This window comes from Kitasatospora sp. NPDC058492, from assembly GCF_042720685.1.
GTDB lineage: Bacteria > Actinomycetota > Actinomycetes > Streptomycetales > Streptomycetaceae > Kitasatospora.
In genome coordinates this window covers 1-57671 of sequence record NZ_JBHXMU010000005.1, presented here as the reverse complement: position 1 = coordinate 57671, position 57671 = coordinate 1, and the positions used below count along the sequence as shown (strand labels likewise).

Below are 57671 nucleotides of genomic sequence, written 5' to 3'. Positions count from 1 at the left end.
CCGCCGGCCCGGCCAGGAGGTCGAGGTCGATTCCTATCGCCCCGAACCGCGACAGGTACAGCTCGAACTCACCGCTCTCGCGGACAACGACAAAATTCGCACGATCACCCATCCACCCAGAATGACCACCCCCGGCACCGGGCCGCCACCACATTTGACGCACCCACACGGGCACGACCCCAGGACCGCCACTCGATCCACCGGCATCACCTGACAACCGATCAAAATCAGTTGCCGAGGATGCTCGGGCGGCTCACCCCACCCCGACGCATTTCTCAGTCGACTGACCACCACCGACACCCTCTGAGCCAGTCGGGCACAACTGCCAGGACAGGGCCTGACGTCGGTGTCTCTGAGCCGGGACACGGTAGGTGAAACTGACACGGTGTGGTGACCTGGCCGTTTCGACCCGGTGGGACAGGTTTGTTGGAACCAGTTCCGAACTACCCGGGCTCGCGGCGTCCGTGGCCGCTCCGCTGAGGGGCTTGGAACCGAGCGAGCGCGTACGCAGGACAACTGGAGCGGCGGGGACGACAGCGGTTCAGCCGTTGTAGTCACACCGCGCCGCTTGGGACCTATCCTGAGCCAATGCTTCACGAGCTGTGGGACGAAGGCGAGGAGGGAAAGATGTTCTGCCTGGCCGGACCGCGCGGAGACGGGGCTCGTGCGCTCTTGTCCGAAGGTGCCCGGCTCGTGTGGACCGTTGAGGCCGCGAGCTACTTCGACGCGATGACGTTGTACTACCAGCGCATGGGCTGGGGCACCTACACCACAGAGCACCCGGAGTGGGACAACCGGACCTACGCCGAGCACGGCTGGGAATGATCAACCCATTTCACGCCTTCAGTCACACACGCCTCACGAACTACAGCTGGAGTAGTAGCCCCAAGAGCGATTCCAGCGCTGGGGCACTCCGGTTCCAACAACCGTGACCAAGTCCCAGCCAACGTGTCCTGGCTCAGTCTCGGCAGCAGCCGAGACACCGACGCACAAGCCAATTCCTTACTGTCAGTCAACAATCCGTCACAGTCGCGAGGCGCCCGACGGTCGCCACTACGCCACCTCTCGCAGAGCGTGAAGGTCCAGCGCCGTGCCCCATCCATGCGTGGGGCACGGCACTTCGGCGACTTCCAGGTACTCGAACCAGACCACCTTGCCCACCCCCGCCGGGCGCCAGCCCCATGCGTGCGCCAGCGCTTCGACGAGCAGGAGGCCACGCCCGCTGGTCGATCCGGCGTCACGCTCGCGCTTCGGGAGCTCCGGGCACCGATCGGCGACCTCCACCCGCACCCGCCCGGCACCCACCGGACGGTCACGGCGCAGCGCTCCCTGGTGTGCACGAGCGCATTGGCGATCACCTCGCTGGCGCACAGCTCCACCTCCTGAAGCCCGTCCGCCGACAGCGGCACACCCCACTCCCGCACGATCGCCCCCACCAACCGCCGGGCCGCCGGCACGGCGTCGGCCCCCGGCGGCACGCCCCACTCCAGCGGAACCGGGAATCGAGCGGTGTTGAGCGGACTGACGATCACTGGGAATCCATTCGGTCACATAGCGACAATTCTGCAGCCATGCCGGATCGTTCGGGTCCACACCCACCGTCCAAATGGCTGACGCCAAGTCAACGCGGGTACACAAGAAGGGAGAACAGGCGAAGCTGGTCCAGGCGTTGAACCGGTTGAACAGAGGACGGGATCGCGATGACCCACCGACCGCGCACACCCAACACCGCGCTCGCGACACTCATGCAGCAGGCGGGGTGGGGCAACGGCCAGCTCGCCCGAGCCGTGAATCGCGTCGGAGCCGAGGCGGGGCACCAGCTGACCTATGACAAGTCGGCGATCTCGCACTGGCTCTCGGGCACTCAGCCCCGGGCAGACGCACAGGAGATTGTCCGCGAGACGTTCTCACGTCGGCTCGGACGACCGGTGACACCCGAGGAGACGGGCTTCGGGCGCGGCGCCGAGCAGGCGGGCAGCCAGGGGGTCCTGTCCGATCTGATGTCGATCGGCAAAGCCGACATGGATCCCTCACGCCGTGGTGTACTCGCCTCCGGGCTCTACTCGCTCGCCCTGACACTGCCGGTCTTCGACGACACCGCTGACCGGATGAACCATGCCGCTGCGGGCCGTACCGTGCGGGTCGGCCAGGGCGAGGTCGAGACCGTTCGGAGAATGACGGACCGGATCGCCGATATCCTCGACGAGCTCGGCGCCGCCCACGCCCGCCCGATGGCGGCGGCCTTCCTGGTCAACTCGGTCGGACCCTGGCTCCAGGCATCCGGCACCACGGAAGTGAAGGCCGGGCTGCTGTCGGCCGCCGCCGATCTCACCTACCTCACCGGGTGGATGGCGATGTACGAGACTGCCCACGGTCTCGGCCAGAAGTACTACGTCCAGGCCCTCAAGCTCGCACGCGAGGCCCAGGACCACGTGACGTACTGCCGCACCCTACGGGGCATGGCGCTCCAGGCGTCCAATCTCGGATACGGCCCGAAGGCGCTGGAACTGGCCGACTCGGCCGCCGAAGCGGCTCCGGCCTCCGGCCCGCGACTGCGGGCCTTCCTCGCCGGCCAACAGGCGCACGGCGCCGCCATGGTGAAGGACCAGCGGCAGGCATTCGCGCGGCTTGCCGAGACCGAAACCGCGCTGACCCAGGCCGAGGGCCGCAACGACTCCGTCGGCGGCTACGACCAGGCCGCCTACCACTTCCACGTCTCGCACGTGCTGTACGAACTCGGCGACCTCTCAGGGGCAATCAAGGAACTTCAACTCTCCAACCGAGCCCGCCCCGCCAACGAGAAACAGGGCCGCGTACACGGCAACGGCCTGCTGGCCCGCCGCCAGATGGAACTCGGGCACGTCGAGGCCGCCTGCGCCACCTGGAACGCGTTCCTGGACGACTACGTCACGATCAGCTCCGTCCGTGGCGACGAGCACTTCCAGGCTCTGGGCAAGGGCCTCCCGGCACGAGCCACCAACCGTACGGTCCGCCAGCTCCACCAGCGCACCCGCGAGGTCGCCGGCCAGAAGGCCGCGTGACCCGTGGGATTCGGTCTGGTCGTCCGCTTCATCACCCACGACGCCACAGCAGCCCGCGCCTTCGACCAGCTGGCAGCTGCGGCCCTCGAAGAAATCCGCGCCCAGGAACCGGGCACACTCCTCTACGTCACTCACACCGTGCCGGGCGAGCCACACGTCCGGGTCTTCTATGAGTTGTACGCGGACCGTACGGCCTTCGAGGAGCACGAACGGCAACCTCACGTCCGCCGATTCCTGGCCGAACGCGCGCAGCACCTCGAATCGTTCGAGGTGACGTTCCTGGATGAAACCTCCGGCAAGGGCACTACGCCGTGAAGGCCGACCGGAGCGGTCTGCGGATCGGAATCACGGGGCACCGGGGGCTGGCGGCCGGAGTGGAGGAGCAGGTTCGACGGCTACTCGAAGACGCTCTCGCGGGCGAGGACCCGACTGGGCTCACGGTCGTGTCCTGCATCGCGGACGGGCCGGACGCGTGGCTGGCGGAGATCGCGCTCGAACGGGGGGCCCGGCTGGAGGCCGTCATTCCGGCGGATCAATACCGGGACGGGCTGCCGGACTGGCATCACCCCGTCTACGACCGGCTGTTGAGCAGTGCCAACGCCGTTCACCGAACAGGCCGGGTGGAGTCCGACGAAGCCGCCCACATGGCGGGGAGCGAGGTCCTGGTAGCCCAGGTCGACAAACTCCTAGCCGTCTGGGACGGCCTGCCGGCCCGCGGCTACGGCGGGACGGCGGACGTGGTCGCCTACGCCCGCCGGCGCGGCGTGCCGGTTGAGGTGCTGTGGCCGCAGGGAGCGCGCCGGTGAATGCGGAATGAGGCCTACCAGTCAGGCCGGTCGCGCCGCCGCGACCGCGTCGGTGTACAGCTCAGTGGTCAAGTCGACTTCCCTGATGCCGAGTTCGGCCAGCACCGCACGGACAAGGGCGAGGGCCGGCGTGAGGTCGGCCTCCGTGGCGGCCGTCGTCTCGACCTCGATGAACGTGGCGTCGTCCAACTCGGGAACGCGAACGAGTGTGGCGAGCAGGTGCCTTCCGTCGCGCTGGAAGCCGTAGTTGCGGCACCGCTTCTCGAACGTGATGCGAGGGGTGAAGCCCAGGCCCCGGATGATCTCGTGCGCGGCGTCGTCCACCATCACATCGAACTGCCGCTTTGAGACCGACACCGGCAAGGTGCCGCCTTCAAGGCGCGATCCACGACCCGCGTCAGCTCGGCCTCTCGCCGAGGGCAGCACGGAGCCAGTCGAGGGAGTCGGTTGCCAGGACGGCGTCGGCGAGTGCGTTGGCGGTCTTCGTGGTGAGACGGCCACGGCTGTTGTCGATCCAGCGCTGAGCGTTCGCGTAGCCCTGCGCCTTGTACTCGACTCCCTGGATCAGGCACTCCAGCTTGTCGGCATCCCGCGCGCAGACCGCCTCCGGAGAGTCCTTCGCTTCGTACTCCGCGACGAGATCCCGGATGGTCGAGGCGAGGATCTCCGGCATGCCGCCGACCTGGTCGGCCGTCACCGCCGCCGGATCGGCGCCGGGCGCGTACTTCTTCCCCAGATGGTTGACGTCCCCGGTGCGCGTCTCCTGGGAGTCGTGCCAGACCGCGAGGAAGGCGGCCTGCGCCGGGTCCGCGCCTTCGAGCTTGGCAATGATCGAAGCGATCAACGCGGTTCGCCAGGAGTGTTCGGCGACCGATTCGGGATCGCGGACGCCGGCCATCCACCAGCCCGTGCGCTTGGTCTGCTTGAGCGTCCCGGCTTCGAACAGGAACCTCGCCACCGGCGTCAGGTCGTCTGTCACTGTCTGGCTCCTCTCACGCCTCGACAAGGCGGATCGCGTAGCGGATGCTGTCGAGTTCGCGTCGCCCGCGCCGCGACAGCTCCCGACCATCCAACAGCACCGGGAGCCGTTCGCGCAGGGCGCGGGCCGCAGTTCCGGAGCGCAGCAGATCCGGCCGGACCTGGAGCAGTGACCACACACTGTGGATGTTCAACTCGGCGTACCCGCACTGCGGGCCGAGCCCCTGAACGAGGTGCGCGAGGAGCTTGTCGCCGGGCCACGGACCCGGCGACCGGGCGGCGATGAAGTCGTCGGAGAGTTCGAGGTACGGGACCTCGCCGACCCAGTACGCCCAGTAGTTGAGGTTCGCCAGCGCACCCGCCTCATCCGCGAGGCCTTCTCCAACACCTCTCCCCAACGATCACAACCAGCCGCGAACCCTGCCACCACGGCGGCCGAGAAGAGCGCCCACCACACCAGGCGCGCGAAGGTTGCCACTACGCCACCTCTCGCAGAGCATGGAGGTCCAGCGCCGTGCCCCACCCATGCGTGGGGCACGGCGCTTCGGCGGCTTCCAGGTACTCGAACCAGACCACCTTGCCTACCCCTGCCGGGTACCAGCCCCATGCGTGCGCCAGGGCTTCGACGAGCAAGAGGCCACGCCCGCCCGTCGATTCGTCGCCGCGTTCCCGCCGGGGAAGCCCCGAGCACCCGTCTGCAACCTCAACCCGCAAGCGCCCGGCGCACCACCGAACGGTCACGGCGCAGCGCTCCTTTGTATGCACGAGCGCATTGGCAATTACCTCGCTCGCGCACAACTCCACTTCCTGAAGCGCGCCTTCCGAGAGTGGAACCCCCCATTCCCGCACGATGTCCACCACCAACCGCCGCGCCCCCGGCACGGCGTCGACCCCTGGCGGCACGCCCCACTCCAGCGGAACCGGAAAGCGAGTACTCCTCAGCGAACTGACCACCACGAACACCCTCCACCCGAGCCGGGGAACAAGAAGGCCGAGCCGATAGCGGGCCGGCGATGATACTGGCCCGACATCAGGCTGCCTTCCTGGCCGCGTCAAGAGCCGCAGCCCATTCCAGAGCGTTCATGACGTGTTGGCTCTGGATGCCGACGCGTGGGTCGGGCTGGATCAGCAGGGTCGGGTTGCCGAAGGAGGTTCGGTCGGCGGCCCACTGGTGATCGAGCGGGGTGAAGTCGTCGTCGATCCACACGGCAGGGGCGCCTGAGAGCCAGTCGGCGACATGGTTGCGCTTCCACAGGTAGCCGTCGGGGTGGCTGGTGGTGATCGGCAGGTTGGGCAGCTCGATGTGGTCGAAGTCGGGCAGGTCCAACAGCGGTGCGATGATGCGGCGGGCGTCGAGGCGCCAGCTCGTGCACCACACCGGCTGCACGAGGCCGGTGTTGATGGCGTCCGTGATCAGTGTGCCGTGCTCCGGGTTGAGCCAGACCCAGAACGGCTCGGCAACGGCACCGGTGCGGACCTGGTGACGAATGTGGGTGGCCGGGATGCTGAGGTCGGCGGCAGGGAACGGGACGAAGACGCCGTCGATGTCCAGCAGCAGGAACAGGCGGTTGTCCATTGGTGACTCCTGTTGTGGGCGGATGTCAGGGCTTCCGTGCGGCGATCAAGAGGGTGGTCGGCCAGCGGACGTCGGTCGGCGCGAAGAGGTCGTGCACGCTGGTGACCAGCAGGCCTGCGCGGTTGAGAGCCCGAACCCAGGCAGCCGGGTCAATGTCCCAGCGCTCCACCACGGCCTGGGCGCCACCGGGCAGGATCACTCTGTCTCGGGTGCGGGGGTCGGCCGGGACGACGCCGGTCCGCTGCGGGTGTGGGACGGAGAAGGCGAGTACGCCATTGCAGTCGAGGCGGCGGGAGCACGCATAGAGGAGCTTGGACGGCTCGGTCAGGCCGATTGCGCCGAAGACGGACGCGATGGCGTACGGCTTGTCGCGTTCACGGCTCAGGTAGGCGCTCGCGGTGGAGCAGACGAACTCGGCACCGGTGTGACCGTAGTGGGCCGTTGCCCGGTGGATCTGGCCACGCGAGCTGTCGATCCCGATGGCGTGGGCCCCGTTGTGGGCCAGATGGGCGGTGTTGCGGCCTGGGCCGCAACCCAGTTCAACGATCCGACGCCCGGCCAGGTTCTCGCCCAGGAGTTCGGCGCCCGGGCCGATCCCCGGCCGTTGGGTCCACTCCATCCGGCGAGGTGGCGCCAGCGGCCCCGCCGGTTCGTCGGCAAAACGCTGGGCCGCGTGGGCGTCCCAGACGTCCACCGTCACGCCTCCAGAAGTCGGATCGCGGTGGCCAGGTGTCGGCGTACGACCTCGGTGTACAGCGGATCACTCGACGGGTCGTTGATCCACTTGATGGCCTGCTCCATGAACCACTCCACGGCCCAAACGCGGTGCCAACCAAGTGCCCAATGCTCGGCGGTCAGACCGCCGCGTTCGGCGAGTGCGTCCTTCGCACCGCCGGTAGCGACGTAGGCCTCGATGAAGTTCCGAAGCCGGACGGGGTCCGAGTCATCGAGTGTGCCGTGCCAGGAGGCGAGGTCAAGCAGGCCGGGGCCGGTGAACGCGCGGGCGAAGTCGAGCAGGCACCAGCCGTCTTCTCCCAGATGGAGGCTGGTCGGGTGGAACTCCGAATGCACCCAGCCGAACGGGGCAATCTCGGCACCGCTCGCACGCTTGCTCGCCGACGCCGCGAGGGCTTCCAGCATCGCGGCGATGTCCGCGGTGTCCGCGGTCCAGCGGCCCGCCTCGCGCAGGCGGCTGAGGTGGCCCAGCATCAGTTCCGGGAGGGCGGCGAGCGCGGCCTCATCCATCACCGGCAATGACCCGGCGGTGGGAGTGGCGTGCAAGGCGACGGCAGCGACAACACCATCTGTGTCGCCCGCTTCACGGATCGGTTCGCCCAGGTCCTCGATCATCATGCCGAGCGTGCCCTCACGGACGATGGAGCCGATGACCTGCGGCACCGGGATACCGGCGCGGCTGGCCGCGCGGAGGATTTGGGCCTCGCCATCGAATGGCTCGACCGCGTACTTGTAGATCGCGGTGCAGCCGTTGTCGAAGCGCAGACGTTCGACGCCGGACATGCCCCACACCCTCACCTTCTCGCGGACGGGTTGGGTGTGGCCGGTGCTGGAGCAGATGTCGGCCAGGATGGCGGTGACGAGCATGGTGTTCACGGGAAACTGTTCCGTTCGTTCGGGCTGCTCGGGCAGGGTGGGGGTCCGGGGCGGCAGCGCGCTTGCCGCCCCGGACCGGTGCTCACCCGAGGATCAGGACCTGGTCACGCGGTAGGAGTCGACCTGCTCGATCCACTCGGTCTTCATGCCGGCGAGCTCTTCGCGGAAGCGGGCCATGGAAGCGCCGTACGGGGCGACGACACCGCCGGACTGGTCGGGAACGGACTGGCAGCCATGCACCAGCCGGCCGCCGAGCGCGGCGTGAGCCTTGATGCCCTCGATCCGGCGGTGCTCGTTGAACCAGCCGCCGTGGTAGACCTCGTCCAGCATCTGACCTTCCTCCTCGGAGAGGTCGAAGACGACCCCGGTGGCGGAGGGGAAGAACCAGCACGGGCCGACGTTGGAGATGTGCCCATTCAGCTCGACCTTGTTCAGGGCCATGAACGTGGCGGCCTCACGAAGCATCTTCAGGTGCTCGGCGGTCACGTCCGGCAGGCCCAGGGTGGCCAGGTGCTCATCGCGGAACAGGTACGAGTACACCTGGTGGGCGACGGCCAGGACCTCGCCCGCGTCGCGGGTCGAGTGGCCGTGGGTCTTGATGAACTCCAGCGCCATCTGCTCGACGCTGGCTTCCTCGGTCTCCTCCACGCCCAGCAGGCCGTCCTGCACGGTCTGCCAGTCGATGACGAGCCAGGAGCTGGCCTCGAACCGGAAGAAGTACTTCTTCGGGTCGAGGGTGATCTTCTTACCGTCCACGGTGATGCCGGGCAGGCGGTTCCAGCGCGGGTCGAACGCCTCGGGCAGCTCGACCGTGATCGTCTCGGTGTCGACGGTGGTCACTGTGTCTCCATTGCAGGTCGCGGCGCCTTCCAGAGGCGCCTACGGGTTGGGCCTGCCGCCCGGGGAGAGCTATCGTCGCTGCCCGAACGGCTGACGCTAAGTCAACAGCCGTGTACGCAAACGGATAAGGTGCCAGGATGTGGGCCAGATGTCGGCCAGATGTCGGCCGATGTGGGCCGGGTGTCGACCCAACGGAGGGCACCGTGTCAAGGGGATCTGTAACGGTCGCAGGCCTGATCAGGACCGCACGGGAGAACAAGGGCTGGTCACAGCCCAGGCTTGGTCGCGAACTCGGCGAGACCGAAGGCAAAGGGGGCGCAGGGCCAGACCGGGGCCAGGTATCTCGCTGGGAGCGCGGCGGACGCGTCCCGAAATACTGGATGCCGCACCTGATCTCGGTTCTGGGTATCGATCTGGCAGAAACGGTTAGCAGCCCGCCAACTGGCCAGGACGAGATCAGAACTGGCGATACCGTGGATTCCGTCATCGAGCTGAGCCGGAGGGACGTGGTGGATCGCCGGAGATTCGTGTCCGCCTCCAGCGCATACGCGCTTGCGGCGTTGGGCCTGCCTGATCCAGACGCCATCCTTCGGCGGACACGGCTGAAGACTGATGAGAAGGTGAAGGTCGGCCGGGGCGAGGTCGCAGCGATCCGTCAGATGACGAAGTCGCTGGGCGACGCGGCCGCCGAGCTCGGTGGCGGCCATGCCCGCCATCTCGCCGTCCGCTACCTGCACGACGACGTCGCGCCCTGGCTGGACGGGACGTGGAGTGAAGCCGTCGGCCGGGAGCTGTTCGCGGCGACCTCCCAACTCGTTCACCTGGCCGGGTGGATGGCCCAGGACGAGGGGAACCAGGACGCCGCCCAGCAGTACTACGCGCATTCCTTCCGGCTCGCTTCCGAGGCCGGCGACGCCGAGTTGGCCGCCACCGCCCTGCGCGGTCTGGCCGTCCAGGCCATCGACCTGGGTTTCAGGCCCACCGCCGTGCGGATAGCGGAAGAGTGCGTCGACCAGGCCAAACACCTCGATGACTCCCGAGCGCTCGCCTACTACCAGGCCACCCTGGCCAACGCCGCAGCCCTCGACGGCGACCGGCGCACCGCGACCAGCTCGCTCGCCGCGTCCCAGAGCGCGATCGAACGGGCCACCGGCGCGCCCGGCGAGTCGTGGGCCTCGCACTACAGCATCGGCCGGTGGGCTCACGAGTCCGGCATGGTCCTCGCCCGACTCGGCGACTACAGCAGCGCGCAGGAACACCTCCACCACGCGCTCGACATCCACGGCCTCGACCGCCGCCGCACCCGGGCGATCGTCCTCGCCGACCTCGGCACCGTCCGTCTCCGGCAGGACGACGTCGACGGCGCCCTCGCATCCTGGAACGACTTCCTCGACTGCGCGGACGGCATCCGCTCGGTCAAGGTCCAGGACGCCGTCCGCGACCTCCGGGCCCGCCTCTACCGCCTCCGCGACGTGGCCGGTGCCGGGGAACTCGACGAGCGAGCCGCGGCGTTAGGGTGAACCGTGGCAGACGACCAACCGGGCCCGTCCGACAGTCGGGAGCACTGGCGATGGGTGCGGGGCTTCCTCAACGATCACCGCTTCGAGTTGACCAATCGGCTCCTTGCCGGGAGTGATCCCGAACGGCTGGTCCCGGGGACTCCGTTGCTGGCTCGCCGGCACTGGATTCCGGACCAGCCGGTGCCGCTGGAGCGCGTCCGGCTGCGGTGGGTGCCGGACGCGCCGGAGGCCGAGCTGGACGGCGGCGAGCCGGAGCTCGACCGCATCCGCCCGTACCGGGTTGATGGAACCGCCCATCGCCGCTATGCCGACGCTGTTGGGGAGCTCGCCAGGCCCAGGCTGTTCGAGGATCGAAGCTGCTACCGCCTGCTTGATGTCGGGACGTCTGCGGGCGATCCGACGCTGACGTTCGGCCGTGGCCGGTACTTCGACGTGATCAACATCTGTGAGGCCGTCGCGCACGAGTACGCTGCGGCGGTCCTGGCGGGCGAGGCCGCCACGCCCTTCCGGGCCGCCATCGGCGATCCGACCGTCCTCGCGCGCCGGCCGGTCATGGCGGCCATCAGCACGCTGACCATCCGGCACGATCGCAGGACCGGCGAAGCGGAGTTCGTGTTGCACTGGCGTGACCCCGAGAAGGTCGCCAGCGGCGGGGGTCTCTTCCAGGTGATGCCGGTCGGGATGTTCCAGGCCTCGCACGATGCGCCGTGGAACGAGGGGAACGACTTCGACCTTTGGCGGGCGATCCTGCGGGAGCTGAGCGAGGAGTTGCTCGGCGGCACCGAGGACTACGGGAGCGACAGGGCGCCGATCGACTACGCCGCCTGGCCGCTGGACAAGTCGCTCACCGCGGCGCGCGCGGACGGCCGCCTGCGGGTGTTCTGGCTGGGCCTCGGGATGGATCCGCTGACGTTCGTCACCGACATGCTGACCGTGGCCGTGTTCGACGCCGACCTGTTCGACGAGACGTTCCGGCGCATCGTCTCCGCCAACGACGAGGGCCACCGCGTCGGGCTGGAGGACGCGACGGGGCGGTCGGCCGGCATCCCGTTCACGGCCGAGCAGGTGGATCGCCTCACCGCCACCGAGCCGATGCAGCCCGCCGGCGCGGCGCTCCTGCGGCTCGCCTGGCGGCACCGGAAGGCGTTGTTGCAGCTCTCCTGACACAAGGAAGGCCCCGGACCGCCCGACCGGTCCGGGGCCGTTCACCTAGTGCGCGTCAGACGGTCTTGGCGGCCGCGAAGCGGGTCGAGACGTCCTGCCAGTTGACGACGTCCCAGAGCTTCTCGACGTAGTCGGGGCGGACGTTGCGGTACTGCAGGTAGTAGGCGTGCTCCCAGGCGTCGAAGGCGAGCAGCGGGGTGGTGCCCTGGCCGACGTTGCCGTGGTGGTCGTAGACCTGCTCGACGATCAGGCGCTTGCCGAGGGGCTCCCAGGAGAGGATGCCCCAGCCGGAGCCCTGCACGCCGGTGGTGGCGGTGGTGAGCTGCTTGCGGAAGGCCTCGAAGCTGCCGAAGTGCTCGGTGATGGCGTCGGCCAGCTCGCCCTCGGGGCGGTCGCCGCCCTCCGGGGAGAGGTTCTGCCAGAACAGCGAGTGCAGCACGTGGCCGGACAGGTGGAAGGCGAAGGTCTTCTGCAGGCCGACCAGGCCGCCGAACTGCTCCTTGTCGCGCGCCTCGGCCAGCTGGTCCAGGGTGTCGTTCGCACCCTTGACGTAGGCGGCGTGGTGCTTGGAGTGGTGCAGTTCGAGGATCTCGGGGGACATCGCCCGCTCAAGCGCGGAGTAGTCGTACGGCAGGTCGGGAAGCGAGTAGGTGCCCATGCTGGGACACAGCCCCTTTCGATGAACAGTGATGATCGTGCCGGGACAACACTATTGCGTATGAGTTGCAGGAACGAAGCATGGGCTCCTGCTTATTCCTCACGTCTCGTCGGGCACAATGGTCGCGAGTGCATGTAATGAGTGATGAGGGTGAGTGACTGTGACAGGGTCACCGGTGGTGCTGGGGATCGAGTCCTCCTGCGACGAGACCGGCGCGGGTCTGGTCCGGGACGGCGTACTGCTCGGGCAGGCGGTGGCGTCGTCGATGGACGAGCACGCCCGCTTCGGCGGGGTGGTGCCGGAGATCGCCGCCCGGGCGCACGTCCACGCGATGGCGCCGGTGGTCGGCGAGGCGCTGGCGCGGGCCGGGCTGACGCTCGCTGACATCGGCGCCGTCGCGGTGACGACCGGCCCGGGGCTGGCCGGGGCGCTCCAGGTCGGGGTGGCCGCGGCCAAGGGCTACGCGTTCTCGCTCGGCGTCCCGCTGTACGGGGTGCACCACCTGGCCGGGCACGTCGCCGCCGCGACGCTGGACGGCGGGCCGCTGCCGAACCCCTGCGTGGTGCTGATCGTCTCGGGCGGGCACACCTCGCTGCTGCTGGTGCGCGACCTCGCCCGCGACCCGATCGTCCACCTCGGCGACACCCTGGACGACGCGGCCGGCGAGTGCTTCGACAAGGTCGCCCGGATCCTCGGCCTCCCCTACCCCGGCGGTCCGGCGATCGACCGGGCGGCCCGGGACGGCGACCCGACGGCCGTCCGCCTGCCGCGGCCGCTGACCGGACCGCGGGACGACCCGTACGCGTTCTCGTTCTCCGGGCTCAAGACGGCGGCCGCCCGCTGGGTGGAGGCGCAACGGGCGGGCGGCTCGGACCCGTACGTGCCGGACGCGGCGGCCGGGTTGCAGGAGGCGATCGCCGACGTGCTGACCCGCAAGGCGGTGCGGGCCTGCACCGATCACGGGATCGGCACCCTGGTGGTGGTCGGCGGGGTCGCGGCCAACTCCCGGGTGCGGTCGCTGGCCGAGGAGCGCTGCGCGGCGGCCGGGATCGCGCTGCGGGTGCCGCCGCTGAGGCTCTGCACGGACAACGGGGCGATGGTGGCGGCGATCGGCGATCTGCTGGTCCGCTCCGGCGCCGAGCCGGCTCCGGCGGAGCTGTCGGTGGATCCGTCGGCGCCGCTGGAGTTCGCGGCGTTGACGCCGTTGGCGCGGACTGCCGCGGCCTGACGGCGGGTTGGCCTGACGGCGGGTTGATCCGCCGTCGGGCCGACCTGACGGGGTGCGCCGGCCTGACGCGGCGCGCCGACGTGGCGGGGTGCGCCGGCCCGACGCGGCGTGCCGGCCTGACAACGGTTCGATCTCGCCCGACGCGAATCCGTTCCCAAGCCTTCCCCCGGCCGCAACAGGTGTGACATTTTACATGTCACACATCAGGAACCGTGTGCCCCCAACCACACGGCAACCCTCAACGGCCCCGGAGGCCCCCACAGATGCGTCCCTCCCGGATAGCGAAGGCCGGCGCGCGCAGACTCCCTGCGCTCGGCGTCGCCTTCTTCCTCGCACTCGGTCTCTTCGCACCCCAGGCCCACGCCGCCGACGCCCCTGCGGCCCACGCCTCGACCACCCCCACCGGCAAGGCGGCCGCACCGCGCTCCGTGCCCGTGCCCAAGTCCCCCGACACCCCGAAGGACGCCCGCCCGCTGGCCGCCGACGAGCAGGCCAAGGCGACCGCCCCGACGGCGGCCAGCACCACCGGGGCCGGCGTCGACACCAAGGCCGCCAAGGCCGCCAAGCAGCTCGCGGCCGCCCCCGCCTGCGACGTCTCCGCCTTCACCGGCAACACCGGGGCCGCGCTCGTCCAGCGGGTCGAGGCCGTTGGCCTCGACTGCGTCAACACGCTGTTCACCCTGACCGGCAACGACGCCAAGGCCGCGTTCAACGAGGCCCAGATGGCCACCGTCGCCAATGCCCTGCGGGACGTCTCCGCCACCTACCCCGGCGACGACTCCACCTCCGCCGGCCAGCTGGTCCTGTTCCTGCGCGCCGGCTACTACGTGCAGTGGTACAACCCTGACGTGGTCGGCCCGTACGGCACCACCCTGCAGACCGCCATCCGCGGCGCCCTCGACGGCTTCTTCGCCGCCCCGCACAGCAAGGACGTCACCGAGGCCAACGGCGCGACCCTCGCCGAGGCCGTCACCCTGATCGACAGCGCCCAGGAGAACGCCCGCTACACCGGCGTCGTCAAGCGCCTGCTCGCCGACTACACCGGCGCCTGGACCGGCTCGATGGCCACCGCCGTCGCCAACACCAAGACCGTCATCGAGCGCGGCTTCGACCTCCCCGCCTTCACCGCGGCCCTCCAGGCCGACCCCTCCTTCGCCACCACCATGGCGTCCTTCGTCACCCGCAACAGCTCCCAGCTGAACGGCTCCGACCTGGTCACCTCGATCGGCATCCAGATCGGCAACCTGGTCGCCAACGACGCCACCAAGGCCCAGGGCCGGCCGATCGTCAAGGACCTGGTCAACCGCTACCCGCTGGTCGGCGCCACCGCCCCGCTCACCATGAACCTGGTCTGGTTCGCGGAGAAGAAGGACACCGGCAACTGCGCCTACTACGGCACCTGCGACCTGGCCGCCCGGCTCGTCCCGCTCGTGCTCACCGTCGACCACACCTGCAACGCCAACCTGCGCATCCGCGCCCAGGACATGACCGCGCAGCAGCTCGCCGACACCTGCACCAGCCTGATCAACGAGGACCAGTTCTTCCACCAGGTGGTCAAGGACAACGGCCCGGTCGCCAACGACAACAACACCAGCCTTGAGGTCGTCGTCTTCGACGACTACTACAACTACAGCCTCTACGCCTGGAAGATGTACGACATCGCCGTCGACAACGGCGGCATGTACGAGGAGGGCGACCCGGCCAAGGCCGGCAACCAGGCCCGCTTCATCGCGCACGAGGCCGACTGGCTGCGCCCCGCCTTCCAGATCTGGAACCTCAACCACGAGTACACCCACTACCTCGACGGCCGCTACGACTTCTACGGCGACTTCGACGCCGGCATGACCACCCCGACCGTCTGGTGGGTCGAGGGCCTCGCCGAGTACATCTCGTACAGCTACCGGGGCGTCCACTACGACGCCGCCGTCGCCCAGGCCGGCAAGGGCACCTACGCGCTGAGCACCCTCTTCGACAACACCTACGACAACTCCGACTCCACCAAGGTCTACAACTGGGGCTACCTGGCCGTGCGCTACATGCTCCAGTCGCACCCGCAGGACGTCGACGCGCTCCTCGCCAAGTACCGCGTCGGCGACTGGAACGGCGCCCGCACCCTGCTCAAGACCACCATCGGCACCCGCTACGACGCCGACTTCGCCACCTGGCTCAAGGCCTGCGGCGCCGACAACTGCGGCAGCCTGCCCACCAGCCAGGCCCCGCTGTGCACCGCCGGCGACACCCGGCAGTACGACAAGAACTGCCGCCGCGACGGCGTCGCCGCCACCACCGGCAACTACAGCTACAACTTCCTCAACCTGCCCGCCGGCGTGAAGCAGCTGACCATCACCACCAGCGGCGGCACCGGCAACGCCGACCTCTACTACAACGGGGGTGCGTGGGCCACCACCGGGTCGAACCTGGCCAAGTCCACCAACGCCGGCAACGGCGAGACCCTCACCATCACCAACCCGCCGTCCGGCTGGGTGTACTTCAGCCTCTACGCCCAGCAGGGCTTCGGCGGCGTGACCGTCACCACCACGTACAACTGACCTGCGCATACCGAACATCGAGGAGGGCCCCGCGTGCGGCGGGGCCCTCCTCGCGCGTTCGGGCCCCTCGCACTCAGCCCTCCGCCGACCAGGTCACCACGGGCGGGCGGACGGCGGCGCACAGCGGACGGCCCTTGGCGTCCGTCAGGCGCAGCCGGGCCACCAGGACGCCGCGCTCCACCGCCGCCTCGACGACCTCCCGGTCGACCGCCGCCAGCAGCAGCTTGGCCCGGCGGAACAGCGCCCAGCCGTCGCCGTTCCCGGTCACCCAGTTCAGGTAGACGAACCGGGCGCCGGGACCGCCCTGCACGTACCGGCCGGTGAGGTCCACACCTCCGGCGAGGTCCGCACCTCCGGGTTCCGGCCTCGCCTCGCACTCCAGCGACCAGTGGGCGCGCGGCGCATCCCCCGGGAACAGGTCGAGCAACTCGGCCGGGCGGCCCCGGCGTTGGACGGCGACGTACAGGTCCCGGTAGCCCGGGAAGCCCGGCGCGGCGGCACACTCACGCCCCGGCAGGTCGGTGGCCTCAATCCTCAGCTCCATACCGATATGGTCCCCCACCGCACGCCTCGGGAAGTTATAACGATCGGCCATCTAATGCGCCGCACAATCCGGACCGGCGAGGAGGTCATCCTTTGTCAAAAGAGTGTCAGGAGCCCTAGCTTTCGGTTAAGGTCCGGAGTTAGATGAAAGTCGGTTCGGGGTTCCGATCGGAATACCGAATTTCCGCCAAGCCGCGGGCATCCTTGCTCCACCGTGCCTGCCATCCCGGGAATGGAGAGTACCCATGAAGATGATCAAGGCTATCGTGAAGAAGTTCAAGCGTGACGAGGACCTCGCCGACCACTCGTGGATCGCGCACGTCATCTGACGCATTGTCACCAACGGGGGCCGTGGCCGGGCCACGGCCGGGCCGCGGCCCCCGCCGGCGCTGCAGAGCGCCCCACCCTTTCACCTGCCCGGAGTTCCCCCGCCTGCCCGGAGTTCTCCGCCCGCCGGGGGAATCCATTCCATCGCCATTTCATTGGAGGCGGGATTCTCATGGAAGAAATGGCGCCGACAGCCGGGCGCAGCCATTCCATTGTTTACGCCCCGAAGATCCAGGACCTGCTGACCAGGGAAGAAAAGGTATTCCGGATCGACGCCCGCACGGTCGGCGTCTCCGACAGCGAGCTGATGGCCGAAATCGTCGCGGCGCGCCCCGTGCGGTCGGCGGAGCGCTCGGTCTACAAGCCCGCCGCGGGAGCGGACATCCACCACGACAGCGCGACCCGGACGATCCGCGCGCTGGGTCAGGACGTCATGGCGGGCATCAGGACCCCGCCGCCCCCGGCACGCGGGCTGTCCGGCGCCTGGCCCTACGCGGCCACCTCCTACCTGCGCCGATGGCTCTTCGCGTCCGACCCGCTGCCGGTCTCCCTCCTGTCGAAACGCGGCGTCACCCGCTCCGACCGGCTCTCCCGGATCGTCGACCGCGCCGTCACCGTCTGGCCGGGATCCGCCGCCGAGGGCAGGAGCACCGCGCTGGCCGGGCAGATCCGCGACGCCTCCGACACCCGGGAGCGGAGGCAGGCCATCGCGCTGTACCGGCGGTCGACGGCCACCCTCTGCGACGGGGTGGCCGCACTGGCCGGCAACGCCCTGTGGCTCATGGGGCCGGACCGGGAGCGGGAGGGCGCCCGCGCCCACCTCACCGAGGTCCTGTGGGAGACCCTGCGGCTGCTCCCGCCCGCGTGGATGCTGTTCCGCAACGACGGCCACGCCTACACCGGACTGCACCCCGAGATCCGCCCCGAGGACCGCGTCGCGCTCTTCCCGCTCCTGATGCACCGCCACCCGGAGCACTGGTCCGACCCGCTGGAGTTCCGGCCCGAACGGTGGGCCGGGGTGGCGGACCCGGAGAGGACGCCCGGGTTCATGCCGTTCGGCTTCGACGGGGCCCGCTGCTGGGCCAAGCACCTGGTCGTACCCCTGGCCGAACGCCTGCTGAACGTCGCCTTCGACCACCGGCTCGCCATTCGCGGCCCGCAGCAGGAGACGCACGTCCCCCTGCGCTCCCTGCTCTCCGTACGGTTCGACGCCGCGGCCAGGGCCTGACCCGCGAGCCCCGAACACCCTGACACCACGGGACACACCATGGAATCGCCCACGCTGGCCGACTGGGTCGGCGACGTCCGGAGCTTCACCGGCCACCAGTGGCAGCGCAAGCCCGCGGTCTTCACGCCGGAGAGACTCGCCTCGCCGTTCGACCTGGACGCGTTGGACGCCGCCTTCGACACGGGGCTGCTGCGCACCCCCTACCTGGAGATGGTCCGCTCCACCAAGGTGACCGTCCCGCCCGAGGCCTACACCACGTCACGCACGGTCAACGGCACCGCGTACCACGGCTTCGCCGACCGCGCGAAGGTCCTCGCGCTCCTGGGCGTCGGGGCGACGCTGCTGCTGCGCTGCGTCGACCAGTGGCACCGCCCGACGGGCGAGCTCGTGGCGCGGCTGTCCGAAGAGCTCGACCGGCGGGTGGAGGCGTTCTTCTTCGTCACGCCCGCCGGCGGCCAGGGCCTCGCGGTGCACCGCGACGACGCCGACGTGTTCGTCCTCCAGGCGGCCGGACACAAGACCTGGTACGTCCACGACGCGCCGACCGCAGCGGATTGGACGCCGGGAGAACTCCCCGACGACGAGCACTCCCCGCGGCTCCTGCACAGCGTCCTCGAACCCGGCAGCGTGCTCTACGTCCCGCGCGGCTTCGCGCACCGCGCGGTCGGCGCCGCCGGCCTCTCCGCCCACCTGTCCCTCACGATCCGCGACATCTCCGTGCCGGACCTGCGGGCCGCCCTGGAGCAGCGGTTGACGGACGGGCTGGACCTCCCGGCGCGCCCCCTGGGCGAGGCCGCGATCGACGACTCCTGCGCCGCGCTGCTCGACCACGTCCGGACGAGGCTCGACACGATCGAACCGGAGGACCTGCGGCTCGCCGCCCGGGCCGCGCAGGCACGGGCGGCCCGGGCGGAGGCGGCGGCCGAGAACGCGGAGCGCGCGGAGACGTTCGCCGAGGCGGCCCGGACCTGGGAAGGCGGCGGGACCGGCGCCGGGCGGGCCGGGCTGGCGTCCGTCAGCCGCACCTGGCGCAGGCTGCGCGACGCGGCCCGCACCACGCACTGACGCACTGGCCCACCGGCGCTCTGACTCACCGACCCACTGGCGCAGGGCCGTCAACGAGACCCCGCGCGTCCGGCGGGCGCCTCCCGTCCTCCGTACCGCCGTGACGACGACGGTACGGAGGACGGTCAGCACCGGCCCTCGCCGGCCGAGGACGTCAGACCCGCTGCGCCGGGACCGTCCGGTCCCGCTGGAGGTCCAGCAGCTCACGGAACAGCCCGTCCGGGCGCGCCGCCAGCTCCGTCCAGGTGCCGGTCTGCACGATCCGGCCCCGGTCCATCACGATCACCCGGTCCGCCACCGCCGCGTTGGCGATGTTGTGCGTCACCAGCAGCGTGATCCGCCCCGGGGCGAGGGCGCGCAGCGCGTGCAGGATGCGGTGCTCGGCGCGCGGGTCCAGGTCCGAGGTCGGCTCGTCCAGGATCAGCAGCCCCGGGCTGCGCACCGTCCGGTACAGCGCCCGGGCCACCGCCGCCCGCTGCCAGCCGCCGCCCGACAACTCGGCGCCGCCCCACCAGCCCTGGGCCAGCAGCGTGCGCCAGCCCGACCGCAGCCGGGCCACGATCTCGTCGAAACCCGTCCGCGCGGCCGCCCGCTCCACGTCCGCCATCACCTGCTCGGTGAGGTGCCCCAGGTGGACGTTCTCGGCCGCCCCCAGCGGCCAGCGCGCGAACTCCTGCGGCACCCGGGCCACCCGCGACCACATGCCGTCCGCGTCCAGTTCCTGCACCGGCACGCCGTCCCAGCAGATCCGGCCGGACTGCGGCAGGTAGAGGCCGGACAGCAGCTTCAGCAGCGTCGACTTGCCGCTGCCGTTCTGCCCGATCACCGCCACCACCTCCCCGGCCCGCAGCGTCATGCTGACCCCGCACAGCGCCGGTTCCTGCTGCTCGCCGGGGTAGGCGTGCCCGAGGTCCGCGACCTCCACCAGTTGCGGCGCGTCCGGCACGATCCCGCCGCGCCGGATCCGGTGGCCGCCGGCCTCGTCCAGGAAGGTGAAGTAGTCGTCCAGGTACAGGCCCATCCGGTACAGCCGGGCGCCGTTGCCGACCAGGCCCTGCAACCCGGACGAGGCCGTCCGCAGCGCGAACGTCGCCGTACCCGCCGCCGCCAGGTCGATCCGGCCGCTCGCCACCAGGTACAGCAGCGTGCCCCAGACCAGCGCGCTGCCCGCCCCCGTGCCCAGCGAGGCCAGCAGGGAGACCTTCGCCGCCTCCCTGGTCGCCCGGTCCGTCGCCTCGACGATCTTCTCCTCGGCGCGGCGGTACTTGGCCATCAGGAACGGCGTGACCTGGTCCGAACGGACCTGGTCCGCGCGGGTCTTGTCGATCAGGAACCAGCGGTAGACGCGCAGCGCGCCACGGTCCTCGTTGGTGGCCACCGCCGCCAGGTAGTGGATCCGGGCCGTCCGGACGGCCGCCACCCCGGTCGGCACCGAACCCAGCAGCAGCAGCGGCACCAGCCACGGGTGGAGCGTCGCCAGGACACCCGCCGCAGCGGCCAGCGAGACCGTCGAGGCGATCACGTCCTGGGCGTTGGAGAGCAGATCCGGCGTGGTCGAGGCACCCCGGTCGGCCGCCTCCCACTGCTCGTTGTACGCGGGCTCGTCGTACGCCCGCAGCTCGGCCGCGCACCCGGCGGCGATCAGCGCCAGCTCCGCCTCCCGGGTGACCCTCGGCGACACCCGGCCGGACAGCCCCACCACCGCGATCCCCAGCACCGCGCGCAGCGCAGCCGAGACGGTCAGCAGGAGCAGCGACGGCGCGGCGGTCCGCAGGTGCTCCCCCACCGGGCCCGCCACCAGCAGCGCGCCCAGGGCGCCGGTCGTCGCGTACAGCGCCAACGCCCCAAACACGCCCGCCAGCGCCTGGCACACCAGCAGCAGCACGGTGGACGTCCGGTCCGCCGCCCACGCCAGCGCCAGCGCGCGGCGCACCAGGTGCGGGAGGCGGCGCAGCATCGCGCTCGCCGACATCGACGCGCCGGCCTCGGCGCGGCGGTCGCCGGGGAAGCGCAGGCGCAGTTCCTCGTCGTGCCGATCCTGATCCTGGTCGTGCTGGTCCTGATCCTGGTCGTGGTCAGGCGGGGTACGGTCGGGCGGGGTGTGGGGCTTCTCGGGCTTCACGATCTGTTCGGACACAGTGCTCCCTGCTCCCTGGTACGGCGGCCGGTGGCCGCAGCGGATCCGCGCGCGGGCAGCCCTCACCGCCGTGTGGGCGTGTGGGGTCGGCAGCGGTGCCGGAGGGCACTCTGCGAGGGGCTGGCTGCGGTGCGGACCCCGATCCTGGCAGCGGTCCGCCGGGCCGTCCGGCGTGTCCCGGCCGGTCTCACTCGATCCGGGCGATTCCGTGTCGGCGGCGGCGAGTTGGTGGCAATCGATCACCGGGAGGGTCCGCGATGTTCGATTCAGGGGTCGGTTGCGGTGCACTCCGGACGTGCGGTCCGACGATCACATGAACGTTCCGGTCGAGCCCGCGCGGCCCGACCTCGCCGACCTTGCCGACCTCGCCGACCGTCTCAGCGGGTCGGCGGGTGGAGCGCGAGGAGGGAGGGGGTGGTGGGGTCGGCGAGGCGGAGCAGGCCGTGGCCGGTGCCGGCGAGGCCGACCATCAGGGAGGGGCTGTGGACGCCGTGCGGGAGGCCGCAGATCCAGCCGCGGGTGTCGAGGTCGTCGAGGGTGGCGTGGGCCTGCCGCAGGGCGGCGGTGCGCCAGCGGTCGCCGGCGAGGAGGAGGGGTTCGAGGTTGCCGAAGTCGCCGTGGCAGAGCGAGAAGTTGTGGCCGAAGCCCTCGCGGAGGACGGTGGTCAGGGCGGTGTCGCGTTCGGCGAGGAGCAACTCGCGGGCTTCGGGGAGGAGTTCGGCGAGTTCGGTGCGGGCGAGCGCGATGCCCGAGGCGCCGTGGCACCAGAGGGCGGGGTAGTGGGGCGCGTCGGGGCCGTCGTCCTCGCGGACGTCGCGCCAGTTGGCGGCGGCCGGGTCGAACAGGGTGCGTTCGTACGCGACGGCGGCGAGGGCGAGTTGGGGCAGCCGGGGATCACCGAGGTACCGGCCGGCGCGGGCGAGCGCCCAGGCGATGCCGGAGCCGCCGTGCGCGAAACCGGCCAGCGGGCGCTTGACGATGTCGGCGAGGGAGACGGGCAGCCAACCGGCGCCGCCTTCGGGGTACGGCGCGGCGGCCCGGACGAGGCGTTCGGCGCAGGCGGCGAGGGCATCGGTGACGGCGGGGCCGGGGCGGACGGCCGCCCAGGCGAGCAGTCCGCCGATGGTGCCCGCGTTGCCGGCGAGGAGGTCGTGCTGGGCGTCGTCGGCGGCGAGGGCGGCGCTGCGGCGCACCACCTGGGCGGCCAGGGCGTCGAGTTCGGCGTCGGGGTGGTGAGCGGCGAGGTGGGCGAGGGTGTAGAGGACGCCGCCGACGCCGGAGAGGCCGCCGCCGAGGCGGTCGGCACGTCGCCGGATTTGATGACGCAGCGTCAGTTCAGCTGCCTGGGCGGTGTTTCGGTGCTCGCGATCGCCGGTGACGGTGGCGAGCTGGTGGAGGAAGAGGGTGACGCCGGCCGTCCCGCTGTAGAGGTCGGGGCCGAGTTCGGCGGGTGCCCAGCGGCCGGGCGGGGTCCAGTTGGGGCCGGCCCAGGCGAGGTCCGCGCTCCCCCGGTAGGCCTCGCGGAGGAGTTGTTCGCCGGCGTCGACGGCTTTGGCGAGGGCGCGGGAGGCCAGGTCCAGGCCTTCGGCGGGCTTCCCGGGTTGCGCGGGAGGGGACGTGGCCGGGTGGCGGCGCGGCTCGCGGGCGCCGTCCGCGGTGGTCACCGACAGGCGCAGCAGCTGGAGTTGGCGGGCCAGGTCCGGTTCGCCGAGGGCGTCCGCCTTGGCGAGGGCGAGGTCGAGTGCGGGCCGGTCGGTGACGCCGGGGATCAGGGCTCCGGTGGAGGAGCGGGCGTCGACGCCGTCGGGGCGGATGGTGAAGACCGGGACGTCCCCGCGCCAGAGGTCGGCGCGCTCGTGGTCGACGTAGGCGAGCGCGTGCTCCTCCCAGGCGGGGAGCGCCCAGAGCCGGTCGAAGTGGCGGTCCTGGTCGAGGCCGTCGCGGAGCAGGTCGGGGTGGCAGGCGGTGGCGAGCAGGCTGCGGTACTCGAAGGTGTCGCGGCGGAGCATCCTGGTCTCGTCGGCGGCGAACGCCCGGATGAGATCCCGGAGTTCGCCCTTGTGGGTGGCGAGCAGCCGGTAGGCCTCGGTAAAGCCGGCTTCGAGTTCGCCGACGTGGTCGGCCAGGCGCAGCGGCCGCCCGGGCGGGACGGGCCGGCTGCCGGGCGCCGCGACGGGCATCCGGCGGTACTCCAGGCGGAGCCGGTCGGTGCCCTGGTCGACCAGGACGGGGGCCGGGCGCGGCGGGAGGCTGCCCGGATCCCAGCCGAGGGCGGAGAGGTCGGTGCCGCCGTTGCCCTCGTCCCACATGCGCTCGGGCAGCAGGCCGGAGCGCAGCACCGAGTGCCGGGCCTCGTGGCGGGCGAGCCGTTCGGACTCGGAGAGGTCCTTGGCGGGTTCGGGCAGGTCGGGGTGGAACAGCGCTTCCAGGTCGATCAGGACCGGCTGGTCGCGGACGGCGATCAGGTTCTGGGCGTGGCAGTCGACCGCGTCGAGGGTGTGGAGCAGCGCGGCGAGGGTGCCGGCGCGGTGGTAGAAGTCGCTCAACTCGGCGTCGTCGCGGGCTGGTTCGGCGGTGGCGTGGGCGACCCAGCCGTAGCCGTCGCGGGCCAGGTGGGCGAGGTCGTGCAGCGGCAGCCGGAGTCGGGGGTTGAGCCAGCGCAGGAGGTGCTGGAAGTGCGTCTCGGCGCCGAGCGGGCGCGGCTTGTAGACGATCCGGGTGCCGTGTTCGAAGCGCAGGGCGCTGACGGTGGCGCCGCCCCGGTGCGGGTCGCCGAGGCCGGTGGCGAGTTCGGTGAGGCGGCCGAGCGGGCGGCCGTCGGCGAAGGTGCGGGCGAGGGCGGGGAGGTCGGCGGCGAGGCGGCGGTACAGGGTGAGGCAGGTGGCGGTCCACTGTTCGGCGGCGGTGGCCAGCCGGTACGCCAGCACCGGGTATTCGGCGAGGAGTCGGACGGCGCGGCCGGGTTCGGTGAGCCGGTCGAGGAAGTTCCGGTACCGCTGCTCGGGGGTGTCTCCGGTCAACTCGCCGGAGAGACGGGCGACGTGGAGTTCGGTGATGACGGTGCGGACGGCTGTGGTGTGCGCGGTCGCGGTGAGTGCGGGCAGGACGAGGGCGGTGAGCTGGTCGGGGGTACCGAGGGTGGCGGGGCCGGGGGTGGCGGCGTCCGCGGTGGCGGGGCCGAGTTCGGCGAGGCCGGTGCGCAGGCGGTCGCGGGCGTCGGCGAGCAGTGGGGCGACGAGCCGGGCGAAGGCGTGCTCCTCGGGGAGGTCGAGGGTGTGCCCGGCCTCGAAGGCGGCGGCGAGGCGTTCGGCCCAGGCGGGGGTGCCGAGGCGGTCCGCGAGGTCGGCCGGGTGTTCGGCGAGCAGGGCGCGCAGCCCGTCCGGGTCGAGGCGGTCGGCGGCGAGGCGGCGCTCGAACCAGTCGTCCCGGTCGAAGGGCGGCTGGGCGCGCCAGCGGTCGAGGATCCGTCCGGCGCGGTCGGCCCGTTCAGTCTGTTCGGCGCGTTGGGCGTCCGGGTCGGGCAGCGGACCGCGGGCGGCGAGCGGGACGGCTCGGGCGGCGGCCCGCCGGATTTCGGACGCGTCAACCACGGGCGGTCTCTCCATGCTCGGTTCGTGCGCGACGGTTGCGGTGCTTCGTGCCCGACGGTTGCGGTACCGGACGTACGCGCCCCGGCGGTGCGGCCGGGGCGCGCGTTCATCGGCCGGGTCGTGCGTCCGCGACGCAGGCTCCGGCGGTGCGGCCGGGGTCCGCGCCGCGGACGGCGGACTCAGAAGCTGCAGACGTGGGCGCAGCTGCTCCAGCCACCACAGGTGCTGGCCTGCACCGCGGCGGTCACGTAGACCTCGTCCGCCAGGTCGCCGGCCGGGTGGACCTGGTGGCCCTGGCCGAGGGTGAGCCGGAAGTCCTCGTCCTTGAGCGCGCGGACCTGCTCTGCCGTGGGCTGCATGGTGCCTCCTTCAGACATTCGGGTCTGGCACGGTCGTGCCGGGTCGGGATCCTGGCACCGCCCCACCCGCCGCACCAGGGGTGTGCCTTGCACCGGGCACAATTTTGGCCAGGGTCGAAATAGGGACGAGGCCTCCCCTGCCCGTCCCGCTCCCGCAGGCCGCGCCCGTGCCCCGGCTCGCCCGTCGGACCTCGCATCGCCCTACACCTGTCCGGAATCCAGACCACGACGGGGAACTGAACCGGGCCCCACGTTTGAACGGCCGGGCCCCGGGCAGTCCGCGCCGCCCGTCGCTCCTGTGGCCGGGCCGGGCACTGAAGGTCACGATGGAATCCGGCGACCCCCGCCCCCGGCCCGATCGGAGCGCGATGAGCGAGCAGCACAACGTCGTCCTGCTGACCTTCCCGGACGCCACCGCGTGGCGGGCGGCCTTCGACGAGGCGCAGCACCTGCCGGGCCTGCGGCAGCTGGCGGCCCTGGAGCGCAGCGCCGACGGCCTGTTGGAGATCCAGGACACCTTCACCCGGGGCGCGGGCGTGACCACCGTCAGCTCCGGCGTCCTCGGCGGCCTGGTGGGCCTGGTCGGCGGGCCGATCGGCGTCCTGCTCGGCTTCGCGGCGGGTGCGGCGCTCGGCAACGCCGCCGAGGAGGGCCGGGCGACGGAGGGCGGCGCCGGGCTGATCATGCTCTCGCCCCGCGTCCCGGACGGCGGCGCGCTGCTCGTCCTGGAGCTCCGGGAGTCCTCTCCCGACCGGGCCGACGACCTGGCCTCCCGGCACGGGGCCACGGTCGAGCGGATCGACGCGCAGGCCTTCGCCGAGCAGGTCCGGGCCGCCGAGCACAAGGCGGAGCAGGACACGGCGGAACAGGACCCGGCGGAGCAGAACGCAGCAGAGCAGGACACGGCGGAGGAGCCCAAGGCGGAGGGTCACCGGCCCGACAAGGGCGCCTGACCCGCCGCCCGACCCCTCACTCGACCCCTCACTCGGCCCGCAGCGCCTCGACCGTCCGCGCCCGGGCCGCCCGGACGGCGGGCAGCAGCGCCCCGAGCACCGCGATCAGCACGCCGCCGAGCCCGAGCAGCGCCAGCACCGGCGTGCCGAACACGTCGAGGGCCGAGGCGGGGAAGCGGAGCCCGGCGCTGCGCCCCATGGCGGGCACCGTCAGCCGGTGCAGCAGCAGCCCGACCGGGAGGCCGCTCGCGCCGCCGAGCGCGCCGACCAGGACGACCGGGGCGAGCGCCCCGCCCACGGTCTGCGCCGGGGTCATGCCGAGCGCCTTGGCGACGCCCGCGTCCCGCTTCCGCTCCCGGATCTCCAGGACGACGGTGTTGAACACCCCGAGCCCGGCGACCACGACGAGCAGCGCGGTGAGCGTGGCGGTGAGGGAGTTCAGGGCGGCGATCGAGCCGCTGGAGCCGTGCGACCCGCCTGCCTCGGCCGTCATCCGCACCGGGGCGAGGGCGGCACCGAGGGCGGTGGCGTAGGCGGCGCGGTCGGTGCCGGGCTTCAGCGCGACGGACCAGGAGTCCGGGTGCGGGGCGGCGCCGGGCGGGTAGCCGGCGGCGTCGGTGAACAGTTCGTTGGTCTGCATGTGCGGGTCGAAGACCTCACCGACGATCCGGACGGTGACCGCCCTGCCGTGGGAGGTGAAGGCGACCTGGTCGCCGAGCGCCACCGAGGCCTCGGTGAGGAAGGTGGCCGGGGCGACGGCCTCGCCCGGGGCCCGGAACCAGCGCCCGGAGACCATCCGGTAGCCGGCCCCGGTCGCGTCGCCGTCGAACGCGGTCACCCTGGTGCTCCCCGCGACGCCGGGGACCGTCACGTCCTCGGTGCCGTCGCCGAAGTAGCCGGCCGTGCCCGGCTGGGCGTCCAGGGCGGCGGTGACGGTGGCCGGGTCGGCGGCGACCGGCCTGGCGGGAGGCGTCGCCCCGGGCGGGCCGACGGGCCGCTGCGGGTGCACGACGACATCCGCGGTGTCGTGGTCCTTCGCCGCCTGCACCCAGGTCATCGTCCCGCCCATGCCCACCGCGAAGACCGCGGCCGCCGTGCCGAACAGCACGGCCGCGAGCATCCCGGCGGCCCGGGCCGGGCGGGCGAAGGGCTGGGCGAGGCCGAGGCTCAGCGGCCGGGGCAGCGGCAGCCGGGCGGCCAGCTCGGCGGCGCGGGCCGCCGCCCGGTCCCGCCGGGTGCCGCCCGCCGTACGGCCGACGGCGAGCGCGTCCACCGTGCGCAGCCGTCCGGCGCGGGCGGCGGCGGCCCAGGCGACCAGGGCGACGGCCGCCAGGGTGCCGCCGGCCACCGCGACGTCCACCCAGGGGGCGATGCCGGAGGTGCTGGTGCCGTAGATCCGCCCGGTGGTGGCGAGCACCGGGAGGGTCAGCAGGTTGCCCGCGACCACACCGAGCAGCGTGCCGACGGTGGCCGGGATCAGTGCCTGGGCGACGTACGCGCGGACCACCTGGGCGGGCGTGCAGCCGAGCGCCTTGAGCACGCCGATCCGCCGGGTGGCGGTGCCGACGGCTCCGGCCACCACGTTCCCCGCCACCAGGACCGACATCGCCATGCCGAGCAGGCCGAAGGCGACCATGAACGGCAGGAACATCGCGGTGTTGCGGTCGGAGCCCTGCTTGGCGGTGAGCCAGGACTGGGCGCCGGTCAGCGCACCGGCGGGTGCGGCGGCGGCGACGGCGGCCCGGTCGGCGGCGAGCGCCTCGGCGGTGGCCGCCTGTGTGAAGCGGTAGAGCATCTCGTAGCCGGGGGTGCTGCCGGGCGCGGTGAGCGCGGCGAGGCCGTCCGGCGTCACCCAGGCGTCGGCGGTGCGGCTGACGGACCGGCCGAAGCCGACGACGGTGAGGGTCGGCGCGCCCGGCAGGCCGGGCAGGCGCAGTGTGCCGCCGACCTCCCGGACGGGGCTGCCGTAGCTCGCGTCGAGCACCACCTCCCCCGGCTTCTTGGGCCAACTTCCGTGCAGTAGCTCGATGTTGTCCACACCGCCGGCGGCATCGGCGCGGCCCGCGACGGTCATCGGCTCCATCCCCTCCCCGTCCGTGCCGGTCGCGCCGGTCGCGCCTGGGCCCGGTTCGGGATCGACGGTGACGGTGCGGAACGGCCCGGCGGCGGCCGCCACCCCGGGGGCGTGCGCGGTGTCGGCGAGTTGGGCGGCGGTGGCCCGGGCGCCGTCGAAGCGCGCGGTGAGGTGGGCGCCGTGCTGGCCGCCGAAGGCCTGGTCGAAGGGCTGCTGCGAGGCGACCAGCAGCGAGCCGCCGAGGACGGAGCAGGTGGTGGCCACCAGAGCGGCCAGCCCGATCACGACGGACTGCGTGCGGCGCCGGCGGACACCCGCGCGCACCACCCTGCCCAGCGCGGTCATGCCGCCACCGCCGAGTCCGAGGCGATCCGGCCGTCCCGCATCCGGACCGTGCGGGTGGCGCAGTCCTCGGCGAGGGCCAGGTCGTGGGTGACGATCAGGATGGTCTGGCCGTCCTCGTGCAGCTCCCGGAACAGCTCCTTGACGTCCTCGCCGGAGGCCGAGTCCAGCGCGCCGGTCGGCTCGTCGGCCAGCAGCAGCGTCGGCCTGTTCATCAACGCCCTTGCCACCGCGACGCGTTGGCGCTCACCACCGGAGAGCCGGGCCGGGTGGGCGCGGGCGTGCCGGTCGATGCCGAGCGACTCCAGCAGCTCTGCGGCCCGGCGCCGGGCCTCGGCGCGCGGGACGCCCGCGAGTTCGCCGGCGAGCACCACGTTGTCGGCCACGGTGAGGTCGTCCAGCAGGTTGAAGAACTGGAACACCATGCCGATCGTGCCGCGCCGGTAGCGGGCCGAGCCCGCCTCGCTCAGCCGGTCGACCCGGACCCCGGCCACGGTGACCGTCCCGGCGCTCGGCCGGTCCAGCCCGGCCACCAGGTTGAGCAGGGTGGACTTCCCGCTGCCGGACGGGCCGAGCACCGCCACCGACTCCCCCGCCCGCACGCTCAGCGTGACCTCGTCCAGCGCCGCCCGCGCGCCCTCGTAGTGGCGGCTCACACCGCTCAGTTCGATCACCGGATCGCTGCTCATTCCCCGCTCCTCGTACGTTCCCGCCTGGTGGACGACACGAAGGTACGGACGGGCGGCGCGCACCCGCGTCCGTCGCCCGGGGCAACTTCGCTACCCCGTCCGGGCGACCCGGCGCGGCGTCATCCTTGCGAGGTAGTCGCCGGGTGTAGCGGCCACCGCCGCCCGAGGGGCTGTCCCCGACGGCCCCCGGCCCCCACAATGTCCCGGTGATCAACCTCCCGACAGCGGCGCGGCTACGCGCGGCGGCCCGCCTGGCCGAACCCCCGGGCGCCGCGCCGCCGCCCCGGCCGACCCGGCGCGGCCAGGCCTTCGACCTGGCCCTGGCCCTGTTCCTCGCCTTCGCCTGCGCCCGCTACGCCACCACCGCGAGCAGGGGTCACGGCACCGACTGGTACGGGCCGATGCTGCTGGTGCCGCTCGTGCCGCTGCCGCTGGTGCTGCGCCGCCGCCTCCCGCTGACGGTGCTGTGGGCGGTGCTGCCGGCCGCGCTGCTGGTGCGTCACCAGTCGGAGGACATCGCGTACGCGGCCGGCGTGGCCGTCATCGTCGCCACCTACAGCGCCGCCGCGTACGGGCGCCGCCCGGCGGCGCTGCTGCCGAGCCTGCCGGCGGCCGCCGTGACGCTGGTGGTGCTCTTCGACGACGCCAAGCTGCCGCACTTCCCCAACGCGGTGATCGCGCTGCTGGTCCTGGTGCCGGTGTTCGCGGTCGCCTACGAACTGCGGATGTGGCGCCGCCGGGTGGACGAGGAGCGCGAACGGCTGTCCGCCCTGGAGCGCGGGCGGCTGGCCGCGCTGGAGCACGCGGTGGAGCTCGAACGGGCGCGGATCGCCCGGGAGTTGCACGACGTGGTGACGCACAACGTGAGCATGATGACGATCCAGGCCGGGGCCGCCCGCAAGATCCTGGACAGCGCCCCGGACAAGGCCCGCGAGGCGATGGCCGCGGTGGAGGCCGGCGGTCGCGCCGCGATGACCGAACTGCGCCAGGTCATGGGCCTGTTGACGATCGACTCGGAGACCGGCGACGACCCGGCCGCGACCGCCGATCTCAGCCCGCAGCCGGGCCTGGGCCGACTGGGCGCGCTGGTCGACGGCGTCCGGCGGGCCGGACTGCCGGTCGAGCTGACCGTCACCGGGGAGCGCCGGGCCGTCCCGCCCGGGGTCGAACTCGCCGCCTACCGCGTGGTCCAGGAGGCGCTCACCAACACCGTCAAGCACGCGGGCGGCGCGGATGCCGCGGTGACCGTCGAGTACGCCCCCGGCCACCTGCGGGTGGAGGTCACCGACACCGGCGGCCGGACCACCGGCGCCGCCGCGACCGGCAACGGCCGCGGCCTGATCGGCCTGCGCGAACGCCTCGCCGTCTACGGCGGCACCCTGCACACCGGCCCCCGGCCGCGCGGCGGCTACCGCGTCAAGGCCCTGATCCCCCTGGAGAGTTCATGAGCGAGCAGGCGCTGCGCGTGGTGGTGGCCGACGACCAGGCCCTGGTCCGCACCGGGTTCCGGCTGATCCTCGAATCGGAGGGGATCGAGGTGGTCGCCGAGGCCGAGGGCGGCGAGCAGGCCGTCGCCGCCGTCCGCCGCACCCGCCCGGACGTCGTCCTGATGGACATCCGGATGCCCGGCCTGGACGGGCTGGAGGCCACCCGCCGGATCCTCGCCGACACCGGCCCGGCGGACCACCCGCCGCGGGTGATCATGCTGACCACCTTCGACCTCGACCAGTACGTCTACGCCGCGATGGCGGCCGGGGCGAGCGGCTTCCTGCTCAAGGACGTCACCCCGGAGCACCTGGCCGCCGCCGTCCGGCTGGTCCGCACCGGCGACGCGCTGCTGGCCCCGGCGATCACCCGCCGCCTGGTCGAACGCTTCGCCCGCCCGGACACCCCCGCCGCCGCCCCGCACCGCGAACTGGCCGCGCTCACCCCGCGCGAGCGGGAGGTGATGGGCCTGCTCGCCCGCGGCCTCAGCAACGCCGAACTCGCCGCCCGGCTCCAGCTCTCCGAGGCGACCGTCAAGACGCACGTGGCCCGGATCCTCGGCAAGCTGAACCTGCGGGACCGGGCCCAGGCGGTGGTCGCCGCCTACGAGACCGGGCTGGTCAGCGTCGGCACTGCGGCGCAACCCCGGTAGCGGTCCGCCATCGGCCCGGAGGCGTGCACCTCCGGGCCGATGGCGGGCTGACGCCGACCCCCGTCGGCCGCCCGGGAACCCGGGATCGGACGATCGCGGGCTCAGGCGGTCGCGGGCTCAGGCGACGTCGAACCGGTCCAGGTTCATCACCTTGACCCAGGCCGCGACGAAGTCCGCCACGAACTTCTCCTTCGCGTCGTCGCTCGCGTAGACCTCGGCGACGGCGCGCAGTTCGGAGTTGGAGCCGAAGACCAGGTCGGCCCGGGTGCCGGTCCACTTGAGCGCGCCGGTGGCCGCGTCCCGGCCCTCGAAGGTGTGCCCGTCCTCCGAGGTGGCCTTCCACTCCGTGCCCAGGTCCAGCAGGTTGACGAAGAAGTCGTTCGTCAGGGCCTCGGGGGTCCCGGTGAGGACGCCGTGCGGGGACTGCTGGTAGTTGGCGCCCAGCACGCGCAGGCCGCCGACCAGGACGGTCAGTTCGGGCGCGCTCAGGGTCAGCAGGTTCGCCTTGTCGAGCAGCAGGTACTCGGCGGCCAGCCGGCTGCCCTTGCCCACGTAGTTGCGGAAGCCGTCCGAGGTCGGCTCCATCGCCGCGAAGGAGTCGACGTCGGTGAGCTCCTGCGTCGCGTCCGCCCGGCCGGGCGTGAACGGCACCACCACGTCGCGGCCGGCCGCCCGGGCGGCCTTCTCCACGCCGACGCCGCCGGCCAGCACCACCACGTCCGCCAGCGAGACCTGCTTGGCACCGGACCGGGCGTTGAACTCCTGCTGCACGCCCTCCAGGGTGCGCAGCACCGAGGCCAGCCGGTCCGGCTCGTTGACCTCCCAGCCGATCTGCGGCTGGAGCCGGATCCGGCCGCCGTTGGCGCCGCCGCGCTTGTCGCTGCCGCGGAACGAGGAGGCCGCCGCCCACGCGGTGGACACCAGCTCGGACACCGACAGCCCGGAGGCGGCGATCCGCTCCCGCAGGGCGGCGACGTCCGCGGCGTCGATCTGCTGGTAGCCGACCGCGGGCAGCGGGTCCTGCCACACCAGTTGCTCGCTCGGGACCTCCGCGCCGACGTAGCGGGCGACCGGGCCCATGTCGCGGTGGGTCAGCTTGAACCAGGCGCGGGCGAAGGCGTCCGCGAGCTGCTCGGGGTGCTCCAGGAAGCGCCGGGAGATCGGCTCGTAGACCGGGTCCAGGCGCAGCGAGAGGTCAGTGGTCAGCATCGTCGGGGCGTGCCGCTTGGACGGGTCGTGGGCGTCCGGGACGGTGCCCGCTCCGGCGCCGCCCTTCGGCTTCCACTGGAAGGCGCCGGCCGGGCTCTTGGCCAGCTCCCACTCGTAGCCGAACAGCGTCTCGAAGAAGCTGTTGTCCCAGGTCACCGGGGTGGCCGTCCAGGCACCCTCCAGGCCGCTGGTGATCGCGTCCGCGCCCTTGCCGGTGCGGAAGGTGCTCTTCCAGCCGAGGCCCTGCTGCTCGATCGGGGCGTCCTCGGGGTCGGGGCCGACGTTGTCCGCCGGGCCCGCGCCGTGGGTCTTGCCGAAGGTGTGGCCGCCGGCGATCAGCGCGACGGTCTCCTCGTCGTTCATCGCCATCCGGTAGAAGGTCTCGCGGATGTCGCGGGCGGCGGCGAGCGGGTCCGGGGTGCCGTTGGGGCCCTCGGGGTTGACGTAGATCAGGCCCATCTGGACGGCGGCGAGCGGGCGCTCCAGCTGGCGGTCGCCGGTGTAGCGCTCGTCGCCGAGCCAGGTGGTCTCCGGGCCCCAGTAGACGTCCTCGTCCGGCTCCCACTCGTCCACGCGGCCGCCGCCGAAGCCGAAGGTCTCGAAGCCCATCGACTCCAGGGCGACGTTCCCGGCCAGGATCATCAGGTCGGCCCAGGAGAGGTTGCGGCCGTACTTCTTCTTCACCGGCCACAGCAGGCGGCGGGCCTTGTCCAGGCTGGCGTTGTCGGGCCAGCTGTTCAGCGGGGCGAAGCGCTGCTGCCCGGCGCCGGCGCCGCCGCGGCCGTCGCTGATCCGGTAGGTGCCCGCGCTGTGCCACGCCATCCGGATGATGAAGGGGCCGTAGTGCCCGTAGTCGGCCGGCCACCACGCGTGCGAGGTGGTGAGGGCCGTCTCGATGTCCCGCTTCACGGTCGGAAGGTCGAGGGATCCGAACGCCGCGGCGTAGTCGAAGTCCGCGCCGAGCGGATTCGCCACGGCCGGATTCTTCGCGAGGATCTTCAGATTGAGCCGCTCCGGCCACCACTGGCGGTTTCCGCCGCCCTGGGTGGGGTGCGGCGCGCGCCCGTGGGCCACCGGGCAGCCCCCCGTGCCCTCCGCCTGCGGCTCGGGTTCGGTAACGATGGGATCGTGGTTCTCAGACATGGAAATCCTTCCCTACAAGGCGGATCACGGTGTCTTGACTGCTACTTCCTGCTACCCAGGCTATCGCCGGAGCCGATCCTACGATGGACACGATCCACGTCAAGATTGACACCAAACCCATATCCGATCGGGAACCGGAGAGAAGCCGCAATCACTTGGTAAAATCCGGTCCTCCCATTGACCTGAATAGGTGAACCGATATGAGTGACCTGCTGGAACGACTGCGCGGACGCGGCTGGCGCCTCACCTCCCAGCGGCGTGTCGTGGCGGAGGTCCTGGACGGCGAGCACGTTCACCTCACCGCCGACGAGGTCCACGCCCGAGCCGCCGAACGCCTGCCCGAGATCTCCCGGGCCACCGTCTACAACACCCTCGGCGAACTGGTCACCCTCGGTGAGGTCACCGAGGTCTCCACCGACGGCCGGGCCAAGCGCTACGACCCCAACGCCCACCACCCGCACCAGCACCTCGTCTGCACCCACTGCGGCACCATCCGCGACGTCCACCCCACCGACGACCCCCTCACCGCCCTCCCCGCCGACCAGCGCTTCGGCTTCACCGTCACCGACGCCGCCGTCACCTACCGCGGCCTCTGCCCGACCTGCGCGGGCTGACCACCGCCTGACCACCGCCTGACCACCGCCTGACCACGGGCTGACCACGGGCTGACCACGGGCCAGAACTCGCCGTCCCGCCCGGACCGAGGACCGGCATTCCCTGCGAAGATCGAGGGATGGAACTGACGATGGTTGACGTCATACCGGGAAACGCCGCCATGGCGACCGATGTCGGGCCGCTGATACGGCAGTTGAGGCCGGCCCTGACCGCCGAGGGGTTCGCCGCCTTCGCCGCCGAGGCGCACGCGCAGGGGCTGGTCTTCACCGCCGCGTACGACGGTCGCGGGCGGTGCGTCGGGGTGGCGACCCACCGGGTGCTGGCGACCAGCCGCGGCCGGCTGCTGTTCGTCGACGACCTGGTGACCGACCGCGCGGTGCGGTCGGCGGGGGTCGGCGGGCGGCTGATGGCGGAGCTGGAGGAGCGGGCCCGGCGGACGGGGTGCGCCCGGATCGAGCTCGACTCGGGGGTGACCAACCACGGCGCGCACCGGTTTTATCACACGGCCCGGATGTCGATCGTCGCCCTGCACTTCGCCCGCGAGATCCGGGCCGGTTCGTAACGGTTCGAGGGGACGGCCGGTTCACGGCCCGCGGTGCCGGCCGGTTCGCGGCCGTTCGCCGCGGCCCCGGGCCGGAGTTGACACGGAATCACGGAGTTGACGGACCCGCCGGCCTGCCCTTGACCCCCTCCGGGGCCGGGCTGGGACGATCCCCGGCATGGGCGAAACCATCAACGAGAAGCAGCCGATATTCTCCGCCGACGCCGACATTCGCATTTCCGCGACACCGATCGAGGTCTACGCGGTGATCAGCGACCTGCCGCGCAGCGGCGAATGGAGCCCGGAATGCCTGGGCGGTGAATGGACGGTCGGCGAGCCGGCCGCCGTCGGGTCCGTGTTCCGCGGCGACAACCTCCGCGGCGACGACATCGTCGCCTGGGCGCCGGTGGTCCGCGGCCGGTGGACGACCCAGTCCGAGGTGGTCACCGCGGAGCCGGGCCGGACCTTCCGGTGGGCGATACACAACTCGGACGGCCAGAAGCAGGAGAGCATCTGGGGCTTCGACATCGAAGCAGCCGAGGGCGGCGGCAGCCTGCTGACCCACCACTTCCGCATGGACTCGGCCACCCAGGGCATCAAGGGCATCACCGCGGAGATGGACGCGGCCGAGAAGCAGCGCTTCTTCGCGGAGTGGGGCGACAAGATCTCCGGCGATCTGGCCGCCACCCTGCAGCGCATCAAGGCCGTCGTCGAAGAGGCGTGACGCCGGGCGCTATCCGGCCTTTCCGCGATTCGCCCGGAATTCCCGGGCTCGTACCCGGGCACGCGGCCATTCGGACGCCCGGGCACGCCAATTCACCTCGGACGGTGTCCCTTTCACCGCGGGTGGTGTCCATTCCATTCACGTCAGGCGCCGACGGCGCACAGCCGCGGCCCGGGAGGCGTACAGGTGCTTCTTCAACGTATCGGAAACCGGGGAATTCAGCTCGGGATGCTCTTCGAACGCGCCGCGGCCAGACACGGCGCGAACGTCCTCATCCTCGACCACGACCTCGACGCGGCACCGGAGTTGGGCCGCAGGGCGACTGTCGCCGAGGTGTCGGACCTGGTGGACGACCTGGCCTCCCGGCTCTGGGCGGCGGGCGTGCGGCCGAGCCGGCGGGTGGTGGTGTACAAGGCCGACGGCTTCGACATCACGCTGCTCGCGTGCGCGGCGGCGCGGATCGGGGCCGTCCCGGTCCTGCTGTCGCCGGCTCTGGACGGCGCGACGGTCGCCGAGCTGGTCCGCCGCACCGACCGGCCGTTCCTGGTGACCGACCAGGAGAAGCTGGAGAACGTGCTGCCCGAGACGGTCTTCGACCTCGCCGACCGGGTGGTGCTGACCTCCGGCTCGTACCAGGACGCCGTCGAACTGCGGGCGCTGGCCGGGGTGGAGAGGGTCAAACCCGTCATCATGCCGGCCGACCACCCGACGCTGATCACCCACACCTCGGGCACCACCGGGACGCCCAAGCTGGCCGTGCACACCGGGTTCAGCCTGCAGTCCCGCTACCGCCCGCAGGCCTCCGTCATCGCCCCGCTGATCCCGGGCCGGGAGACCATCGCCATCCACGTCTCCTTCGTCCACTCGCGGCTGATCACCGCGCTGGCGATCTCGCTCTACCGCGGCTTCCCGCTGGTCGTGCTGCGCGAGTCGGACCCGAAGCACGTCGGCGACCTGTTCGCGCGGCTGAAGCCGGGCATCCTGGAGGCGCACCCCAACTCCTTCATGGAGTGGGAGGAGTTGGCGCAGGACCCGCGCGGCCCACTGTCCAACGTCAAGCTGTTCAGCAGCACCTTCGACGCGATCCACCCGCGGACCGTGCACCGGTTGCTGCGCGCCACCCGGCGCCGCTCGCCGCTCTTCGGCCAGCTGTACGGGCAGAGCGAGGTCGGCCCGGCCATCGTCCGCGGCTTCACCCGGCGCCGCACCCTGGACGACGACGGCCGCTGCGTCGGCATGCCGTTCCCCGGGATGACCGACGTCCGGGTGGTCAGCCGGAACGGCAACCCGCCGTCCGAGCGGAACCCGGGCTTCATCGAGGTGCGCAGCGACGGACGCATCGTCACCTATCTCGGCGAGCAGGACCGCTACGACGCCCAGGTGTCGGCGGACGGCTGGTGGCGGATGGGCGACGTCGGCTACCGCACCAAGTGGGGCTGCGTGCACCTGCTGGACCGCGAGGTCGACCTGATCGAGGGCTTCGGCAGCACCCTCGCGGCCGAGGACACCCTGTTCGGCCAGCTGCCCGGCCTCGCCGAGGTCATCATCATCCCCGGCCCGGACGGCAGGGCCGTGCCGGTGGTGTGCACCAAGGACGACGAACCACTGGACCTGGCGGCCTGGCGGCGCGCCGCGGCGTCGCTGCCGCCGATGGCCGAGCCGGTCCACCGGCGGCTGGAGGAGCTGCCGAGGACCGCCACCACCAAGATCAAGCGCCTGGAGCTCGCCCGCCTGCTGCTCGCCGAAGCCCCGCAGGGCACCCGGGTGGACGTGGAAGACGTGGAGGACGTGAAGCCGTGAGTGAGCGAAGCGAGCTCGTCATCGAGAGGTCCGCGTGGGCGCACGCCCCTACCGAGCGAAGCGAGGCGGGCGCATGAGCACAGTGGGCAGCAAGGCGGCACTGGAGGTCTGCGTCATCGGGGCCGGCCCGCGCGGCCTGTCCGTTCTGGAACGGCTCTGCGCCAACGAGCGCGCAGCGCCCTCGCACGGCTCCATCACGGTGCACATGGTCGACCCGGCCGCGCCCGGCGCCGGCGCCGTCTGGCGCCAGGACCAGTCACGGCACCTGCTGATGAACACCGTGGCCTCGCAGATCACCGTGTACACCGACGACAGTTCCCGGATCGACGGCCCGATCGAGCCCGGTCCGAGCCTGTGGGAGTGGGCGGTGGAGGTCGCCGAGGCCGGCGCCGCCTCCGGGCAGGACGAGGAGTGCGTGGCCGAGGCCCGCACCCTGCAGGCCGACAGCTACCCCACCCGGGCGTTCTACGGGCGCTACCTGAACGCGAGCTTCCGCCGGGTGGTGGACGGCGCGCCCGCGCACGTCACCGTCCAGGTGCACCGCTCGCGGGCGGTGGCGATGGCGGACACCCACGGTGTCCCCGGCGGCCCGCAGGGCATCCGCCTGGAGAACGGCAGCCGGCTCAACCGCCTGGACGCCATCGTGCTCGCCCAGGGCCACGTCGCGGCCCGGCCGACCCCGCACGAGGAGCGGACGGCGAGCCTGTCCCGGATCCACCACCTCACCTACATCACCCCGGCCAACCCGGCGGACCTCGACCTGAGCGGCATCCTGCCGGGCCAGCACGTCCTGTTGCGCGGCCTCGGGCTGAACTTCTTCGACCACATGGCCCTGTTCACGGTCGGCCGGGGCGGCGCCTTCGTCCGCGCGGACGGACGGCTGGTGTACCGGCCGTCGGGCCGGGAGCCGAAACTGTTCGCCACTTCGCGCCGCGGCATCCCGTACCACGCCCGCGGCGAGAACGAGAAGGGCGCGTACGGCCGTTACTTCCCCCGGTTGCTGACCGCCGAGTACATCGCCGGGCTGCGCGAGCAGTCCGCGGCCGGCGAGCCGGTGCAGTTCCGCACCGATCTGTGGCCGCTGATCGCGCGCGAGGTGGAGAGCGTCTACTACGGCACGCTGCTCGACGCGAAGGGCCGCGGCGCCGATCGGGAGCCCTTCGTCCAGCGGTACCTGACGGTCGCCCACGGCGGCGGCTTCGCGGCCCTGCTCGACGAGTACGGCATCCCCGAGTCGGAGCGCTGGGACTGGGAGCGACTCTTCCGCCCTTACGGGGACCGGGAGTTCACCGGGCCGGAGGACTTCCGCGACTGGCTGCTCGGGTACCTGGCCGAGGACGTCGAGGCGGCCCGCGCCGGCAACCTCAGCGGCCCGCTCAAGACCGCCCTGGACATCCTGCGCGACCTGCGCAACGAGATCCGCCTCGCGGTGGACCACGGCGGGCTGGAGGGGAACTCGCACCGGGACGACCTGGAGGGCTGGTACACCCCGCTCAACGCCTTCCTGTCGATCGGCCCGCCGGTCTCCCGGATCGAGGAGCTGATCGCCCTGATCGAGGCCGGGGTGGTCGAACTCACCGGCCCGGGCACCGAGATCCGGATCGACACCGAGGCGGCCGCCTACGTGCTCACCTCCCGGGCGGTGCCCCAGCCGCCGGTGCGCGCCACCGTCCTGATCGAGGCCCGGCTGCCCGAACCCGACCTGCGCCGCACCACCGACCCGCTGCTGCAGCACCTGCTGAGCACCGAGCAGGCCACCGCGTACCGGATCCCGGGCACGGGCGGCACCGACTACGAGACCGGCGGCCTGGCCGTCACCAAACGGCCGTACCGGCTGCTGGACACCCGGGGCCGCGCGCACCCGCGGCGCTACGCCTACGGGGTGCCGACCGAGTCGGTGCACTGGGTGACGGCGGCCGGAATCCGGCCCGGCGTGGACTCGGTGACGCTCGGCGACTCGGACGCGATCGCCCGCTCGCTGCTCGCCCTGCCGCCCACCACCCAGCTGCCCTTCGGGGTCCGGCCGGACGCGGCCGTCACCGACCTGACCGGAGTGCTGATATGACCGACCCTGACGAGCCGGTCGCCCCGCACGGACCCGGCGACCCGCACGACGCGCACGACGCGGCCGGCATCCTGACCGACTCCGGGCTGCTCTCGCCGGTCCGCGCCGGGACGCCGGTCGAGGCCGCCGTCTGCGACCGGGCCTGGCTGCAGGCCATGCTGGACGCCGAAGCGGCGCTGGCCCGGGCCCAGGCCGGGCTGGGCACCCTGCCGAAGAGCGCCGCCGACACCATCACCCGCCTGGCCCGCGCCGAGCTGCTGGACCTGCGGTCCCTCGCGGTCGAGTCCCGGGAGACCGCCAACCCGGTGGTCGGGCTGGTCCGGGCGCTGACCGGGGTGGTGGCGGCCGAGGACCGGGCCGCCGCCGAGTACGTCCACCGCGGCTCCACCAGCCAGGACGTCCTGGACACCGGCGCGATGCTGGTGGCCGCCCAGGCCCTGCGGATCATCCGCGCCGACCTCGCCCGCACCGCGCGGGCCCTGGCCGTCCTCGCCGAACGGCACCGGGACACCGTCCTCCCCGGCCGCACGCTCGCCCTGCAAGCCGTACCGACCACCTTCGGCCTCAAGGCGGCCGGCTGGCGCCGGCTCGTCCTGGACTCCGAGCAGCGGCTCGGGCACGTCGCCGAGCACGGTCTGCCGGTCTCGCTCGGCGGCGCCGCCGGCACCCTCGCCGGGTACCTGGAATACGCCCGGATCGACGGCGCGGCCGCGAACGGGGCGGCGCCGGACCCGGGCGACTACCTGGACCGGCTGCTCACCGCCTTCGCCGCCGAGACCGGGCTGGCCCGCCCGGTGCTGCCCTGGCACGCGCTGCGCACCCCGATCGCCGACCTCGCGGGCGCGCTGGCCTTCACCGCCGGCGCCCTCGGCAAGATCGCGATCGACGTGCAGTCGCTGACCAGGACGGAGGTCGGCGAGGTGGCCGAGCCCACCGCGGCCGGGCGCGGCAGCTCCTCCGCGATGCCGCACAAGCGCAACCCGGTGCTGGCCACCCTGATCCGCAGCGCCGCGCTGCAGGTGCCGGTGATCGCCACCGGGCTCACCCAGTGCCTGCTGGCCGAGGACGAGCGCTCGGGAGGCGCCTGGCACGCCGAGTGGCAGCTGCTGCGCGAGGCGCTGCGGCTGACCGGGGGCGCCGCGCACACTGCGGTGGAGCTCGCCGAGGGGCTGGAGGTCCGGCCCGAACGGATGCGCACCAACCTGGAACTGACGGGTAGTCAGATCGTCTCGGAACGGATCGTCGCCGTCCTGGCGCCCCGGCTCGGCAAGGCGACGGCCAAGCAGCTGCTCACCGAGGCCTCCGGCGAGGCCGACCGCGATGGGCGGCCACTGGAGCAGGTGCTCGCCGAACTGCCTGCTCTCGACGGCATGTTCGGCAGGGCCGAGCTCTCTCGGCTGTGCGATCCGACCTCGTACACCGGGGCGGCCGGCCCCCTCGTCGACCGGGCCCTGCGCGAGCCGTGAGGCCAGCCCGGCGCCGGCGCCCCGGCGCCGGACTCCCGAGCGATCTGCGACCAACCGAAGGGGAAGAGGAGCATGTTCCTGCAACGCGTCGGCAACCGAGGCATCCGACTGGGCACGGTCTTCGACCGCGCGGCCGCCCGTCACCCGGCGAGCCCGGTCTACCTCGACCACGACCTCGACATCGCCCCGGAGCTGGGCCGGCGGGTCACCCTGACCGAACTCGCCGATCTGGTCGACGACTTCGCCGCCCGACTGTGGGCTTCCCAGGTCCGCCCCGGCTCGCACGTGGTGATCCACAAGTCGGACAGCTTCGACATCTCCCTGCTCGCCTACAGCGTCGCCCGGGTCGGCGGGGTCCCGGTGCTGCTGTCCCCGAAGCTGGACGGCACCACCGTCGCCCGCCTGCTGGGGCGGCTGTCCCGGCCGACGCTGCTCACCGACGCGGCGAAGCTGGAGCAGGAACTCCCGTCCGAGGTGTTCGACCTGACCGAGCGGGTGCTGGTGGCCACCGGGGAGTTCCCGGGCGCGACCGCGCTGGCCGGGCTGGCCGGGGTCGAGCGGGTGGCACCCGTGATCATGCCGCAGGACCAGCCGGCCCTGATCACCCACACCTCGGGCACCACCGGCCTGCCCAAGCTCGCCGTCCAGACCGGCATCACGATCCAGGCCCGCTGCCGCCCGCAGTCGGTGCTGCTCGCCCCGGTCGGGCGGCACGAGCCGATCGCCGTACACGTCTCCTTCGCCCACTCGCGGATGATCAGCGGGGCCGCGCTGTTCGCGCTGCGCGGCCACCCCATGATCATCCTGCGGGACGACGAGCCGGAGCACGTCGCGAAGCTGTTCGCCCGGATCCCCCCGGGGGTGATCGAGTCCCACCCCAACACCCTGCTGAGCTGGGAGGTCCTGGCGGACCACCCGGCGAAGCCGCTGGCCAAGGTCCGCTGCTTCAGCAACACCTTCGACGCCATCCACCCGCGCACGGTCGACACCCTGCTGGGCGCGTCCGAGCGCAGCCTGCCGTTCTTCGCCCAGACGTACGGGCAGAGCGAGACCGGCGCCATCGCCGCCCGCACCTACACCCGGCACCGCCGCAGCGGCGCCGACGGCCGCTGCGTCGGGCGGACCTTCCCCGGGATGACCGAGGTCCGGGTGGTCAGCCGGGACGGCCGGCCGGTGACCAAGAACTCCCCCGGCCACATCGAGGTGCGCAGCGGCGGGCAGATCGTCACCTACTTCGGCGAGCGGGAGCGCTTCGAGGGCCAGTTCTCGCGGGACGGCTGGTGGCGGATGGGCGACCTCGGCTACCGCACCCGGTGGGGCTGCCTGCACCTGCTGGACCGTGAGGTCGACGAGATCCCGGGGATCAACAGCACCCTGGACCTGGAGGACAAGCTGTTCACCCGGCTGCCCGAGCTGCTGGAGGTGATCATCGTGCCCGGCGGGGACAAGGCCCCGGTGCCCGTGGTCTGCACCCGGGACGACCAGCCGCTCGACCTCGCCCGCTGGAACCGCGCGGTGGCCGGCCTGCCCACACTGGCCCCGCCGGTGCAGCGCCGGCTGGACGAGCTGCCGCACACCGCCACGACCAAGGTGAAGCGGCTGGAGCTGGCCAGGGAGCTGGCCACGGCCGAGGAGGCCTGAGCCGACGCTTTTCAGGAGGGGCCGACGCGTGTCAGGAGGGGCCGATGGCCGGCAGGCTCCGCAGGACGGACCGCAGGTCCCCGGGCCCGAGCCGGACACCGAAGTCCTCCGCGAGGACGGCGGCGTACCGCTCGTCGGTGAGGTCCGCAGCCTCCGTCGTGCCGTCGGCGCGGCCGACGACCAGCCGTCGGCCGTCGAGGGAGAGCCGGCGCTGTGGCGTGATCCTGGACAGGTAGGCCCGGCCGGTGAATGGGGAGCGCTCGTGGGTGGAGGTGTAGTGGTTCATCACCACGCAGTCGACCTGGTGCAGCGGCAGGCCCGTCTCGAACCGGTAGAGCGGCAACCACCCGTCGGGGCGAAGGAGTTCGAGCACCCAGCAGTCCGGCTCCGAGCCGACCCGGCGGAGCCGGTGAGTCCAGCCGTCGGGCTCGGCCAGGGCACCGTCGGTCAGCGGCAGCGGCTCCAGCGGCCCCTTGTCGCCGAAGCCGACGTCGGCGAGGAAACGCGCCTGGCCGACCGTCACCAGCAGCACCAGGTGGGTGCGCGGCAGCGGTCGGCCGGCATTCAGCAGGGCTCGGGCGGCGAGCCTGGTGACCTGGAAGCCCAGGCGTTCCAGCACTGCGGCGAAGAGCAGGTTCTGTTCGAAGCAGTAGCCGCCGCGGCCGCCGGCGACCAGCTTGGCCTGGACGCGGTCCAGGTCGAGCGGGACGCCGCGGCCGAGCGGGATGTCGAGGTTCTCGAACGGGAGGGCCAGCAGGTGGGCGCGGTGCAGCCGGCGCAGCGTCCCGGGCTCGGGGGGCAGCGGGCCAGGGACGCCGGTGCGGGCCAGGTAGGCCCCGACGTCGAGCAGTTCCGCTCCCCATTCGCCGGTGGCGCGGTCATCGCCCATCCTGTCGGCCTCTCTCCCGTGCGCTCTCCCGGAGACTACCCGGCAAGGATCGCCCCGGCACGGAGGACCTCGGCGATCAGGCCACCGACGATCCGGGGGCCGTCCTGGGTGAGCACCGACTCGGCGTGGAACTGCATGGACGCGAAGTGCGGGCCGCGCAGGGCGTGCACCTCGCCGGTCTCCCGGTCGCGGGCGGCCTCGACGGTGCCGACGCCGTCCACGTCGACCGTGTCGTGCGGGCTGATGGCGGCGAAGGTGTTGTAGAAGCCCACCCGCTCGCGAGCGCCGAACAGGTCGATCTCGCGTTGGACGCCCTGGTTGGGGACGTCCCGGCGGCGCAGCGGCAGGCCGAGCAGGGTGGACAGCACCTGGTGACTGAGACAGACCGCGACGAACGGGCGCCGCCGGGCGAGCAACTCGGCCACCGCGGAGCGCAGACAGGCGATCTTGGGGTGGTCGGCCTGCCGCGGGTCGCCCGGCCCCGGGCCCATCACGACCAGGTCGAAGCCGTCGAAGGCGTACTGCTCGTCGAATCGACGGATCGTCACCTCAAGCCCCAGTGACTGGAGTTGGTGGCCGATCATGGCGGTGAAGGTGTCCTCGGCGTCGATCACGAGCACCCGGCGCCCGGCGAATTCGGCGAGCCGTCGGCCGCGGTCCGCGTCCTCGGCCAGCCAGAAGTCCGAGATGCCGGTGTTGCGCCGCTCCAGCGCGGCCAGTACCCGGGGGTGGCCGGCGAAGGTGCGCGGGCCTCCGGCTTCCAGCGCGGCCAGCAGCCCGGCCGCCTTGGCCCTGGTCTCGGCGACCTCGGAGGCCGGGTCGGAGTGGCGCACCAGGGTGGCGCCGACTCCGATCCGGATCCGGCCGGCGGTGTCGATGTCGGCGGTGCGGATCAGGATCGCGGAGTCCATCGTGCGCCCGCCGTGCTCGTCCCGGCCGATCAGCGCGGCCACGCCGCTGTAGTAGCCGCGCCCGGCGGGCTCGTAACGGCGGATGACCCGGGCGGCGCTCTCCAGCGGGCTGCCGGTGACGGTCGGGGCGAACATCGTCTCGCGGAGGATCTCGCGCGGGTCGCGGTCGGTCCGGCCCTCGATGAGGTACTCGGTGTGCGCGAGCCGGGCCATCTCCTTGAGGTACGGGCCGACCACCCGGCCGCCGCCCTCGCAGATCCGGGCCATCATCTTGAGCTCCTCGTCGACCACCATGTAGAGCTCGTCGGCCTCCTTGCGGTCGGCGAGGAAGTCCATCACGCCGGCCAGGGTGGGGCCGGAGGCCGGGTAGCGGTAGGTGCCGCTGATCGGGTTCATCACGGCGACGCCGTCGGCCAGGCTGATGTGCCGCTCGGGGCTGGCGCCGACGAATGTCCGCTCCCCGGTGTGCACGACGAAGATCCAGTAGGCGCCCGCCTCGCGCTCCGTCAGCCGGCGGAAGAAGGCCAGCGCGGCGTGCAGGGTGTAGTCGCTGATCTCGGCCAGGAAGGTGCGGCGGACGACGAAGTTGGCGCCGACGCCCTGCCCGATCTCCTCGGCGACCACCCGGCGGACGATGTCGGCGTACTCCTCGTCGCCGAGGTCGAAGCGGGCGCCGGTCAGCTCGGTGGGCCGGTCCGGGATCAGCGCCAGCGCTTCGTCGAGGTCGACGGTGGCGTGCTCGGTCACCGTCATGGCGAGCAGCGGGGCACCGTCGTCCTGGGCCTCGAAGCCGCGCTCGGCGATCTGCCGGTACGGGACCAGGACCAGGACGTCCGGGCCCGGGCGGCCGGGCTCGGGGCCCAGCGGGACACCGTCCAGCGTGTGCGCGGTGGCGACCTCGCCGAACAGGACGTCCAGCGTGCCCGGGCCGGTGGTCTCGGGCCGGTGCAGGAGGGCGAAGGCGGGCGGCCGCTCCGCGAGCACCCGGCGCAGCAGTTCCTCGGTCGTCCGGTCCGTCGTCGGCTCGCTCGCCCGGTCCGTCGTCGGCTCGCTCGCCCGGTCCGTCGTCCGGTCGGTCATGCGAAGGTCTCCTTGGCGGTGATCAGCATCGCGCAGCGCGCGGCGGCGTACTCCAGGGCGAGCCGGTGGTGGGCGGCGGAGAAGTCCGCGACGGCGTCGGCGACCAGGAACGGCCGGATGTCGTTGGTGAAGGCGTCGACGGCCGTCATCAGTACGCCCACGTGGGCGTACACGCCGCACAGGATCAGCTGGTCGCGGCCCTCCTCGCGCATCCGCTGGAGCAGGTCGGAGCGGAAGAAGGCGCTGTAGCGCCACTTGGTGAGCAGCCAGTCGCCGGGGGCCGGGGCGAGCGACTCGACGACCTCGCGGTCGACCGGGTCCATCCGCATCCCGGGGCCCCAGAAGTCCAGCAGCAGCCCGCGCTGTTCGGTGGTCATGCCGCCCGGCTGGGCGGTGTAGGCGACCGGCACGCCGAGCTCGGCGGCCTGGCGGCGCAGCAGGGCGGCGTTGTGCAGCAGCTCCCGGCCGGGTGCCTCGTCCGCCGGGAAGGGGCGCAGGAAGTAGCGCTGCATGTCGTGCACGAGCAGCACCGCGCGGTCCGGGCGGACGGTCCACGACACGGTGTTGTCGGGCAGCTCGCCCGCGGTCGGCATCGGATAGGGCTCGATGGTCGGAATGCCTGCCATGCGGTGGACTCTCCTGGGGGAGTGGTGAGTTGGGCGAGCCGGTCAGGCGCCGAGGCCGGCGCCGCCGTCGACGGTGAGGTCGTGCAGGGTGATGTGGCCGGCCGCGTCGGAGAGCAGGAAGAGCACGGCGGCGGCGATGTCGGCGGGGCTGGCCAGCTTGTTGAGCGGGATGCCGACCCGGAAGGCGTCCGCGCGACCGCGCAGGGTGCCCTGCGGGCCGGATTCGTCGTGCCACATCGAGGTGAGCATCGGGGTGTCGGTGGATCCGGGGGCGACGAGGTTGCAGCGGATGCCGTACCTGGCGACCTCCAGGCCGAGGCTCTTGGTGAACATCGTCGCGGCGGCCTTGGAGGCGGCGTAGGCGGCCATCTCGGTGCGCGGGGTGCGGGCGGCGTTGGAGGCGACGGTGACGATGGCGCCGCGCCCGCGCGGGATCATCCGGTCGACCACCGCGCGGGAAACGTGGAAGACGCCGTTGACGTTGACCGCGAAGGTGGCCGCCCAGTCCTCGACGGAGAAGTCCCGGACCTCGCCGAGGCGCAGCACCCCGGCGGCGTTGACCAGTTGGTCCACCGGCCCGAGTTCGCGCTCCACCTGGTCGACGAGCAGGTCGACGGCGCGGTGGTCGCTGACGTCCACCGGGTAGGCCTCGGCCCGCAGGCCCTCCTCGGCGAGGGCGGCCACGGTCTTGCGCAGGCCCTCCTCGTCGCGGTCCGCCGCGGCCACCGCGGTGCCCTGTTCGGCCAGGGCGCGGACCACGGCCGCGCCGATGCCGCCTGCTGCCCCGGTGACCAGGGCGATCGTGTTCGTCACTGCCGGACCTCCCTCGGGGCCGGCGCGCGGCCGGCCCGTTGCTCTCTCGGTTGCTCTCTCGGTGTGGCGGTGCGTGGCGCCGTTCCGGGCGCGGCGGGTCAGCCCTCCCAGGCGGAGACCACGGTGATGGCCTGGCCGGGGTTGAGCCGGGGATCGCAGAAGCTGGTGTACTTGTCGCCGACGTGCGCCATCCCGGAGGCGTCGTGGGCGCACTCGGTGACGTCATCGGGCGTGGTCTCCAGGTGCAGGCCGCCGGCCACGCCGCCCTCGGAGCGGACGGCGTACTGGAAGTGCTGGATCTCCCGGACGACGGTCTCCACGAAGCGGGTCTTCAGCCCACCGGGCGTGGTGACGGTGTTGCCGTGCATCGGGTCGGTGAGCCAGATGACCGGGTGGCCGGCCTCCCGGACGGCCCTGACCAGCGCGGGCAGCCGGTCGGCGACGACCTCGGCGCCCATCCGGGCGATCAGGGTCAGCCGTCCGGGCTCGCGGCGCGGGTCGAGCCGCGCGCACAGCTCCAGCAGTTCCTCGGGCGCCATGCCGGGGCCCACCTTGCACGCGACCGGGTTGGCCACGGACGCGAGCATCGCGACGTGGGCGCCGGCCACGTCGCGGGTCCGCTCGCCGATCCACGGCCAGTGCGTTGACGTCAGGAGGCTTTCGGTGTAACTGATCTGACGGATCATCGGAACTTCGTAGTCGAGCAGCAGCGCCTCGTGGCTGGTCCACACCGGCGGGCTGAGCGGCGAGCGGCGGTCCGGATCCGGCCAGCCGAGGTGGGTCATCGCCTCGGCCGCCGCCCAGTAGCAGTCGAGCAGCCGCCGCGGGTCGGGGCGGCGCAGCTCCGGGTCGGGTTCGGGGCTGTTGACCAGGTGGCCGCGGAAGACCGGGATCTCCAGGCCGCCGACGAACTCGGTCGGTTTGGAGCGGGGCTTGGCGAACTGGCCGGCCATCCGGCCGACCCGGACCACCGGCCGGTGGGTGGCCATCGTGACGATGCCGGCCAGGACGTCCAGCAGCCCGGTCTTGCGGGCGACGTCGCCCGCGGTGCACTCCGCCGGGTCCTCGGCGCAGTCGCCGATCTGTACGACCTGGGCCCGCCCGGCCGCGACCTCGGCGAGCACGGAGCGCAGCCGCCGGACGTCGGCCGGGCCGACCAGCGGCGGCAGACCGGCCAGCCGGTCCTTGATGTCGGGAAGGTGCTCGTGGTCGGCCCAGTCGGGCTGGTGGAGTGCGGGCCGGGACAGGAGCGCGGACAGGGCGGTGACCATGGGTGTCTCCCAGGGCGAAGGTGCGCCGGCTCGGCGGCGCGCACGGAAGGGCGTCGTGGCGAGGCTGTGGATGGCACGGGTCGGGGAGGACCGGCGGGCCCGCGGCCCGGGTCCCGGTCCGGCAGCGGTCCGCCGGCCACCGAACGGCTGAGGCTCTTCCAGATCTTGTGGCGTGCCACCAGGTGTCGCCAACGCCCGCCCCCGCACTTCGTCAGGTGGCGGATACTCCATCAGGTGGCGGCACACTCCGTCAGATGTCGCCCGGGGACGACGAAGAACGGTGACGGCGGACCCTCGAAGAGGTCCGTCCCGAGGTGGCGGACCGGCGAGATCCGGCCATGGAACGGCTCGGGCGCGCGACCCGCCCGGACGCCGTACGGCACGGCCGGACCCTGGTGGCCCAGGCCTACCCCGGGGGTGGGCGGACCACCGTGCGCCGGCGCCTCGTGGCACATGCCGAAGTCGGCGTGGCAGGTCGGGTCGCCGGACCCGGACGTCAGAAGCCGGTACCGGGTGCCGTCTCGCGGGCGGCCCGGCCACGCGCCACGGCCACCTCGATCAACATGTGCTCGACCTCCTGCTCACCCTCCGGGAAGACGCCGCCGCGCACCACCCGCAGGGTGCGCCCGCATTCCTCGGCGATCCGGCGCAGCGCCGTCAGGTCGCCGCGCTCGCTGAAGTGCAGCAGCACCGAGCCGCCCGGAGCCAGCCGGCCCGGAGCCTCGACGAGGAAGCGGCGGTGGGCGGCGTAGCCCGGGTCGACGTAGCCGCGCTCGTGCATCGTCCGGTAGCGGTAGTCCTCCGGCGCGAGCACGTAGTTGGAGTGCCAGAAGACGGTGTCGAAGCGCTCCTCGGGCGCGAGCGCGGCGAACAGGTCGCTGTGCACGCTGTGGACGCGGTCGGCGACGCCGTGCCGGTGGGCGTTCATCTCGGTGTTGCGGACGGCGGCCTCGTTGATGTCGCCGGCCACCACCCGGGCATGCCCGGCCAGTGCCGCGGCCACCGCGATGACGCCGGTGCCGCAGCCGATCTCCAGCAGCGAGCCGGAGCGCCCGGCGGCCCGCGGGTCGTCCAGGCCGAGCAGGCGCATGGAGATCTCGGTGGTGGGCGAGTAGACCGGGGCGAAAATCCCTGGCAGCAGGTCCCATTCGCGGCCGCAGAGCCGGAAGGTCGCGGGCCGGTGCGCGTGCTCCAGCGCGGCCCTGCTTCGTTCCAGCGAACGGCGGTAGTCCTGTAGCGCGTTCATGCCGTCCGCCTGTGCTCCCACCGCGCCAGCTGGGCGTTGTCGCCCGGACCACCTCCCTGGTGGCCACCACTTCATCCTCCTCAACCGGCACGGGCGGCGGGAAGGTGACCCGGCAACACATCGGGGGCCACTCGGCGGTGCCCTCTCCACCGTCCACACCGTGGAATCATCCGAGCCCCACCCAAAGTGACATGATAAACACGTTGTAGCACCTGGCATGTGCCAGGCAAAACGGCTGGTATGTACGGGTGGGGGATAAGAGATGGCCCAACAGGGGGTCCGGAAGCGGCCTGACGCGCTGACCGTACTGACCTTGCTGGTGGCGGAGGCACCACCGGCGCGCATCGAGTCACTGCTCGCCGAAGCCGCCTGCGGCGGCGCCCCCGAGGCCGAGACGGCCGCACTCGAGCGGGCCGTCCGGCTCGGACTGGACATCTGCGCCCAGCGCCGCGGGCGCCAGCAACGCGAAGCGGGCCTGTCCGCGCTGCTCGACACCGCCCGGGACCTCCTCGTCCCCGACACCCTCGACGGGGTGCTCAAGGCCGTCACCCGGCGCTCGCGTCTGCTCCTCGGCGCGGACATGGCGTACGTCAGCTTCCCCGGACCGGAGGACGGCCTGTCCTACATCCGGGCGTCGGACGGCCACACCTCCACCCTCAACGTCGGCCTCCAGCTGACCGGCGGCTCCGGACTCGGCCACGCCGCCGTCGCCAACCTCGCGCCGGTCTGGACCCCGGACTACCTCGACGACAACCGGATCCAGCACAGCACCGACATCGACGAGGTGGTCCGGACCGAGGGGCTGCGCGCGATCATGGCCGTCCCGCTGAGCTACGGCCCGCACCCCTTCGGCGCGCTCTACGTCGCCGACCGCAATGTGCGGCACTACACCCCGGAGGAGATCTCCACCGCGAACCTGCTCGGCGAGCTCGCCGGCCTGGCCGTCCAGCGCACCCTCGTCCTCGACGACGCCAAGGCCACCGTGCAGACCCTGCGCGAGGAGCACGGACGCACCACCGAGTCGCTGCGGGAGCTCAGCGAGCACCGGCGCATCCATCACGAGCTGATCGAACGGGCGCTGACCGACTGCGAACTGCACGGCCTCGCCGAAGCCGTGAGCCGGAACCTGGGTGGCGCGCTGCGGATCCACGCAGCGGACGGCACCGTCCTGACCACCACCGGCCGGATGCCCGAGACCGGCCCCGCCGCCGCGGATGTGCACGCCGCCAAACGCCCGGTCCACACCGCGGACGGCCTCTGGGCGGCCCCGGTCACCGCCGGAGGCGAGATACTCGGCACCCTGGTGTTCCGCCCCGAGGACCTCCCCGCGGCCGGCATCGACGAACTGCTGCACCTGGCCGCCCAGGCGGTGGCGGTGCAGCTGCTGCGCACCGGCGACACCACCGTCGCGCAGGGCCGCGCCCACGGCGAGCTGCTGGAGGACCTGCTCACCAGCGCCCAGCGCCCGCCGCAGCAGTTGGAGGAGCGCGCCCGCCGGCTCGGCATCAACCTGGCCACGCCGCACGTGGTGGTGGTCGTCCGCCCCGAGGCCCGAGCGGTCGGCCGGGCCTGCGCCCTGGCCACGGGCCTGGCCCAGCGACTGAACGGGCTGCGGGTCGGGCACGGCGGCAACGCCGTGCTGCTGCTGCCCGGCACCGACGCCGGCGCGACGGCCCGGGCCGTCCTGAACGAACTCGCCCCGCTGCTCAGCGAACCGGTCACGGTGGCGGCGGCCGGGCCGGTCGCGGACGCCGCCTCGGTCTTCCACTGCCACCAGGAGGCGCTGCGCTGCCTGGAGGCGATGATCGCCCTCGACACCACCGGCCGCTCGGCCTCCCCCCGCGAGCTGGGCTTCCTCGGTGTCCTGCTCGCCGACAACCGGGACGTCCGCTCCTTCGTCGACTCGGTCATCGGTCCGGTGCTCGAGTACGACCGGCAGCGGTTCACCGACCTCGGCCGCACCCTGGACGCCTACTTCGAGACCGGAGCCAGCCCCACCCGGGCCGCCCAGAAGCTGCACGTCCACCCGAACACCGTCGCCCGCCGCCTGGAACGCATCGCGGAACTGCTCGGCCCCGACTGGCAGGACCCCGGCCAAGCGCTCGAAGTCCAGCTCGCCCTACGGCTCTCGCGCGTCCGCGACCTCCTCATCAAGGACGGCCCGTCGGCGGGAGTCGGCCAAGGAACCTAGGGCGCGGGCGCGAGTTCGACGACGGACCCTAGCTCACGCGGCGGAGCGAGCGGCCGCCGGTGTGGGAGAGGGCCACGACCGCGTGTGCGGCCGAGGCGAGGGTGACATGGCGGTGCCAGCCGTTGAAGGAGCGGCCGGTGTAGTCGCGGATGCCGGTGCGGTCCGCGATCTCGTCGAAGTCCCGCTCGACCCGGCCGATCCGCAGGCTCAGCCGGAACAGCTGGGCCGGCGTGGCGTCCGGGATGTCGGCCAGCCACAGCTCCTGCGGCCAGCGCCGGCCGGAGCTGCCCGCGCCGAGCAGCAGCAGGTCGCGGTCCGGGCCGTCCGGCCTGCGGTTCACTCCCAGGGGGCGGGCCGCCCCGGTCACCGTCCGCACCCGGACGGCACCGACCAGCGCGGTGCACAGCCCGGCGTCCTGGCCGTGGTCGGTCCAGGTCACCATCCGCCTGCGGTCCCGGCACGCCCCGATGATCCGGTGGGCCGGCATCGCCTCCGCGCCGTGCCCGGCCCCCTCGGCCGGGCGGAGCGGCAGCGTGCTGTTGATCCGCACGAGGAACGGCACCCCCGCCGCGCGCAGCCGCCGCAGCGCCTTCATCCCGTCCAGCTCCCGGACGTCCATCACCACCGGCAGCGTGGGCAGCCGCCAGTCCGAGGTCAGCTCCAGCACCGCCTCGACCGAGCAGTCGCCCAGCGTCCGGGTGTCCACACTCGCCGGGATGGACGCCTGGCTGCGCCGCGGCACGTCGTCCAGCCACGCCCGGGACAGGTGCAGCCGCCAGTTCACCGGCATGCTCACCTCCTCGGACGCCGCCCAGACGCCCACCGCCTGCTGCGCGTTGAGCACCTGGCCGAGCGAGGAGATGAACCGGCGATCCACGCCCACCGAGTGCTCCCCGGCCTTCGGGATGACCGTCTGCTGCACCACCCAGGCCTGCGGCGGCGCGACGGACGTCACGTAGTGCGCCAGCGCGGCGCGCACCGGGTCCCACTCCCAGGTGGAGCTGCTGATGAAGTGGTGCAGGTTCTGTTCCGTGGCCTGCCCGCCGATCAGCCGCGCGATGTTGCGCACCGACTTGCGGCCCTCCGCGCCCAGCAGTCCGCGCAGGTACTCCACGCCCTTGCGGCGCTGGTCCGCCCGGGGCAGCGACGCGAACAGCGCCGGGCACAGCTCCGAGAGGACGATGTCGTGGGAACTGCCGACGCCCGGCTTGCGCCCGGGCGTTCGCGTGTCCCTGATGTGCAGGGCGAAGTCGCTCATCGAGATCCCCAACCTCTACATGGCAGACGCATCTTCAGATGGGTCGACGGTATGCAGAGGGCTCGGGCCGGGCCCAGGTGCACCGGACACACGGCTGCACGCGCGGCCTATGGCCGGACCACCGGACGGAGCGCGCGGGCAGGCGAGATCGCCCCCGGAGCCGCCCGGCGGGGTGTGCCGGGGCCATCAGGGGCGGGCCGACCGCGCGCGAGTTGACGAACAAACGACTTCCGTGCGGCACCCCGGCGCCGACCGGTGGAAGACTCTCCGAGCATGCGAGCAGCCTTCATCGAGGCCCTCGGGCCGCCCGAGAACATCCGCTACGGCGAACTTCCCTCCCTCCGTCCCGGGCCGACCGACATCCTGGTCGACGTCACGGCCACCACCGTCAACCCGGTGGACACCTTCGTCCGCTCCGGCCTCTTCCGCACCCCGGTCGAGTTCCCGTTCGTGATCGGCCGCGACCTGGTCGGCACCGTGGCCGCGGCCGGGCCGGCCGCCCCCGGCTTCGCCGTCGGCGACCGGGTGTGGACCAACAGCCTCGGCCACGGCGGGCGCCAGGGCGCCGCCTCCGAGCAGGTCGTCGTCCCCGCCGACCGCCTCTACCACCTCCCTGAGGGCGTCCTCCCCGAGGAGGCCGTCGCCGTCGTCCATCCGGCCGCGACCGCCTACCTCGGCCTGTTCACGCACGGCCGCCTGCGGGCCGGTGAGACCGTCCTGGTGGCCGGCGCGGCCGGGAACGTCGGCTCCGCGCTGGTCACCCTCGCCGTCGACGCCGGGGCCCGGGTCGTCGCCACCGCCTCCGCCCGCGACCTGGAACAGTGCCTCGCCCTGGGTGCGGCCGAGGCCCTGGACTACCGCGATCCGGACCTCGCCGAACGGCTCGCCCAGGCCTGCCCCGGCGGCGTCGACCTCCACCTCGACACGTCCGGGGAGAACGACCTGGCCACCGCCGTCGACCTGCTCGCCCCGCGCGGACGGATCGTCCTGCTGGCCGGCGCCCGCTCGCGGCCGATCCTCCCGGTCGGGCCGCTCTACATGAAGGACTGCTCGATCGCCGGCTTCGTGATCTCGCATGCGACCAGCACCGAACTGGCCGAGGCCGCCGTCGCCATCAACCGCCTGCTCGCGGCCGGACGGCTGCGCCCCCTGGCGGTCGAGACCCTTCCGCTGAGCGCCGCCGCCGAGGTCCACGGCCGAATGGAACGCGGCGAGCTGCACGGCAGACGGGTGGTCCTCAGGCCCGATTCGCAGGCCTGACCGGACGCCTGCCAACTGTTGTACCGGAGGTCCGGCAGGGCCGCAACGCCCTCGTCGGGCTGCGACTTGACATATTCCGGGCCTCCGGCCCGTCCGGCCTGCGGCACAGAACCTGGACGTGTATTGTCCTGGTTATGCGAATGGGTGAAGGAGTCGAGTGGGGCCTGCACTGCTGCCTCACCCTGGCATGGCTCGACAGTGACCAACCGGTTCCGACGGCACGGCTGGCGGCCTGGTTCGACCTGCCGCCGGCCTACCTGACCAAGCGCCTACAGGCGCTGGTCCGGGCCGGCATCCTGAGCTCGACACCGGGTTCCAAGGGCGGCTTCCGGCTGGGCCGACGGCCGGAGAAGATCACTCTGATGGACGTGGTCGCCGCCATCGAGGGCCCCGACGACGTGTTCCGCTGCACCGAGATCCGCCAGCGTGCGGACGGCGGTGGCGCCATCGCACGGGAGTTCCGACAGCCGTGCGGGATCGCCACCGCGATGCGCAAGGCCGAACTGGCCTGGCGCCGCGAACTCGCCGGGCAGACGGTGGCCGACCTCATGGCCGCCGCGCCGGGCGGGGCCGCCGACCGCACCCGACGCCACTACGCCCGCATGACCGGCTGACCGCACGCCCGACGGTCCGACCGCCTCACCGCGCAGCGACACCACAGCACACGCACCGACCCGCAAGGAGAATCTGGATGTCCAGTGTCTCGATTCCGGCCGACCGGAAAGCTCCGGCCGAACCCGGCTCACCACCCCAGGGCGGCCTGTCCTCCACCCTCGTCCTCGCCTTAGGCACATTCGCCGTCGGCACGGACGCCTTCGTCGTGGCCGGCTTCCTCCCCTCCATGGCCAAGGACCTGCACGTCTCCTCGGCCACGGCCGGCCAGTCGATCACCGTCTTCGCCGCCGCCTACGCCGTCCTCTCCCCCGTCCTGGCCACCCTCCTCGCCCGGCTTCCCCGCCGAACCCTGCTGATCACCGCACTGTTCACGCTCGGCATCGCCAACCTCGGCTCGGCACTGGCCCCCAACATGGCCGTGCTGATCATCAGCCGCATCATCGCCGCCGCCGGCGCCGCCGCCTACACCCCCAACGCCGGAGCCGTCAGCGCCTCCCTCGTCCGCCCCGAACTGCGGGCCCGCGCCCTCGCCGTGGTCATCGGCGGCCTCACCATCGCCACCGCACTCGGCGTGCCGCTCGGCAACGCCGCCAGCCACTGGCTGGGCTGGCGCACCGCCCTCGGCCTCGTCGCCGGACTCTGCCTGCTCGTCGCCGTGATACTGCGCCTGATCATGCCGTGGCTCCCCGGCAACGTCCGGGTGCCGCTACGCACCCGCCTCGCCGTCCTGCGCCGACCGGCCGTCCTCGCCGTCCTGCCGCTCACCATCCTCGGCATGGGCGCCAGCTACACCGCGTACGCCTACAGCGTGCCCATGCTGGAAGCCGTCAAGGTGCCCGAGAGTTCCATCCTGTGGATGCTCTTCCTGTACGGCCTCGGCGCCGTCATCGGGAACCTCGCCGCGGGCTACACCACCGACCGCTGGGGCTCCACCAAGGTCCTGATCATCGGCTACACCGCCATGGTCGTCGCCCTCGGGGCCCTCGCCTGGCTCGCCGCCTCCGACTCCGACCTCAAGCCCGTCGTCGGCCTGCTGGTCCTCCTCTGGGGCGCCAGCAGTTGGTGCCAGACACCCCCGCAGCAGCACCGCCTGATCGAGGTCGCCCCCCAGGAGGCCCCGCTGGTGGTCTCCCTCAACTCCTCCTCCATCTACCTCGGCATCGGCCTCGGCACCATCATCGGCGGCTCCACCCTCGGCGCCGGCGCCGCGACCGTGTACGGCCTGGGCGCGGCCATCGCCGCCATCGCCCTGATCTTCCTGCTCTTCACCCGCCACTCGCCCACGAACAAAGGCTGAGGCGCGAGACACCTCCTGCGGGCCGGTCAACTCCCTTCCGGTCACCGCTTCCTGACGGTGCGGCGTCGCACCGAGCGCTGAAACACCCCTCAGCACGCGACGACCGACGACCGGCGCGGAGACAGACCCTGCTGCCCCGGTTTCCCCGACACGTCCCTGGCCGCCCAACGGCGCCGCGCACCGCAGCGGCCCCGGCCACGGACACCACCCCGCACTCCCCGCGGGACCACCACGTCGACGAAACCGAGAGATTGCCAGATGACCCAGTTGAGCGAGTCCCCCGTGACCACCCACAGCGCCGAGACCACCGAATCGACCCCCGCGCCGGTCACCCCCGACGCACGGACCACGCCCGCGGAGTCCGGGACGACCGGCGCCCAGGCATTGATCCGTGCACTCGAAGAGGTCGGAGTGGACACCGTCTTCGGCATCCCGGGCGGGGCCATCCTTCCCGCGTACGACCCGCTGATGGACTCGGCCAAGGTGCGCCACATCCTGGTCCGCCACGAGCAGGGCGCCGGCCACGCCGCCACCGGATACGCCCAGGCCACCGGCCGGGTCGGGGTCTGCATGGCCACCTCCGGCCCGGGCGCGACCAACCTGGTGACCCCGATCGCCGACGCCTACATGGACTCGGTGCCGATCGTCGCGATCACCGGCCAGGTCCCCTCGACCCTGATCGGAAGGGACGCCTTCCAGGAGGCGGACATCTGCGGCATCACCATGCCGATCACCAAGCACAACTACCTGGTCACCGACCCCGACGAGATCCCCCGGGTGATCGCCGAGGCGTTCCACATCGCCGCCACCGGCCGCCCCGGCCCCGTCCTCGTCGACATCACCAAGGACGCCCTCCAGGGCCTGACAAGGCATCGGCAGGTCGAGCCCTCGCTGCCCGGCTACCGCCCGGTCACCAAGCCGCACGCCAAGCAGATCCGCGAGGCCGCGAAGATGCTGGTGGGCGCCAAGCGCCCGGTGCTGTACGTCGGCGGCGGCGTGATCAAGGCACAGGCCACCACCGAGCTGCGGATCCTCGCCGAACTGACCGGCGCCCCCGTGGTCACCACCCTGATGGCGCTCGGCGCCTTCCCCGACAGCCACCCGCAGCACCTGGGCATGCCCGGCATGCACGGCTCCGTCCCGGCCGTCACCGCGCTCCAGAAGGCCGACCTGCTGTTCACCCTCGGCGCCCGCTTCGACGACCGCGTCACCGGCAAACTGGACAGCTTCGCCCCGCACGCCAAGGTCGTCCACGCGGACATCGACCCCGCCGAGATCGGCAAGAACCGCCCCGCCGACGTGCCGATCGTCGGCGACGCCCGCGAGGTGCTGGCCGATCTGATCGTCGCCGTCCAGGCCGAGTTCGACGCCGGACACAAGGGCGACTACTCGCAGTGGTGGGACAAGCTCGACGAGTGGAAGAAGACCTACCCGCTCGGCTACGAGCCCGCCCCGGGCGGCCGCCTCTCCCCGCAGCAGGTCATCGAGCGGATCGGCCGGCTGGTCGGCCCCGAAGCGATCTACGCCGCGGGCGTCGGCCAGCACCAGATGTGGAGCTCGCAGTTCATCCGCTTCGAGAAGCCGGGCACCTGGCT

At 72.4% G+C, this 57671-nt stretch carries 50 protein-coding genes (1 of these 50 running past the window's edge); 26 read left to right on the top strand and 24 right to left on the bottom strand.

All coding sequences use genetic code 11. The features are described 5' to 3' along the window. Window positions 1-112: the beginning of a hypothetical protein gene (locus ACFWPI_RS05085; RefSeq protein ID WP_380375420.1), read on the bottom strand. The gene continues 716 nt to the left of window position 1, outside the view; 112 of the gene's 828 nt are visible here — the first part of the coding sequence; its start codon is at window positions 110-112; its stop codon lies off the left edge, out of view. Between the two features lie 581 nt (window positions 113-693). On the opposite strand from ACFWPI_RS05085, the gene ACFWPI_RS05080 reads away from it, so the two are divergent. The 5 genes from ACFWPI_RS05080 (at window position 694) to ACFWPI_RS05060 (ending at window position 3847) form a co-directional block, all read left to right on the top strand. After that, entirely contained in the window at window positions 694-825 is a 132-nt protein-coding gene (locus ACFWPI_RS05080) for a hypothetical protein (RefSeq protein WP_363376953.1), read from the top strand. 360 nt (window positions 826-1185) lie between these two features. Continuing rightward, window positions 1186-1386, top strand: a complete 201-nt coding sequence (locus tag ACFWPI_RS05075; RefSeq protein WP_380375419.1) for a hypothetical protein — start codon at window positions 1186-1188, stop codon at window positions 1384-1386. A 314-nt stretch (window positions 1387-1700) separates the two neighbouring features. Further along, a complete protein-coding gene (locus ACFWPI_RS05070) occupies window positions 1701-3041 on the top strand; it encodes a hypothetical protein (protein WP_380375417.1) in 1341 nt (446 codons plus the stop codon). 3 nt (window positions 3042-3044) lie between these two features. Then, window positions 3045-3356 (top strand): putative quinol monooxygenase, encoded by a 312-nt coding sequence (locus ACFWPI_RS05065; protein WP_380375415.1) that lies wholly within the window; start codon window positions 3045-3047, stop codon window positions 3354-3356. A gap of 17 nt (window positions 3357-3373) precedes the next feature. Then, entirely contained in the window at window positions 3374-3847 is a 474-nt protein-coding gene (locus ACFWPI_RS05060; RefSeq protein ID WP_380375427.1) for a hypothetical protein, read from the top strand. Window positions 3848-3868: 21 nt separating this feature from the next. On the opposite strand, the gene ACFWPI_RS05055 is transcribed toward ACFWPI_RS05060, so the two are convergent. From ACFWPI_RS05055 to ACFWPI_RS05020, 8 genes are all read right to left on the bottom strand, one after another. After that, window positions 3869-4210, bottom strand: coding sequence for a hypothetical protein (locus tag ACFWPI_RS05055; RefSeq protein WP_380375413.1), 342 nt, complete (start codon window positions 4208-4210; stop codon window positions 3869-3871). 34 nt (window positions 4211-4244) lie between these two features. Further along, a complete protein-coding gene (locus tag ACFWPI_RS05050) occupies window positions 4245-4826 on the bottom strand; it encodes an HD family hydrolase (RefSeq protein WP_380375412.1) in 582 nt (193 codons plus the stop codon). Window positions 4827-4839: 13 nt separating this feature from the next. Then, window positions 4840-5223: a hypothetical protein gene (locus tag ACFWPI_RS05045; RefSeq protein WP_380375411.1), complete on the bottom strand. Its 384-nt coding sequence runs from the start codon at window positions 5221-5223 to the stop codon at window positions 4840-4842. A 79-nt stretch (window positions 5224-5302) separates the two neighbouring features. Next, window positions 5303-5782, bottom strand: coding sequence for an ATP-binding protein (locus ACFWPI_RS05040; RefSeq protein ID WP_380424591.1), 480 nt, complete (start codon window positions 5780-5782; stop codon window positions 5303-5305). Window positions 5783-5855: 73 nt separating this feature from the next. Then, on the bottom strand, window positions 5856-6401 hold the full coding sequence (locus ACFWPI_RS05035) for an HAD domain-containing protein (protein WP_380375409.1): 546 nt from the start codon (window positions 6399-6401) through the stop codon (window positions 5856-5858). A gap of 25 nt (window positions 6402-6426) precedes the next feature. After that, entirely contained in the window at window positions 6427-7095 is a 669-nt protein-coding gene (locus ACFWPI_RS05030) for a methyltransferase domain-containing protein (RefSeq protein ID WP_380375408.1), read from the bottom strand. A 2-nt stretch (window positions 7096-7097) separates the two neighbouring features. Continuing rightward, a complete protein-coding gene (locus ACFWPI_RS05025; RefSeq protein ID WP_380375406.1) occupies window positions 7098-8012 on the bottom strand; it encodes a phosphotransferase family protein in 915 nt (304 codons plus the stop codon). A gap of 93 nt (window positions 8013-8105) precedes the next feature. After that, window positions 8106-8852 (bottom strand): hypothetical protein, encoded by a 747-nt coding sequence (locus ACFWPI_RS05020; RefSeq protein ID WP_380375404.1) that lies wholly within the window; start codon window positions 8850-8852, stop codon window positions 8106-8108. 659 nt (window positions 8853-9511) lie between these two features. Between ACFWPI_RS05020 and ACFWPI_RS05015 the strand changes: the two genes are divergently transcribed. Next, window positions 9512-10372: a tetratricopeptide repeat protein gene (locus ACFWPI_RS05015; RefSeq protein WP_380375403.1), complete on the top strand. Its 861-nt coding sequence runs from the start codon at window positions 9512-9514 to the stop codon at window positions 10370-10372. A gap of 3 nt (window positions 10373-10375) precedes the next feature. Continuing rightward, on the top strand, window positions 10376-11536 hold the full coding sequence (locus ACFWPI_RS05010; RefSeq protein ID WP_380375401.1) for an XRE family transcriptional regulator: 1161 nt from the start codon (window positions 10376-10378) through the stop codon (window positions 11534-11536). A gap of 55 nt (window positions 11537-11591) precedes the next feature. Here the strand turns inward: ACFWPI_RS05010 and ACFWPI_RS05005 are convergent, their stop codons facing one another. Further along, window positions 11592-12194 carry a superoxide dismutase gene (locus ACFWPI_RS05005; protein WP_380375399.1) on the bottom strand — a complete coding sequence of 201 codons (603 nt, stop codon included), beginning with the start codon at window positions 12192-12194 and terminating at the stop codon, window positions 11592-11594. A gap of 175 nt (window positions 12195-12369) precedes the next feature. On the opposite strand from ACFWPI_RS05005, the gene tsaD reads away from it, so the two are divergent. Together tsaD and ACFWPI_RS04995 are read left to right on the top strand one after the other, a co-directional pair. After that, window positions 12370-13422: a tRNA (adenosine(37)-N6)-threonylcarbamoyltransferase complex transferase subunit TsaD gene (tsaD, locus tag ACFWPI_RS05000; RefSeq protein ID WP_380375424.1), complete on the top strand. Its 1053-nt coding sequence runs from the start codon at window positions 12370-12372 to the stop codon at window positions 13420-13422. Between the two features lie 263 nt (window positions 13423-13685). Further along, entirely contained in the window at window positions 13686-15971 is a 2286-nt protein-coding gene (locus tag ACFWPI_RS04995; RefSeq protein ID WP_380375397.1) for a M9 family metallopeptidase, read from the top strand. A gap of 73 nt (window positions 15972-16044) precedes the next feature. Here ACFWPI_RS04995 and ACFWPI_RS04990 read toward each other — a convergent pair whose 3' ends face one another. Further along, window positions 16045-16515 (bottom strand): DUF5990 family protein, encoded by a 471-nt coding sequence (locus ACFWPI_RS04990; RefSeq protein ID WP_380375395.1) that lies wholly within the window; start codon window positions 16513-16515, stop codon window positions 16045-16047. A 507-nt stretch (window positions 16516-17022) separates the two neighbouring features. On the opposite strand from ACFWPI_RS04990, the gene ACFWPI_RS04985 reads away from it, so the two are divergent. Further along, window positions 17023-18069, top strand: a complete 1047-nt coding sequence (locus ACFWPI_RS04985) for a cytochrome P450 (protein WP_380375394.1) — start codon at window positions 17023-17025, stop codon at window positions 18067-18069. A 39-nt stretch (window positions 18070-18108) separates the two neighbouring features. Then, complete coding sequence (locus tag ACFWPI_RS04980) at window positions 18109-19134, top strand: JmjC domain-containing protein (protein WP_380375392.1); 1026 nt, start codon at window positions 18109-18111, stop codon at window positions 19132-19134. A 154-nt stretch (window positions 19135-19288) separates the two neighbouring features. On the opposite strand, the gene ACFWPI_RS04975 is transcribed toward ACFWPI_RS04980, so the two are convergent. From ACFWPI_RS04975 to ACFWPI_RS04965, 3 genes are all read right to left on the bottom strand, one after another. Then, on the bottom strand, window positions 19289-21271 hold the full coding sequence (locus tag ACFWPI_RS04975; RefSeq protein WP_380375390.1) for an ATP-binding cassette domain-containing protein: 1983 nt from the start codon (window positions 21269-21271) through the stop codon (window positions 19289-19291). A gap of 377 nt (window positions 21272-21648) precedes the next feature. Continuing rightward, the gene (locus tag ACFWPI_RS04970; protein WP_380375388.1) at window positions 21649-24861 is read right to left on the bottom strand and encodes a type 2 lanthipeptide synthetase LanM family protein; all 3213 of its coding nucleotides are present in this window, start codon (window positions 24859-24861) and stop codon (window positions 21649-21651) included. Between the two features lie 179 nt (window positions 24862-25040). Beyond that, window positions 25041-25220: a hypothetical protein gene (locus tag ACFWPI_RS04965; protein ID WP_380375386.1), complete on the bottom strand. Its 180-nt coding sequence runs from the start codon at window positions 25218-25220 to the stop codon at window positions 25041-25043. A 368-nt stretch (window positions 25221-25588) separates the two neighbouring features. On the opposite strand from ACFWPI_RS04965, the gene ACFWPI_RS04960 reads away from it, so the two are divergent. Then, complete coding sequence (locus tag ACFWPI_RS04960) at window positions 25589-26173, top strand: hypothetical protein (RefSeq protein WP_380375384.1); 585 nt, start codon at window positions 25589-25591, stop codon at window positions 26171-26173. A gap of 28 nt (window positions 26174-26201) precedes the next feature. Here the strand turns inward: ACFWPI_RS04960 and ACFWPI_RS04955 are convergent, their stop codons facing one another. Next, window positions 26202-28592 carry an FtsX-like permease family protein gene (locus tag ACFWPI_RS04955; protein WP_380375382.1) on the bottom strand — a complete coding sequence of 797 codons (2391 nt, stop codon included), beginning with the start codon at window positions 28590-28592 and terminating at the stop codon, window positions 26202-26204. Then, a complete protein-coding gene (locus ACFWPI_RS04950; protein WP_380375381.1) occupies window positions 28589-29278 on the bottom strand; it encodes an ABC transporter ATP-binding protein in 690 nt (229 codons plus the stop codon). The genes ACFWPI_RS04955 and ACFWPI_RS04950 overlap by 4 nt, the downstream gene beginning before the upstream one ends. Window positions 29279-29484: 206 nt before the next feature. Between ACFWPI_RS04950 and ACFWPI_RS04945 the strand changes: the two genes are divergently transcribed. Beyond that, the gene (locus ACFWPI_RS04945) at window positions 29485-30726 is read left to right on the top strand and encodes a sensor histidine kinase (protein ID WP_380375379.1); all 1242 of its coding nucleotides are present in this window, start codon (window positions 29485-29487) and stop codon (window positions 30724-30726) included. Next, a complete protein-coding gene (locus ACFWPI_RS04940; protein ID WP_380375377.1) occupies window positions 30723-31415 on the top strand; it encodes a response regulator in 693 nt (230 codons plus the stop codon). Before ACFWPI_RS04945 ends, ACFWPI_RS04940 begins: the two co-directional genes overlap by 4 nt. A gap of 117 nt (window positions 31416-31532) precedes the next feature. On the opposite strand, the gene katG is transcribed toward ACFWPI_RS04940, so the two are convergent. Beyond that, the gene (gene katG, locus ACFWPI_RS04935) at window positions 31533-33767 is read right to left on the bottom strand and encodes a catalase/peroxidase HPI (protein WP_380375375.1); all 2235 of its coding nucleotides are present in this window, start codon (window positions 33765-33767) and stop codon (window positions 31533-31535) included. A gap of 200 nt (window positions 33768-33967) precedes the next feature. Here katG and ACFWPI_RS04930 point away from each other — a divergent pair, with 200 nt between their 5' ends. From ACFWPI_RS04930 to ACFWPI_RS04900, 7 genes are all read left to right on the top strand, one after another. Next, window positions 33968-34381 carry a Fur family transcriptional regulator gene (locus tag ACFWPI_RS04930; protein WP_363376909.1) on the top strand — a complete coding sequence of 138 codons (414 nt, stop codon included), beginning with the start codon at window positions 33968-33970 and terminating at the stop codon, window positions 34379-34381. A gap of 161 nt (window positions 34382-34542) precedes the next feature. Then, entirely contained in the window at window positions 34543-34944 is a 402-nt protein-coding gene (locus ACFWPI_RS04925; protein ID WP_244293282.1) for a GNAT family N-acetyltransferase, read from the top strand. Between the two features lie 157 nt (window positions 34945-35101). Continuing rightward, a complete protein-coding gene (locus ACFWPI_RS04920; protein WP_380375374.1) occupies window positions 35102-35647 on the top strand; it encodes an SRPBCC family protein in 546 nt (181 codons plus the stop codon). 228 nt (window positions 35648-35875) lie between these two features. Next, window positions 35876-37447: a class I adenylate-forming enzyme family protein gene (locus tag ACFWPI_RS04915; protein WP_380375372.1), complete on the top strand. Its 1572-nt coding sequence runs from the start codon at window positions 35876-35878 to the stop codon at window positions 37445-37447. A gap of 73 nt (window positions 37448-37520) precedes the next feature. Further along, a complete protein-coding gene (locus ACFWPI_RS04910) occupies window positions 37521-39512 on the top strand; it encodes an FAD/NAD(P)-binding protein (RefSeq protein ID WP_380375370.1) in 1992 nt (663 codons plus the stop codon). Further along, window positions 39509-40978 (top strand): adenylosuccinate lyase family protein, encoded by a 1470-nt coding sequence (locus ACFWPI_RS04905; protein ID WP_380375368.1) that lies wholly within the window; start codon window positions 39509-39511, stop codon window positions 40976-40978. The genes ACFWPI_RS04910 and ACFWPI_RS04905 overlap by 4 nt, the downstream gene beginning before the upstream one ends. A 72-nt stretch (window positions 40979-41050) precedes the next feature. Next, window positions 41051-42619 (top strand): class I adenylate-forming enzyme family protein, encoded by a 1569-nt coding sequence (locus ACFWPI_RS04900; RefSeq protein ID WP_380340442.1) that lies wholly within the window; start codon window positions 41051-41053, stop codon window positions 42617-42619. Between the two features lie 31 nt (window positions 42620-42650). On the opposite strand, the gene ACFWPI_RS04895 is transcribed toward ACFWPI_RS04900, so the two are convergent. The 6 genes from ACFWPI_RS04895 to ACFWPI_RS04870 form a co-directional block, all read right to left on the bottom strand. Further along, window positions 42651-43508: an arylamine N-acetyltransferase gene (locus ACFWPI_RS04895; RefSeq protein ID WP_380375367.1), complete on the bottom strand. Its 858-nt coding sequence runs from the start codon at window positions 43506-43508 to the stop codon at window positions 42651-42653. 35 nt (window positions 43509-43543) lie between these two features. After that, window positions 43544-45499 carry an anthranilate synthase family protein gene (locus ACFWPI_RS04890; RefSeq protein ID WP_380375365.1) on the bottom strand — a complete coding sequence of 652 codons (1956 nt, stop codon included), beginning with the start codon at window positions 45497-45499 and terminating at the stop codon, window positions 43544-43546. Beyond that, on the bottom strand, window positions 45496-46125 hold the full coding sequence (locus tag ACFWPI_RS04885) for an isochorismatase family protein (protein WP_063346539.1): 630 nt from the start codon (window positions 46123-46125) through the stop codon (window positions 45496-45498). Before ACFWPI_RS04885 ends, ACFWPI_RS04890 begins: the two co-directional genes overlap by 4 nt. A gap of 42 nt (window positions 46126-46167) precedes the next feature. Then, window positions 46168-46938, bottom strand: a complete 771-nt coding sequence (locus ACFWPI_RS04880) for a 2,3-dihydro-2,3-dihydroxybenzoate dehydrogenase (protein ID WP_380375364.1) — start codon at window positions 46936-46938, stop codon at window positions 46168-46170. Between the two features lie 98 nt (window positions 46939-47036). Continuing rightward, window positions 47037-48209 carry a 3-deoxy-7-phosphoheptulonate synthase gene (locus tag ACFWPI_RS04875; protein WP_363376889.1) on the bottom strand — a complete coding sequence of 391 codons (1173 nt, stop codon included), beginning with the start codon at window positions 48207-48209 and terminating at the stop codon, window positions 47037-47039. A gap of 496 nt (window positions 48210-48705) precedes the next feature. Then, complete coding sequence (locus ACFWPI_RS04870) at window positions 48706-49455, bottom strand: 50S ribosomal protein L11 methyltransferase (RefSeq protein WP_380375361.1); 750 nt, start codon at window positions 49453-49455, stop codon at window positions 48706-48708. Between the two features lie 262 nt (window positions 49456-49717). On the opposite strand from ACFWPI_RS04870, the gene ACFWPI_RS04865 reads away from it, so the two are divergent. Next, window positions 49718-51646: a helix-turn-helix domain-containing protein gene (locus ACFWPI_RS04865; protein WP_380375359.1), complete on the top strand. Its 1929-nt coding sequence runs from the start codon at window positions 49718-49720 to the stop codon at window positions 51644-51646. Between the two features lie 28 nt (window positions 51647-51674). Here ACFWPI_RS04865 and ACFWPI_RS04860 read toward each other — a convergent pair whose 3' ends face one another. Continuing rightward, window positions 51675-52904 carry an IS701 family transposase gene (locus ACFWPI_RS04860; protein ID WP_380340458.1) on the bottom strand — a complete coding sequence of 410 codons (1230 nt, stop codon included), beginning with the start codon at window positions 52902-52904 and terminating at the stop codon, window positions 51675-51677. 273 nt (window positions 52905-53177) lie between these two features. Between ACFWPI_RS04860 and ACFWPI_RS04855 the strand changes: the two genes are divergently transcribed. The 4 genes from ACFWPI_RS04855 to ilvB all read left to right on the top strand — a co-directional run. Then, window positions 53178-54164, top strand: a complete 987-nt coding sequence (locus ACFWPI_RS04855) for an NADPH:quinone reductase (RefSeq protein ID WP_363376882.1) — start codon at window positions 53178-53180, stop codon at window positions 54162-54164. Between the two features lie 134 nt (window positions 54165-54298). Continuing rightward, window positions 54299-54778, top strand: a complete 480-nt coding sequence (locus ACFWPI_RS04850) for an Rrf2 family transcriptional regulator (RefSeq protein WP_350886768.1) — start codon at window positions 54299-54301, stop codon at window positions 54776-54778. A 77-nt stretch (window positions 54779-54855) separates the two neighbouring features. Beyond that, on the top strand, window positions 54856-56076 hold the full coding sequence (locus tag ACFWPI_RS04845) for an MFS transporter (protein ID WP_380340466.1): 1221 nt from the start codon (window positions 54856-54858) through the stop codon (window positions 56074-56076). A gap of 258 nt (window positions 56077-56334) precedes the next feature. Next, window positions 56335-57671 (top strand): biosynthetic-type acetolactate synthase large subunit (ilvB, locus tag ACFWPI_RS04840; RefSeq protein ID WP_380375358.1); only part of this gene is annotated, 1337 nt, incomplete at its 3' end.

Excerpts from the sequence above, each read along its gene's own strand:
- ACFWPI_RS05070 (WP_380375417.1), top strand. The coding sequence starts at position 1,701 with ATGACCCACCGACCGCGCACACCCAACACCGCGCTCGCGACACTCATG.
- ACFWPI_RS05035 (WP_380375409.1), bottom strand. The coding sequence starts at position 6,401 with ATGGACAACCGCCTGTTCCTGCTGCTGGACATCGACGGCGTCTTCGTC.
- ACFWPI_RS05015 (WP_380375403.1), top strand. The coding sequence starts at position 9,512 with ATGACGAAGTCGCTGGGCGACGCGGCCGCCGAGCTCGGTGGCGGCCAT.
- ACFWPI_RS05005 (WP_380375399.1), bottom strand. The coding sequence starts at position 12,194 with ATGGGCACCTACTCGCTTCCCGACCTGCCGTACGACTACTCCGCGCTT.
- ACFWPI_RS04995 (WP_380375397.1), top strand. The coding sequence starts at position 13,686 with ATGCGTCCCTCCCGGATAGCGAAGGCCGGCGCGCGCAGACTCCCTGCG.
- ACFWPI_RS04990 (WP_380375395.1), bottom strand. The coding sequence starts at position 16,515 with ATGGAGCTGAGGATTGAGGCCACCGACCTGCCGGGGCGTGAGTGTGCC.
- ACFWPI_RS04985 (WP_380375394.1), top strand. The coding sequence starts at position 17,023 with ATGGCGCCGACAGCCGGGCGCAGCCATTCCATTGTTTACGCCCCGAAG.
- ACFWPI_RS04980 (WP_380375392.1), top strand. The coding sequence starts at position 18,109 with ATGGAATCGCCCACGCTGGCCGACTGGGTCGGCGACGTCCGGAGCTTC.
- ACFWPI_RS04965 (WP_380375386.1), bottom strand. The coding sequence starts at position 25,220 with ATGCAGCCCACGGCAGAGCAGGTCCGCGCGCTCAAGGACGAGGACTTC.
- ACFWPI_RS04960 (WP_380375384.1), top strand. The coding sequence starts at position 25,589 with ATGAGCGAGCAGCACAACGTCGTCCTGCTGACCTTCCCGGACGCCACC.
- ACFWPI_RS04955 (WP_380375382.1), bottom strand. The coding sequence starts at position 28,592 with ATGACCGCGCTGGGCAGGGTGGTGCGCGCGGGTGTCCGCCGGCGCCGC.
- ACFWPI_RS04950 (WP_380375381.1), bottom strand. The coding sequence starts at position 29,278 with ATGAGCAGCGATCCGGTGATCGAACTGAGCGGTGTGAGCCGCCACTAC.
- ACFWPI_RS04940 (WP_380375377.1), top strand. The coding sequence starts at position 30,723 with ATGAGCGAGCAGGCGCTGCGCGTGGTGGTGGCCGACGACCAGGCCCTG.
- katG (WP_380375375.1), bottom strand. The coding sequence starts at position 33,767 with ATGTCTGAGAACCACGATCCCATCGTTACCGAACCCGAGCCGCAGGCG.
- ACFWPI_RS04930 (WP_363376909.1), top strand. The coding sequence starts at position 33,968 with ATGAGTGACCTGCTGGAACGACTGCGCGGACGCGGCTGGCGCCTCACC.
- ACFWPI_RS04925 (WP_244293282.1), top strand. The coding sequence starts at position 34,543 with ATGGCGACCGATGTCGGGCCGCTGATACGGCAGTTGAGGCCGGCCCTG.
- ACFWPI_RS04920 (WP_380375374.1), top strand. The coding sequence starts at position 35,102 with ATGGGCGAAACCATCAACGAGAAGCAGCCGATATTCTCCGCCGACGCC.
- ACFWPI_RS04915 (WP_380375372.1), top strand. The coding sequence starts at position 35,876 with ATGCTCTTCGAACGCGCCGCGGCCAGACACGGCGCGAACGTCCTCATC.
- ACFWPI_RS04910 (WP_380375370.1), top strand. The coding sequence starts at position 37,521 with ATGAGCACAGTGGGCAGCAAGGCGGCACTGGAGGTCTGCGTCATCGGG.
- ACFWPI_RS04905 (WP_380375368.1), top strand. The coding sequence starts at position 39,509 with ATGACCGACCCTGACGAGCCGGTCGCCCCGCACGGACCCGGCGACCCG.
- ACFWPI_RS04900 (WP_380340442.1), top strand. The coding sequence starts at position 41,051 with ATGTTCCTGCAACGCGTCGGCAACCGAGGCATCCGACTGGGCACGGTC.
- ACFWPI_RS04895 (WP_380375367.1), bottom strand. The coding sequence starts at position 43,508 with ATGGGCGATGACCGCGCCACCGGCGAATGGGGAGCGGAACTGCTCGAC.
- ACFWPI_RS04890 (WP_380375365.1), bottom strand. The coding sequence starts at position 45,499 with ATGACCGACCGGACGACGGACCGGGCGAGCGAGCCGACGACGGACCGG.
- ACFWPI_RS04885 (WP_063346539.1), bottom strand. The coding sequence starts at position 46,125 with ATGGCAGGCATTCCGACCATCGAGCCCTATCCGATGCCGACCGCGGGC.
- ACFWPI_RS04875 (WP_363376889.1), bottom strand. The coding sequence starts at position 48,209 with ATGGTCACCGCCCTGTCCGCGCTCCTGTCCCGGCCCGCACTCCACCAG.
- ACFWPI_RS04870 (WP_380375361.1), bottom strand. The coding sequence starts at position 49,455 with ATGAACGCGCTACAGGACTACCGCCGTTCGCTGGAACGAAGCAGGGCC.
- ACFWPI_RS04865 (WP_380375359.1), top strand. The coding sequence starts at position 49,718 with ATGGCCCAACAGGGGGTCCGGAAGCGGCCTGACGCGCTGACCGTACTG.
- ACFWPI_RS04860 (WP_380340458.1), bottom strand. The coding sequence starts at position 52,904 with ATGAGCGACTTCGCCCTGCACATCAGGGACACGCGAACGCCCGGGCGC.
- ACFWPI_RS04855 (WP_363376882.1), top strand. The coding sequence starts at position 53,178 with ATGCGAGCAGCCTTCATCGAGGCCCTCGGGCCGCCCGAGAACATCCGC.
- ACFWPI_RS04850 (WP_350886768.1), top strand. The coding sequence starts at position 54,299 with ATGCGAATGGGTGAAGGAGTCGAGTGGGGCCTGCACTGCTGCCTCACC.
- ACFWPI_RS04845 (WP_380340466.1), top strand. The coding sequence starts at position 54,856 with ATGTCCAGTGTCTCGATTCCGGCCGACCGGAAAGCTCCGGCCGAACCC.